The 55,112-nt window shown below is 71.3% G+C and carries 56 protein-coding genes and 2 pseudogenes (1 of these 58 running past the window's edge); 25 read left to right on the top strand and 33 right to left on the bottom strand.

Translation table 11 applies throughout. The annotated features are described in order from the left end of the window. On the bottom strand, positions 1-419 hold a 419-nt coding region (locus tag ACIPK3_RS28320; RefSeq protein ID WP_402574132.1), incomplete at its 3' end, for a phosphopantetheine-binding protein. A gap of 357 nt (positions 420-776) precedes the next feature. Beyond that, on the bottom strand, positions 777-1,370 hold the full coding sequence (locus tag ACIPK3_RS28325; RefSeq protein ID WP_402574377.1) for a hypothetical protein: 594 nt from the start codon (positions 1,368-1,370) through the stop codon (positions 777-779). Between the two features lie 137 nt (positions 1,371-1,507). Between ACIPK3_RS28325 and ACIPK3_RS28330 the strand changes: the two genes are divergently transcribed. After that, a complete protein-coding gene (locus tag ACIPK3_RS28330; RefSeq protein WP_402574378.1) occupies positions 1,508-1,699 on the top strand; it encodes a hypothetical protein in 192 nt (63 codons plus the stop codon). Positions 1,700-1,888: 189 nt separating this feature from the next. On the opposite strand, the gene ACIPK3_RS28335 is transcribed toward ACIPK3_RS28330, so the two are convergent. Both ACIPK3_RS28335 and ACIPK3_RS28340 read right to left on the bottom strand, forming a co-directional pair. Next, positions 1,889-3,067: an acyl-CoA dehydrogenase family protein gene (locus ACIPK3_RS28335; RefSeq protein ID WP_402574134.1), complete on the bottom strand. Its 1,179-nt coding sequence runs from the start codon at positions 3,065-3,067 to the stop codon at positions 1,889-1,891. Between the two features lie 103 nt (positions 3,068-3,170). Continuing rightward, complete coding sequence (locus tag ACIPK3_RS28340; RefSeq protein ID WP_402574135.1) at positions 3,171-3,539, bottom strand: ferredoxin; 369 nt, start codon at positions 3,537-3,539, stop codon at positions 3,171-3,173. Between the two features lie 137 nt (positions 3,540-3,676). On the opposite strand from ACIPK3_RS28340, the gene ACIPK3_RS28345 reads away from it, so the two are divergent. Next, positions 3,677-4,042 carry a DUF6479 family protein gene (locus ACIPK3_RS28345; RefSeq protein ID WP_402574136.1) on the top strand — a complete coding sequence of 122 codons (366 nt, stop codon included), beginning with the start codon at positions 3,677-3,679 and terminating at the stop codon, positions 4,040-4,042. 36 nt (positions 4,043-4,078) lie between these two features. On the opposite strand, the gene ACIPK3_RS28350 is transcribed toward ACIPK3_RS28345, so the two are convergent. Beyond that, a complete protein-coding gene (locus ACIPK3_RS28350) occupies positions 4,079-4,540 on the bottom strand; it encodes an RpiB/LacA/LacB family sugar-phosphate isomerase (protein WP_402574138.1) in 462 nt (153 codons plus the stop codon). A gap of 342 nt (positions 4,541-4,882) precedes the next feature. Next, positions 4,883-5,509 (bottom strand): hypothetical protein, encoded by a 627-nt coding sequence (locus ACIPK3_RS28355; RefSeq protein WP_402574140.1) that lies wholly within the window; start codon positions 5,507-5,509, stop codon positions 4,883-4,885. Between the two features lie 469 nt (positions 5,510-5,978). Between ACIPK3_RS28355 and ACIPK3_RS28360 the strand changes: the two genes are divergently transcribed. The 5 genes from ACIPK3_RS28360 (at position 5,979) to ACIPK3_RS28380 (ending at position 11,257) form a co-directional block, all read left to right on the top strand. Continuing rightward, positions 5,979-8,246 carry a PAS domain S-box protein gene (locus tag ACIPK3_RS28360; protein ID WP_402574360.1) on the top strand — a complete coding sequence of 756 codons (2,268 nt, stop codon included), beginning with the start codon at positions 5,979-5,981 and terminating at the stop codon, positions 8,244-8,246. Between the two features lie 117 nt (positions 8,247-8,363). Next, a complete protein-coding gene (locus ACIPK3_RS28365; RefSeq protein ID WP_402574141.1) occupies positions 8,364-8,927 on the top strand; it encodes a hypothetical protein in 564 nt (187 codons plus the stop codon). A 144-nt stretch (positions 8,928-9,071) separates the two neighbouring features. Next, complete coding sequence (locus tag ACIPK3_RS28370; protein WP_402574142.1) at positions 9,072-9,698, top strand: alpha/beta fold hydrolase; 627 nt, start codon at positions 9,072-9,074, stop codon at positions 9,696-9,698. Positions 9,699-10,472: 774 nt separating this feature from the next. Further along, on the top strand, positions 10,473-10,805 hold the full coding sequence (locus ACIPK3_RS28375) for a hypothetical protein (protein WP_402574144.1): 333 nt from the start codon (positions 10,473-10,475) through the stop codon (positions 10,803-10,805). Between the two features lie 47 nt (positions 10,806-10,852). After that, positions 10,853-11,257 (top strand): hypothetical protein, encoded by a 405-nt coding sequence (locus tag ACIPK3_RS28380; protein WP_402574146.1) that lies wholly within the window; start codon positions 10,853-10,855, stop codon positions 11,255-11,257. Positions 11,258-11,278: 21 nt separating this feature from the next. On the opposite strand, the gene ACIPK3_RS28385 is transcribed toward ACIPK3_RS28380, so the two are convergent. The 5 genes and pseudogenes from ACIPK3_RS28385 to ACIPK3_RS28405 all read right to left on the bottom strand — a co-directional run bounded on the left by ACIPK3_RS28385 (position 11,279) and on the right by ACIPK3_RS28405 (position 15,747). After that, a complete protein-coding gene (locus ACIPK3_RS28385) occupies positions 11,279-11,923 on the bottom strand; it encodes a hypothetical protein (RefSeq protein WP_402574147.1) in 645 nt (214 codons plus the stop codon). A gap of 363 nt (positions 11,924-12,286) precedes the next feature. After that, entirely contained in the window at positions 12,287-12,958 is a 672-nt protein-coding gene (locus ACIPK3_RS28390; RefSeq protein WP_402574148.1) for a class I SAM-dependent methyltransferase, read from the bottom strand. Continuing rightward, a complete protein-coding gene (locus ACIPK3_RS28395) occupies positions 12,955-13,458 on the bottom strand; it encodes a hypothetical protein (protein WP_402574362.1) in 504 nt (167 codons plus the stop codon). The genes ACIPK3_RS28390 and ACIPK3_RS28395 overlap by 4 nt, the downstream gene beginning before the upstream one ends. A 2-nt stretch (positions 13,459-13,460) precedes the next feature. Beyond that, a pseudogene (locus ACIPK3_RS28400) lies at positions 13,461-14,897 on the bottom strand (molybdopterin-dependent oxidoreductase). A 112-nt stretch (positions 14,898-15,009) separates the two neighbouring features. Next, positions 15,010-15,747 carry a flavodoxin family protein gene (locus tag ACIPK3_RS28405; protein ID WP_402574150.1) on the bottom strand — a complete coding sequence of 246 codons (738 nt, stop codon included), beginning with the start codon at positions 15,745-15,747 and terminating at the stop codon, positions 15,010-15,012. A gap of 192 nt (positions 15,748-15,939) precedes the next feature. Between ACIPK3_RS28405 and ACIPK3_RS28410 the strand changes: the two genes are divergently transcribed. Then, on the top strand, positions 15,940-17,631 hold the full coding sequence (locus ACIPK3_RS28410; protein WP_402574152.1) for an acetolactate synthase large subunit: 1,692 nt from the start codon (positions 15,940-15,942) through the stop codon (positions 17,629-17,631). A 106-nt stretch (positions 17,632-17,737) separates the two neighbouring features. Here the strand turns inward: ACIPK3_RS28410 and ACIPK3_RS28415 are convergent, their stop codons facing one another. The 5 genes from ACIPK3_RS28415 to ACIPK3_RS28435 form a co-directional block, all read right to left on the bottom strand. Continuing rightward, a complete protein-coding gene (locus ACIPK3_RS28415; protein WP_402574154.1) occupies positions 17,738-18,718 on the bottom strand; it encodes a zinc-binding dehydrogenase in 981 nt (326 codons plus the stop codon). A gap of 83 nt (positions 18,719-18,801) precedes the next feature. Continuing rightward, positions 18,802-19,386, bottom strand: a complete 585-nt coding sequence (locus ACIPK3_RS28420) for a TetR/AcrR family transcriptional regulator (RefSeq protein WP_402574156.1) — start codon at positions 19,384-19,386, stop codon at positions 18,802-18,804. Positions 19,387-19,489: 103 nt separating this feature from the next. Further along, on the bottom strand, positions 19,490-19,957 hold the full coding sequence (locus tag ACIPK3_RS28425) for a nuclear transport factor 2 family protein (protein ID WP_402574158.1): 468 nt from the start codon (positions 19,955-19,957) through the stop codon (positions 19,490-19,492). A 14-nt stretch (positions 19,958-19,971) separates the two neighbouring features. Beyond that, complete coding sequence (locus ACIPK3_RS28430; RefSeq protein WP_402574159.1) at positions 19,972-20,922, bottom strand: pyridoxamine 5'-phosphate oxidase family protein; 951 nt, start codon at positions 20,920-20,922, stop codon at positions 19,972-19,974. A 119-nt stretch (positions 20,923-21,041) separates the two neighbouring features. Then, positions 21,042-21,590, bottom strand: a complete 549-nt coding sequence (locus ACIPK3_RS28435; RefSeq protein WP_402574161.1) for a carboxymuconolactone decarboxylase family protein — start codon at positions 21,588-21,590, stop codon at positions 21,042-21,044. A gap of 140 nt (positions 21,591-21,730) precedes the next feature. On the opposite strand from ACIPK3_RS28435, the gene ACIPK3_RS28440 reads away from it, so the two are divergent. The 5 genes from ACIPK3_RS28440 to ACIPK3_RS28460 all read left to right on the top strand — a co-directional run bounded on the left by ACIPK3_RS28440 (position 21,731) and on the right by ACIPK3_RS28460 (position 24,980). Further along, complete coding sequence (locus ACIPK3_RS28440) at positions 21,731-22,351, top strand: CGNR zinc finger domain-containing protein (RefSeq protein WP_402574163.1); 621 nt, start codon at positions 21,731-21,733, stop codon at positions 22,349-22,351. A 75-nt stretch (positions 22,352-22,426) separates the two neighbouring features. Further along, complete coding sequence (locus tag ACIPK3_RS28445) at positions 22,427-22,627, top strand: hypothetical protein (protein ID WP_402574165.1); 201 nt, start codon at positions 22,427-22,429, stop codon at positions 22,625-22,627. A gap of 299 nt (positions 22,628-22,926) precedes the next feature. Further along, entirely contained in the window at positions 22,927-23,919 is a 993-nt protein-coding gene (dhaK, locus tag ACIPK3_RS28450) for a dihydroxyacetone kinase subunit DhaK (protein WP_402574167.1), read from the top strand. Positions 23,920-23,977: 58 nt separating this feature from the next. After that, complete coding sequence (gene dhaL / locus ACIPK3_RS28455) at positions 23,978-24,577, top strand: dihydroxyacetone kinase subunit DhaL (protein WP_402574169.1); 600 nt, start codon at positions 23,978-23,980, stop codon at positions 24,575-24,577. Next, entirely contained in the window at positions 24,570-24,980 is a 411-nt protein-coding gene (locus ACIPK3_RS28460; protein ID WP_402574171.1) for a PTS-dependent dihydroxyacetone kinase phosphotransferase subunit DhaM, read from the top strand. Before dhaL ends, ACIPK3_RS28460 begins: the two co-directional genes overlap by 8 nt. Positions 24,981-25,003: 23 nt before the next feature. Here ACIPK3_RS28460 and ACIPK3_RS28465 read toward each other — a convergent pair whose 3' ends face one another. After that, entirely contained in the window at positions 25,004-25,702 is a 699-nt protein-coding gene (locus tag ACIPK3_RS28465) for a glycoside hydrolase family 75 protein (RefSeq protein WP_402574173.1), read from the bottom strand. A 521-nt stretch (positions 25,703-26,223) separates the two neighbouring features. Between ACIPK3_RS28465 and ACIPK3_RS28470 the strand changes: the two genes are divergently transcribed. After that, positions 26,224-26,844 (top strand): hypothetical protein, encoded by a 621-nt coding sequence (locus tag ACIPK3_RS28470; protein ID WP_402574175.1) that lies wholly within the window; start codon positions 26,224-26,226, stop codon positions 26,842-26,844. Here ACIPK3_RS28470 and ACIPK3_RS28475 read toward each other — a convergent pair. From ACIPK3_RS28475 to ACIPK3_RS28485, 3 genes are all read right to left on the bottom strand, one after another. Beyond that, the gene (locus ACIPK3_RS28475) at positions 26,824-27,423 is read right to left on the bottom strand and encodes a PadR family transcriptional regulator (protein ID WP_402574177.1); all 600 of its coding nucleotides are present in this window, start codon (positions 27,421-27,423) and stop codon (positions 26,824-26,826) included. The two genes, ACIPK3_RS28470 and ACIPK3_RS28475, sit on opposite strands and share 21 nt — an antisense overlap. Before the next feature lie 36 nt (positions 27,424-27,459). Next, positions 27,460-29,475: an FAD-dependent oxidoreductase gene (locus ACIPK3_RS28480; RefSeq protein WP_402574179.1), complete on the bottom strand. Its 2,016-nt coding sequence runs from the start codon at positions 29,473-29,475 to the stop codon at positions 27,460-27,462. Positions 29,476-29,609: 134 nt separating this feature from the next. Then, complete coding sequence (locus ACIPK3_RS28485; protein ID WP_402574180.1) at positions 29,610-29,978, bottom strand: hypothetical protein; 369 nt, start codon at positions 29,976-29,978, stop codon at positions 29,610-29,612. A gap of 284 nt (positions 29,979-30,262) precedes the next feature. Here ACIPK3_RS28485 and ACIPK3_RS28490 point away from each other — a divergent pair, with 284 nt between their 5' ends. Together ACIPK3_RS28490 and ACIPK3_RS28495 are read left to right on the top strand one after the other, a co-directional pair. Beyond that, positions 30,263-32,329 (top strand): SpoIIE family protein phosphatase, encoded by a 2,067-nt coding sequence (locus ACIPK3_RS28490; protein ID WP_402574182.1) that lies wholly within the window; start codon positions 30,263-30,265, stop codon positions 32,327-32,329. A 178-nt stretch (positions 32,330-32,507) separates the two neighbouring features. After that, positions 32,508-33,062, top strand: a complete 555-nt coding sequence (locus tag ACIPK3_RS28495; protein ID WP_402574184.1) for a hypothetical protein — start codon at positions 32,508-32,510, stop codon at positions 33,060-33,062. Between the two features lie 21 nt (positions 33,063-33,083). Here the strand turns inward: ACIPK3_RS28495 and ACIPK3_RS28500 are convergent, their stop codons facing one another. Both ACIPK3_RS28500 and ACIPK3_RS28505 read right to left on the bottom strand, forming a co-directional pair. After that, positions 33,084-33,860, bottom strand: coding sequence for a putative protein N(5)-glutamine methyltransferase (locus ACIPK3_RS28500; protein WP_402574186.1), 777 nt, complete (start codon positions 33,858-33,860; stop codon positions 33,084-33,086). A gap of 181 nt (positions 33,861-34,041) precedes the next feature. Then, entirely contained in the window at positions 34,042-35,088 is a 1,047-nt protein-coding gene (locus ACIPK3_RS28505; RefSeq protein WP_402574188.1) for a hypothetical protein, read from the bottom strand. A gap of 123 nt (positions 35,089-35,211) precedes the next feature. Between ACIPK3_RS28505 and ACIPK3_RS28510 the strand changes: the two genes are divergently transcribed. Further along, positions 35,212-35,613, top strand: coding sequence for a MarR family winged helix-turn-helix transcriptional regulator (locus tag ACIPK3_RS28510; protein ID WP_402574363.1), 402 nt, complete (start codon positions 35,212-35,214; stop codon positions 35,611-35,613). A 9-nt stretch (positions 35,614-35,622) separates the two neighbouring features. On the opposite strand, the gene ACIPK3_RS28515 is transcribed toward ACIPK3_RS28510, so the two are convergent. Then, entirely contained in the window at positions 35,623-36,354 is a 732-nt protein-coding gene (locus ACIPK3_RS28515; protein ID WP_402574190.1) for a GNAT family N-acetyltransferase, read from the bottom strand. A gap of 240 nt (positions 36,355-36,594) precedes the next feature. Between ACIPK3_RS28515 and ACIPK3_RS28520 the strand changes: the two genes are divergently transcribed. Both ACIPK3_RS28520 and ACIPK3_RS28525 read left to right on the top strand, forming a co-directional pair. Next, positions 36,595-37,179, top strand: coding sequence for a hypothetical protein (locus ACIPK3_RS28520; RefSeq protein WP_402574192.1), 585 nt, complete (start codon positions 36,595-36,597; stop codon positions 37,177-37,179). Positions 37,180-37,363: 184 nt separating this feature from the next. Next, positions 37,364-38,332 (top strand): acetylxylan esterase, encoded by a 969-nt coding sequence (locus tag ACIPK3_RS28525; RefSeq protein WP_402574193.1) that lies wholly within the window; start codon positions 37,364-37,366, stop codon positions 38,330-38,332. 28 nt (positions 38,333-38,360) lie between these two features. Here ACIPK3_RS28525 and ACIPK3_RS28530 read toward each other — a convergent pair whose 3' ends face one another. Continuing rightward, positions 38,361-39,086 (bottom strand): class I SAM-dependent methyltransferase, encoded by a 726-nt coding sequence (locus ACIPK3_RS28530; protein WP_402574195.1) that lies wholly within the window; start codon positions 39,084-39,086, stop codon positions 38,361-38,363. A 125-nt stretch (positions 39,087-39,211) separates the two neighbouring features. Here ACIPK3_RS28530 and ACIPK3_RS28535 point away from each other — a divergent pair, with 125 nt between their 5' ends. After that, positions 39,212-39,619 carry a nuclear transport factor 2 family protein gene (locus tag ACIPK3_RS28535; protein ID WP_402574197.1) on the top strand — a complete coding sequence of 136 codons (408 nt, stop codon included), beginning with the start codon at positions 39,212-39,214 and terminating at the stop codon, positions 39,617-39,619. Between the two features lie 16 nt (positions 39,620-39,635). Here the strand turns inward: ACIPK3_RS28535 and ACIPK3_RS28540 are convergent, their stop codons facing one another. After that, a complete protein-coding gene (locus ACIPK3_RS28540) occupies positions 39,636-40,880 on the bottom strand; it encodes a cytochrome P450 (protein WP_402574198.1) in 1,245 nt (414 codons plus the stop codon). 341 nt (positions 40,881-41,221) lie between these two features. On the opposite strand from ACIPK3_RS28540, the gene rho reads away from it, so the two are divergent. Together rho and ACIPK3_RS28550 are read left to right on the top strand one after the other, a co-directional pair. Beyond that, positions 41,222-42,373 (top strand): transcription termination factor Rho, encoded by a 1,152-nt coding sequence (gene rho, locus ACIPK3_RS28545; RefSeq protein WP_402574200.1) that lies wholly within the window; start codon positions 41,222-41,224, stop codon positions 42,371-42,373. Positions 42,374-42,458: 85 nt separating this feature from the next. Then, positions 42,459-43,310 (top strand): annotated as a pseudogene (locus ACIPK3_RS28550) (D-alanyl-D-alanine carboxypeptidase family protein); the annotation flags it as partial. An 11-nt stretch (positions 43,311-43,321) separates the two neighbouring features. Here the strand turns inward: ACIPK3_RS28550 and ACIPK3_RS28555 are convergent. The 8 genes from ACIPK3_RS28555 to ACIPK3_RS28590 form a co-directional block, all read right to left on the bottom strand. Continuing rightward, the gene (locus ACIPK3_RS28555) at positions 43,322-44,689 is read right to left on the bottom strand and encodes a glycosyltransferase 87 family protein (RefSeq protein ID WP_402574201.1); all 1,368 of its coding nucleotides are present in this window, start codon (positions 44,687-44,689) and stop codon (positions 43,322-43,324) included. Then, positions 44,686-46,080: a polyprenol phosphomannose-dependent alpha 1,6 mannosyltransferase MptB gene (gene mptB / locus ACIPK3_RS28560; RefSeq protein WP_402574202.1), complete on the bottom strand. Its 1,395-nt coding sequence runs from the start codon at positions 46,078-46,080 to the stop codon at positions 44,686-44,688. Before mptB ends, ACIPK3_RS28555 begins: the two co-directional genes overlap by 4 nt. A gap of 112 nt (positions 46,081-46,192) precedes the next feature. Beyond that, positions 46,193-47,152 (bottom strand): glutaminase, encoded by a 960-nt coding sequence (locus ACIPK3_RS28565; RefSeq protein ID WP_402574204.1) that lies wholly within the window; start codon positions 47,150-47,152, stop codon positions 46,193-46,195. 36 nt (positions 47,153-47,188) lie between these two features. After that, positions 47,189-48,598 carry an aspartate ammonia-lyase gene (gene aspA / locus ACIPK3_RS28570; RefSeq protein ID WP_402574206.1) on the bottom strand — a complete coding sequence of 470 codons (1,410 nt, stop codon included), beginning with the start codon at positions 48,596-48,598 and terminating at the stop codon, positions 47,189-47,191. Between the two features lie 78 nt (positions 48,599-48,676). Further along, positions 48,677-49,696: an asparaginase gene (locus ACIPK3_RS28575; protein WP_402574208.1), complete on the bottom strand. Its 1,020-nt coding sequence runs from the start codon at positions 49,694-49,696 to the stop codon at positions 48,677-48,679. Continuing rightward, positions 49,693-50,358, bottom strand: coding sequence for a FadR/GntR family transcriptional regulator (locus tag ACIPK3_RS28580; RefSeq protein WP_402574364.1), 666 nt, complete (start codon positions 50,356-50,358; stop codon positions 49,693-49,695). The genes ACIPK3_RS28575 and ACIPK3_RS28580 overlap by 4 nt, the downstream gene beginning before the upstream one ends. Positions 50,359-50,521: 163 nt before the next feature. Beyond that, positions 50,522-51,358, bottom strand: a complete 837-nt coding sequence (locus tag ACIPK3_RS28585) for an undecaprenyl-diphosphate phosphatase (protein WP_402574210.1) — start codon at positions 51,356-51,358, stop codon at positions 50,522-50,524. Between the two features lie 339 nt (positions 51,359-51,697). Further along, a complete protein-coding gene (locus ACIPK3_RS28590) occupies positions 51,698-52,660 on the bottom strand; it encodes an SMP-30/gluconolactonase/LRE family protein (RefSeq protein WP_402574366.1) in 963 nt (320 codons plus the stop codon). A gap of 201 nt (positions 52,661-52,861) precedes the next feature. On the opposite strand from ACIPK3_RS28590, the gene ACIPK3_RS28595 reads away from it, so the two are divergent. From ACIPK3_RS28595 to ACIPK3_RS28605, 3 genes are all read left to right on the top strand, one after another. Beyond that, positions 52,862-53,209: a VOC family protein gene (locus tag ACIPK3_RS28595; protein ID WP_402574212.1), complete on the top strand. Its 348-nt coding sequence runs from the start codon at positions 52,862-52,864 to the stop codon at positions 53,207-53,209. 74 nt (positions 53,210-53,283) lie between these two features. Continuing rightward, positions 53,284-53,715, top strand: coding sequence for a MarR family winged helix-turn-helix transcriptional regulator (locus ACIPK3_RS28600; RefSeq protein ID WP_402574213.1), 432 nt, complete (start codon positions 53,284-53,286; stop codon positions 53,713-53,715). Positions 53,716-53,967: 252 nt separating this feature from the next. Next, positions 53,968-55,112 carry the 5' portion of a family 2B encapsulin nanocompartment shell protein gene (locus ACIPK3_RS28605; RefSeq protein ID WP_402574215.1) on the top strand. The gene runs 277 nt beyond the window's last position, so only the first 1,145 of its 1,422 coding nucleotides appear in the window; it begins with the start codon at positions 53,968-53,970; its stop codon lies beyond the right edge, outside the window.

Here is a 55,112-nt window from a genome sequence, read left to right on the forward strand (position 1 = left end):
ACACGCGCACAGAACTGCGCCATCACCAGCGAATCAGCACCCAGCTCCGAGAAGAAGTCACCGTCGACCGGCACCCGCTCCGTGCGCAGGACACCGGCCAACACCTCCGCCAGCAGTGCATCGGTGCCGCTTGCGGCCCGCGCCCCGGGTGCAGCGCTGTCGCTGAACGCGGCGGCCAGGCCCCGGAGCGTGGGATGCAGGTAGACGTCCTTCATCGACACCGTCGGCAGATCCTCACGCTTGCGCACACGCGCACAGAACTGCGCCATCACCAGCGAATCAGCACCCAGCTCCGAGAAGAAGTCACCGTCGACCGGCACCCGCTCCGTGCGCAGGACACCAGCCAGGACCTCAGCCATCTTCATCTCGGTGGAGGCCGTCGCGCCGCTCGTGTCTGCGGCGGTGGTTTTGGAGTGCATGTGCCTTCACCTCCAGTCAGGCCAGGCGCCTGTCTGACAGCCACCGAAACGTCCTGTCGCCAGGTCATTGCCGAGTACAGAGCAATAGACGCAGATCCGGAGCCCGGCTCGGAGATGCGGAGCAAAGCGGGCGAGCGACGCACGGCAGGAAGGGGCGTCCGAGGTCGGCGACTCGGACGGCATGCCCAGAGATGCGCGGTTTCCCACGTTTCCAGGATCCGGAAGAGCGCCGGTTTCAACCATCTGTCATGTGTCCGGCCTCGCCCCGCCGACCGGCCGGGCGTCCTCGGCCACATGGCCGACGACGCCCGTGACCGGCGCCCCGGCGTTCGCACGGCGTGCTGCCGCCTTCCGTGCTCATGGCCGGTGGATGCTGCCCACCAGCACGAGACCGATGAACGCCACCAGGGAGGCAAGCAGGGCGGTGAGGACGAACATCGGGTCGGTGAGGGCCGATGACTCCGGGCTCAGCACCGCGTTCAGCTGCGGTACGGCGGAGAGCACGATGCTCACGCCGGCCACCGACATCGGCAGGTGCACCAGCAGCATGGCCGCGAGCTGCCCCAGGCTGTACGTGGCGTGGCGCAGAGTGCCGCACGCGACGGGCGGGACGCCGCCGTAGTCGCTCGTCGTCACCTCGGCAGGCGAGCCGTGCCAGGTCTCACCGGCCGGAATGTTCTGGCCTGGCTGCAGGGACGAGGCGTGGCCGAGCTGGGCGCCGTTGCCCATCGCCGTGTCGATGTCGAGCACCGTCTGCTCGCTGACGATCACCTGTGCGCCGAGGGTGACGGAGCCCGTCTCGATCCAGCCGTCGTGCGCCCGGTAGCAGGACAGGTGAACGTCCTTGCGGATGAGCGTGCCCTCTCCAACGGAGAGCAGGTCGGTGCGGACCGGAACGGTCCGGGAGAGGATGACGACGCCCTTGCCGATGTGCGCGCCGAGGGCTCGCAAATAGAGCCCGTAGAGCGGTGAACCGAAGGATCTTTGCCGGGCTGGTGCGTATGAGGGCCTTCACGCACCAGAAACGCAGGTAGGCGAGGCTCCACACCCGTATCCGGCGGCGGGTGAAGCGGCCGACGAGCAGCCACTTGGCGACGACGGGGAGGGCACACAGTCGGCTGTGCGGCGCGGCCACCAGCAGCCAGTACGGGGTGAAGTCGGTGGGATCACCCACGGTGTCGGACCACCAGGCGGACGCGGCCGAGCCGCCGTCCGTCGCCGCCGTCACGGCGGACTGGGCGTCCGGGACCAGGCGCAGGGCGAGCCAGGAGCCGCCGTAGCCGAGCACGGGTTGTATGCGAACGCGCGGCTCGTTGACGACCTAAAGAAGTCGGCGGCCCGATGGGCGGCAACCACTTCAACCACTTGATTTCCACTCTCGCGTCGTCATTCAGCTGACATCGACCCTACAGACCCGTGGTGCCAACTATCCCCGGTATGTGACAACTAAAGTCGGTAGTCACAGCAGGCTAACGCCGCACCCGAGGCATGCCGAGGCCGATCCAGGAGATGATCTCGCGCTGGATCTCGTTGTTGCCGCCGCCGAAGGTGAAGATCACCGCCGAGCGGTAGCCACGCTCCAGGTCGCCGTGGAGTACGGCGCCCGCGGACCCCTCCTTGAGCGAGCCCGCCGCGGCGACGATCTCCATCAGCCAGGCGTAGGCGTCGCGGCGGGCTTCGGAGCCGTACACCTTGACCGCCGAGGCGTCCTGCGGGGTGAGCGTGCCTTCCTGGACGGCGTTGACCATCTGCCAGTTGAGAAGCTTCATCGCGTCGAGCCTGGTGTGGGTCCGGGCGAGCCGTCCGCGCACCCAGGGCAGATCGATCACCCGGCGGCCGTCGGCGCGCTTGGTCTCCATCGCCCAGTTCTGGACGTCACGCAGGGCGCGGATGGCCATGGTGCCGTGCGCGGCGAGGGTGACGCGTTCGTGGTTGAGCTGGTTGGTGATCAGTCGCCAGCCCTGGTTCTCGGCGCCCACCCGGCGGGAGACCGGGACGCGCACGTTCTCGTAGTAGCTGGCCGTGGTGTCGTGCGAGGCGAGGGTGTTGATGACGGTGCAGGAGTAGCCGGGGTCGGAGGTCGGCACGAGGAGGATGGTGATGCCCTTGTGCTGGGGAGCGTCCACGTCGGTGCGCACGGCCAGCCACACCCAGTCGGCGGTGTCCCCGTTGGTCGTCCATATCTTCTGGCCGTTGACGACGTACTCGTCGCCGTCGCGTACGGCCCGGGTCTTCAGGGAGGCCAGGTCGGTGCCGGCGTCCGGCTCGCTGTAGCCGATGGCGAAGTCGATCTCGCCGGAGAGGATTTTCGGCAGGAAATAGTCCTTCTGCTCGTCCGTGCCGAACTGCATGATCGTGGGCCCGACCGTGTTGAGCGCCATCAGCGGCAACGGCACCCCGGCCTGCGCGGCCTCGTCGAAGAAGATGAACTGTTCCATCGGTGTCAGACCCCGCCCGCCGTACTCCTCGGGCCAGCCCACGCCCAGCCAGCCGTCCGTGCCCAGGCGCCGAACGGTGTCGCGGTAGAACCGCTTCTGCGCGGCCGGGTCGGCGTAGCGGGCGTAGGCGTTGTCCGGCACCAGGTCGGCGAAGTAGGCGCGCAGTTCGGTGCGCAGCCGCAGCTGCTCGGGGGTGTGGTCGAGATGCACGGCGCCTCCAGGCTCGCGGTGGCCGGTCCTGACGGCGCACACCGTAGAACGTGTTACAGAAATTGGGAATGCACGCGGGGTAGCACGCGCGGAATGGCACGCGCTAGTTCAGCGTGCCGACGAAGTAGTCGCAGGCTCGCGCGCAGTCCCGGCACGCCGCCGCCGCGCCGTCGGTGCCGGTCCGGCCGTCGAGCGCGCGCACGCAGTCGAGGCAGACGTCCCGGCACCATTCCAGCTGGACGCGGATGCCGTCCTCGTCCTGACACTCGTCGAGCACCCGGCAGGTCGCGTCGCACACTTCCGCGCACATGATGGCCTGCCGCCGCACCTTTTCCTGGCCGTCCCCACCGTCGGGGTCCATGTCGCTCGCGCCAAGGGCGCAGGCCCGAGCACATTCCGCGCACGCCTGCGCACACGTGAAGCGGTCCTCCAGAAACCGGTAGGGCTCCTGGCGGGCATCCGCCGAACTCATCGATTCCGTCGACGTCACACGCGCCGGGTTGCCGCGACCCGACGGATCAAACCCCGGCCGCCGATCTCGCCGAACGTCGACGACCGCTCACGGAATACGTCCGGTTCGCCCCGTTATGCGTGGGGTATCCCTCACGTATGACTACCGATTCGATACAGCTGGCCGCGGCGAGCGGCCTGATGGGGCTCGTCTTCTTCCTCGTGGCCATGGCCGTGCTGGCGGTGCTGGGCGGGGGCTTCTGGCTGACCTCGCGGGTGAAGTACCGCGAGTCGCCCCGGCCGCGCCCCGAGGAGCAGCCGCACCTGCCGCCCGAGGGCGCGGTGCGTGAGGTCATGGAGAACCGGGAGTCCCAGGAGGTTCCCCGGATGCCCAAGGGCGGTCGCCCCCTCACGCCGTACGAGCTGAGCAACATGTCGACCCGGCCCAGCACCTCCACGGACCGTCCGCGCTGGAGCAAGGGCTCCAGCGGCTCGTTCGGCGGAGGCGGGCTCGGCGCCCACTGATCGCGCGCCTGCTCCGGCGGCGCAGCTCCGGCGGACTCAGTCGCGCGCGGCGGCCCTGTCGGCGTCGATACGGCCGACGTGGGCGACATTGCTCCGGTCATCGGCGTCCTCGCTGGGCGAGGCGGCGAACCAGGCGTCGAGGATCTCCGTGAGGACGGGTGCGGAGGTCAGGCGCAGGCCGAGGGCGAGCACATTGGCATCATTCCAGCGGCGGGCACCGTCCGCCGTGTACGCGTCCGTGCACAGGGCCGCCCGGATTCCCGGCACCTTGTTCGCGGCGATCGATGCGCCCGTCCCGGTCCAGCAGCAGACGACCGCCTGATCCGCCCGTCCGACGGCCACGTCACGAGCCGCCGCCTCGGAACACACCGCCCACTGCCGGTCCGCCTCCGGTCGCAACGCACCGTACGTGCGCACCTCATGACCGCGCCGACGCAGCTCGTCCACGAGGTGGCGAGCGACGGGTTCGTCCATGTCGGAGGAGACGGAGATCCGCATGCCTGGAGCGTAGCGGCTCGCGGGGAAGGCGGCCTCGGGGCCGCGGGCCACTGGCGCCGACGACCGCCGCACGAAGCGAGCCCTAGCAATCCACCGGCGACGAGCCGCCCAAACCCACCCGACGCAGGCCGACGCAGGCCGACGCAGGCCGACGCAGGCCGACGCAGGCCGACGCAGGCCGACGCAGGCCGACGGGCAACGCGGCGAGAACCCCCGCAGCACGGCCCCGCAGCCTGCCCCATCACGGACGACTGCCACAGAAGACTGCCCGCCCCGTCACAAAGCGGCGCCCCGGCCGGAAGGCATCCGCCAGGCCGAGGCCGCGCACCGCTCCTCCACCCCTCACCCCCGTCCCCCGCTCCGGTTCCGCCACTGCGGTCCCACCCGTTTCCACTCCTCGTCCCACTCCGCGAGGCGGCGGCGGATCAGGTGGCCGCACACCAGTCGGCCTCCGCCCCAGACCACGGCCCCGACGGCGGGGGCGACGAGTATCCCGGTGACGGCCGCCTGGAGCCATGACTCGGTCACGCCGAGCGGCTTGGAGACCATGCGGCCCGTGCGGTCCGTCCAGACAGTGACCCGGGAGCCGGCGGCCACGCCGGGGGCGACCTTCGCCCGGCCGGTGTGCCCGGAGCCGTCCGGGGCCGTCCAGCGCACGGTCGCCCACACCCGGCTGTCGTCGTAGCCGCCGGCCGCCGCGGGCATGGCGTCCACCGCGTCCGCGGCCAGCACGGCCGAGACGGGCTGCGCCTGCGCCCGCCGCGCCGCGAGGTCCCCGTCCACCGTCATGGCCGCCACCACGGCCACGCACGCCCCGCCGAGCAGGGCGAGCAGCCAGATGGCGAGCACGATCCAGGCCTCGACGGCGTCGCTGCGCCGCCGCAACGGGTTGCTCCGCCATCGCCACCGCCAGCGCCGGAAAAGTCCTTCGCGTCCTTCGATCGTCTTCGTACGACGTGACCTCGCCATCGGCCGTCGCCTCCTTCCCGCGCTCCGGCCGTCCTCGGTCTCAGGCGGGCCGGGTCCTTCCGGTGTCCGGAAGGCCGGGTTCGAGGTCCGTAGGGCGCCGTGTTCCGAGCGCGCCCCGGGCATACCGTGTGCCGTTCATGGCGACCTCCAGAGTGCTCAGGTGACCGCGTACGACATCTACAGCTTGGGCCAGAAGCCGCCCGAATGCCTGCCGAATGGCCCACGGGGCGCACAGCCCGTAGCAACCACCGCCATCACCCGGACGGACCACCCGTGGCCGCGGACCAGTCACGCCCGGCATCGCGCGCGAGCAGGTTCGAACGGGGTGCGGCCAGTTGACGACATGCCGGTGCGGAAGAGTCCGAGTTGCGCTGAGATGGCCCACCTCATCGTGAGCCGCGGATCGGGGATGAACATGAGCGACTTGGCCGAGGTGGTTACGCCCGGTTGCGCCGACGTGGTGGAGCAGATGTGCCACTGCGGCGCGAACCCGTCGGCGAGCGGCCCGGGGGCCGCGGAGGAGCGTTTCCGTGGGCTGCTGGAGGCGGCCCCGGACGCGATGGTGATCGTCGACGACACCGGAATCATCCGGCTCGTCAACGCCCAGACCGAGGCCCTCTTCGGCTACGGACGTGAAGAGCTGCTCGGCCGGCCCGTCGAGCTCCTCGTCCCCGGCCGCTTCCGGGGCCACCACACCGAGCACCGCAACAGCTACGCGCACAACCAGCAGGTACGGCCCATGGGCGCCGGGCTCGACCTCTACGGCCTGCGCAAGGACGGCACCGAGTTCCCCGTCGAGATCAGCCTCAGCCCCCTGGAGACCACCGACGGCCTCCTCGTCTCCGCCGCCGTCCGCGACGTCAGCGAACGCAAGGCCGCCGAGGAACGCTTCCGCGGGCTGCTGGAGGCGGCCCCGGACGCCATGGTGATCGTCGACGACACCGGCACCATCCGGCTCGTCAACGCCCAGACCGAGGCCCTCTTCGGCTTCAGACGGGAGGAACTCCTCGGCCGGCCCGTCGAGCTCCTCGTCCCCGGCCGCTTCCGGGGCCACCACACCGAGCACCGCAACAGCTACGCGCACAACCAGCAGGTACGGCCCATGGGCGCCGGATTCGACCTCTACGGCCTGCGCAAGGACGGCACCGAGTTCCCCGTCGAGATCAGCCTCAGCCCCCTGGAGACCACCGACGGCCTCCTCGTCTCCGCCGCCGTCCGCGACGTCAGCGAACGCAAGGCCGCCGAGGAACGCATCAACGAACTCGCCGCGCTGGTGGAGTCGTCGCAGGACGCGATCCTCGCCAATACGCTGGACGGTCACATCACGTACTGGAACGCGGCGGCGCAGCGGCTGTACGGGTTCACCGCGGCGGAGGCGGTCGGGCAGCACGTGTCGATACTGGCCCCGCCGGAGCTTCGGGACGACATCAATGTGCTCCTGGAGCGGCTGCGCCAGGGCGAGAAGGTGGAGCACTTCGAGACGCTGCGCGTCACCCGTTCCGGCCGGATGCTGGACGTGGACGTCACCCTGTGGCCGACCCGGTCCCCGGACGGCGCGGTCATCGGAGCGTGCGCGATCGTCCGCGACATCAGCGACCGCAAGCGCGCGGAGGCGGAGCTGACGGAGCTGTACGAGCAGCAGCGGCACATCGCCCTGACGCTGCAACGCAGTCTCATGGGTACACCGCCCGCCATCCCGGGCCTCGCCACCGCGAGCCGCTATCTGCCGGCCACCCAGGGGGCCGGGGTGGGCGGGGACTGGTTCGACCTGATCCCGCTGGGGGCCGGGCGGGTCGGCGTGCTGATCGGTGACGTGATGGGCCGTGGCCTGGAGGCCGCCGCGGTCATGGGCCAGCTCCGGTCCGCCGCGCACGCCCTGGCGAAGACCGGGATGCAGCCGCGGCAGCTGATGCAGGCCCTGGACACCGTCGTCGCCGACCTGGACGTCCCCGACCAGCTGGTGACCTGCTGCTATCTGGTGATCGCCGCCGACACCGGCGAGGTGACCATCTGTTCCGCCGGGCATCTGCCGGTCCTGGTAACCGTCCCCGGCGAGGGCGCCCGCACGCTGCCGGCTCCGGTGAACGCGCCGCTCGGTGTCGGCAACGTCGTCTACGAGCAGACCGCAACGAGGATCGCGCGCGGTGCCACCCTGGTGCTCTACACGGACGGGCTGATCGAGACGCCGGGCAGTGACATCGAGGACCAGCTCGCGGAGCTGATCCTCACCCTCGACACCCTCGCGCACAAGGCCCCGGTCCTGGAGGACGTCGTGGACCACGTGCTGGCGGCCCTGCTCCCGGACGCGGACGGCCATGACGACGTCACCCTGCTGCTGACACAGCTGCCCGCCGCCCCGCTGGCCACCGCGACGACGGAGCTGCCGGCGGAGCCACGGTCCGTCCCGGCTGGCCGGAGCTTCCTCGGCCAGGTGCTCGACGACTGGCGGGTGGCGGACCGGCGGGACGACGCATGCCTCCTGCTGTCCGAGGTCCTCACCAACGCCGTGCAGCACGCCCAGGGCCCGATCGGGCTGCACATCTGCCGCACGGACACCGAACTCACGATCGAGATCGCCGACCACAGCCCCCACCTTCCGCAGCCCCGCGTCGCGGCCGAGGACGCCGAGTCCGGCCGGGGCCTGCTGCTGGTCCGCGCACTCGCCGACGCCTGGGGTGTCCGGCCGACGGACGAGGGCAAGACGACGTGGTTCAGCATCAGAAGCGCGGGGAAGTAGTCCCGCCGGCCGGTCGGGCTGTGGCCGGGCAGGACGGAGAAAACGACGTTCTCGACCCGGGCCGGCCCCTGCGCGACCGTCTCCCGCAAGGCCGTCCCGACAGAAGCCGATCGGCTGATGGTCCGACGAGGCATCGGCATGTCAGATATTCAGCCAATACGTCCCAGTTACGTTGATGCCGCCGGTCCGCAGGCGCGAGCCGCGCACGTCAGTTCCACGGACGACCTCTTCACCGCGATCACCAATTCGAACTCGGTCATGGGCGGTGACGCGCTCGACCTGGCCGCGTACTGCCTCTACGACCTCACCAACCTCCAGGGCCAGCTGCCGCTGGTCACACAGCCGCTGGTGGTCCACGGCAATCACGCCACCATCCGCCGCACTCCCTCGGCCACCGCCCTGTCCCGGATCTTCGAGGTCGGTTCCACGTCGTTGACGCTGGACACCGCGACCGCCATGAACGGCGACCTGGGCAACAACCGCGGTGGCGGCGGTCGGCGTCCGACCTTGGCACGTTCCTTGTTGACCAGCTGCACGGCCTTGGCCGTGGGGCCGGCATTCGACTTGGTGGGCGCCTTGACGGCCTTGGCACCGCGGTTCTTTGGACGCGTGTGGGCCTTTTGCTGGGCCTTGTGCTTGTGGACCGTCCGGCCGTCGGGGGAAGTACCGGGACTTGGGTGACCGGCCCTCTGAGTGGCCGCATTCTGGGTGTTCGCCCCGTCGGGGTTCAGGCAGGCCAACCTTCGGCAGTAGGTGCGGTGTCGTTTGAAAGAGGCCGACGAGCATGCCGTACCGGAACCAGTCAGCGCTGGCGCCCCATCAGGAATGCTCGGACCACACCCTCGCTCGCCACGTTGCGTGGATGTCCCACGCGCTCTTCGACGGGCTGGGCCTGCGGGAGGCCACCTCTTCGGTCAGGACTGGGGCGGCATGATCGGCCTGCGGCTCCTGGCCGAGGAGCCCGGCCGCTTCGTCCGGGCTGTCCTCGCCAAGACCGGTCTGCCCACGGGTGCCGCCAAGCCGTCCAAACACTTCCTGGCCTGGCAGGAGTTCGCCGCGACGGTACCGGTCTTCGACGCCGGAGCCGTCGTCGAGCGCGGCACGACACGTCCGGTGGACAACGAGGTGCAGGCCGCGTACAACGCCCCGTTCCCGGACGGCAGTTACCAGGCCGGCGCACGGGCGATGCCTTCCCTGGTCCCCACCCGCCCCGGTGACCCCGCGGCCGAGGACCAGCGCAGCGCTTGGCGCGCCTTCAAGGACTTCCAGCGCCCGGTTCTGACCGCCTTCAGCGACGCGGACCCCATCACGCGCGGCGGCGACGAACGCTTTCTCGCGACCTTCCCCGCGGCCCGCCGCACCAACGTGGCCGGAGCCGGCCATTGCCTGCAGGAGGACGCCCCGTCCCAAGTGGCCGACCTCATCGCGTCGTTCATCGAGGAGACCTCATGAAGCGAACCTCGGGCCTCGTCCCCACCTCCGACCAGGTCGCCGAACTCCTGGCGAGCGAGACGGACGGGGAGATCGTCATGCTCAACCTGCTCAAGTTCAGCCACCACCCCGAGGAGTACGGGCGCACGCACGGCGTCGTGGCCAATGGCATCCCACTGCCCGAGGACGCCCCGTCGGTGGCCGCACCTACTCGACCGGGCCGGGTACCGTACGGCGCTGATCGGCAAGGCCCACTTCGAGCCGGCATTCGACCCCCCAGTACCGATACACCGAGACCCGGCGCGCCTCCACCGGCACCACCGGCCCCTGGCGCGGCTTCGACCACGCCGTCCAGGCCGCGCACGCCGCGGCGTTCAACGACTTCCGGATCGGCCACTACGGCGAGTGGATCGCCGAGCGGCACCCCCAGTACCTCCATGCGTACGCCGATCTCCCAGGCGCGCATCCCGGCGGCGACACCGGCGCCCCGGAAGCCAAGCACAACCCCATCCCCCGCGATCTCTACCACACCGAATGGGTCGCCGACCGTGCCGTCGACTGGTCACGCACCCAGGACCCCGCCGCCCCATTCTTCTGCTGGGTCAGCTTCCCCGACCCGCACCACTCCTGGGACCCACCCTCGTCGGAGATGTCCCGCGTCGACTGGCGCGATCTGGACCTCCCGCCGGGCCACCCGGGTGACGACGAGGCCATCCGCAGGATCCTCACCGGCAAACCCGCCCTGATGCAGGGGGCAGCGCCCCCACCTCCGACGGGCAGGGCCGCCACGAGCGGGTGCTGTGCGAATGGGACAGTCAGTTCCCCGGCTACGGCATGCACCTGCGCACCATCTACCGCGGCGGCTGGCTCTGCACCGTGTACGAGAAGTCCACCGCGGGCCGGCCCAACGGTCTGGAGAAGACCTGGGGCGAGGGGGTGCTGACCACCGCCTGGATCCAGTACGACGGCACCGAGGGCGAGCTCTACAACGTCCACGACGACTCCCACCAGTGGCACAACAGCTGGAACGACCGCTCTCTCACCGCCCTCCGCGACGACCTCGTCGCCGACTTGCGCGAACACCTCCCACGGGAGACCCGCATGCTGGAGGTCGAGGCCCCCGCATGACGCCACCGAAGCAGACGGAGGCGGCGTCGACGCCGGACCCTCGCGATGTGGGACCGTTCCGACGCGCCGGAAGCAGGCGCAGGCCCGCGGCCCTGCGGCTCGGGTACGCCTTGACCGGTCTGATCCTCGGGGCGGTCTGGAGCCTGAACCGGGACGCGCCCGTCCGGGAACAAGCCGCCCGGCTGCTGGCCTTCGTCATCGTGGTGCCCCCACTGGTGCATCGCTTCCAGCAGCGGCGGCGCAACCGCGGGCGCGAGGCGGCGCCGCACCTGTCCGTCTTCCGGGCAGCCGCCGCCAAGTGCGCCCTCGTCGCCGCAGCCGTTCCGGCGACCATGCTGCTGCGCCCGCACACGGCCGCCGAGGACCTCGTCGGCGGCGTCGGGATCGCGGCACCCAACCGGCGACGCCGCCCGTCAGCGCCCGGAGGATTCGCGGGCGCACGGAGAGCGTGACGTCATCGCCGCAGAACGCGGTCACGCCAGGGCCACGCAGCCAATGCCGGTCCAGGACGTGAAGTCCCGGTAGCCGTGTACTACGGCATATCCGGCCTGCACGTACCCGAGGTTCTGGTTGCGGCACACCCTGCTCAGATCGATGCGCAAGCCGGCGCCGCCGTTGCCGCACATCCAGCCGTCCACGTTGCGCACCGTGTTGTAGGCGTCCCCCAGCCCGATGGAGTGACAGTAGCCGGAGAGGTCGAGGCCGCCGCTCAGATCGATCCGCTTGTTCACCGCCCCCTGGCACACCCATCCCGTGGGGCCGGAGCGTTCGTGCTCCTCGTAGACACCGATGCCCTTGGCCACCGCGTCTGCGTACTGGTACTGGCACGCCGAGGTGATGTTCACCGGGCCGCCGCCGCTGCAGTCCCAGCCGGAGGCGCTCGCGGAGTTCTGGACGGCGTTGGGATGTCCCACCGAGCGGCAGTAGGCGTCGAGGTTCACGGCACTGATGACGGTCAGCACGGTTGACCTCGGGGCCGGGGCGGTCGCGGCAGCGGCCGGTCCCGCCGGGAGCAGGGCCGCCGCAGCCAGCGCCGCAGCGCCTGAGAGCACGGCGATCACCCTGCGCAGGGAGCCGCGGGGTCTTGTACGGGCAGCGGGCGGGGCTGTGTTCGACATGGCGGGGTCCTCTCCAAGGGGAAGGGGTGTGCACGCGGTCCGGCGGTACAGCAGCCTTTGGGGGCAGCACGCTGTGCGGCCCCGTCTGCTCCTGATGCGGTCGTGGCCGGTACCGGTGCCCGCACTCTAGGGATGATGCCGAGCATCGCGGTACGGAAGTTTCGGCCAGGCCCCGACGGGCGCGACCCTCATGCCCGCGCCCCGATATGCCGGACATCGCCTCGCGGACACAGGCACGGCCTCTTCCCCCACGACTTCGAGAGAGAGCCTGCCCAGCCTCAGCGCACGACGGGGTCGGCAGTGATCGGCTGGCTGGGACGAGGGGAACGCCGCACCCGTCGCGTCGCGGTGATTCCACTCACGTCAGTCCGAGGGTGATCCTCGGTGGGCGAGGGTGACAAAGCTGCGGTGCCCGCTTGTCCACTGGTCGGTGACGCTGAGGGCAAGATCAGCCGCGATTCCGTGAAGCGCCCGTCGCCCCAACCGCGCCCAGGGAAAGTACGGACCGCGCCGTCCGTGAAGGTCCTCGAACCGGGCGGTGCACCGCACTTCGATGTCGTGGGGGTCGACTTCGACGACAAGACGCCCGGTGGGGGCGACGAGTCCGGCGCAGCGGCGCAGCAGGCTCTGGGGGTCGCCTCCGATGCCGATGTTTCCGTCGATGAGGAGCAGCGTCCGCCAGCCGGTCTCGGCGGGCAGCCGGTCGAAGACCGATCGGCAGAGTGCGATGCCCCCGAGGGCGGTGGTCAGGGCCACCGCGCGAGGTGTGATGTCGACCCCGAGGGCGAAGACCCCTCGGCTCAGGAGTGTCCTGCACATGCGGCCCGGTCCGCAGCCGACATCGAGGACGGGGCCGGTGCAGCGTTCGAGCACGGTCTTGTCGGCCGCCGTGGGCCTCTCGTGCCAGCGGTGGACCGGCATCCGGATCCGATGCCCGTCGACCAACCGCAGGTAGACCGGTCCGTTGCCGGGTCCCAGAGCCAGCGTGAAGGGGGCCCCATCGGCGCCGTACGACTCGTCCTCGTCGGTGGTCACGGTGCGGCGCCGTCACCTGAGGCGGGTCGGCTCTCGTCGCAGCGGGCGGGCCGCCGGATGCGGCGCAGTCTCGCCGCGAAGGCCACCGCGGAGGCAGCGAAGATCACGCCGGTGATCGCCAGCCATCGGCCGAGGTAGACGCTGTCGGACAGCCCGGTGTCTCCGGGGTAGGGGGCCGCGAGGCGGAGGATGAGGGGGAACCAGACCAGCAGGAGCAGACCTGACAGGAAGGCGGGGACACGCAGGTAGTTGATCCATGGCACCGTCGGTCCGTCGGCGGCGCGGTGACGGAGTACGGAGAGGGCCGACAGGTCGGCCAGCGAGTACAGGGGCAGCAGGATCAGATCGTGGAGGATCGCCGCACCGACGAACCAGATCGCCACCTCCCAGGGCCGGACGGCGAACAGGCGCACCATGGCATAGCCGGTGAGGGTGAACGAGGTGATCAGGACGAGCAGGTGCAGGGGTCCGGAGCCGTACCAGCGGACGAATCGTGCCATGGTCACGCCCTGAAGGTGAGCCGGTGCACCCACTTGGTGTTGTTCACGCCGGGGTTGGCCGGGACGATGATGCGGGCCGGATAGCCGTGGTCGAGCGAGAGATCCACGCCGTTGACGCGGAGGGCGAGCAGCGCGCGGGGGTCGCGGATCTGATTGCCCCGCAGCACCACCCTGGTGAAGGGACCAGGAGGCTGGATCGACTGGACCAGGACGCTTCCCGCATCGGGCATACCGGCCATGGCGGCGAGGTCGGCCAACCGTAGGCCGCTCCATTGCTGGTCTTCGGTCGACCATCCCTCCACACAGGCGATCGGGAGTGCGGCGGCGTGCTGCGGCATCGCCAGGAGCTGCTCGCGGGTGAAGACCTGTGGCGCTCCGCGCCCGTTGACCTCCAGCCGCCAGGTGGGGCCGACGAGTGCGGGGGTGACGCCCACTTTCGCCGCCGTCTTGTTGATCTGGAAGGCGTTCGGGCCCGTGCCGGGGTCCCGGTTGTGGGGTGCGAGGAGCGCGGTGGCGCGCATCCAGCCGCCGATGCTCTGTCCGGCGGTCACGACGAGGAGAAGCAACGATCCCGCTCCCACCATGCCCACCGCGCCGCGGCGGGTCATCGTCGGTGGGGCGGGGGCGGCCGCCACCAGGCCGTCGGGATCGGGGGGTTCGGGCACGGTGTGGGCGAGATCGGTGCGCAGCTCGGTGCTCAGGCTGCGCGAGCGCAGAGCCCGCGTCATCCGGCCGAGTCTGAGGCACACATGGACGACGAAGGCGGCGATGAACACCCAGGCACCGTAGAAGTGCAGGCGGTAGAACGAGCCCGGGAAGACCTAGTAGAGCTGGATGTTGAGGATGCCGGTGACGAATTCGAAGATCCCGCCGCCGACCAGCATCAGCAGTGAGAGCCGCTCCAGCCCGTGGGCGACGGAGCGCACCGGCCGCCATTCGAACAGTTTCGGGATTACCGACCACAACTTGGCCAGCAGTACCGGCACGAGGGCCACGCCCAGCGTCACGTGCACGCCCTGGAGGAGCCGGTACAGCCAGTACGGGTGGGTGGGCCAGCTGAAGAGGTAGAAGCCCAGGACGCCCTTGTCGGGAGTCTCGTCGTTGATGGGACTCAGATCCGGGTTGTAGGAAGCGTAGGAGAGCAAGCCGGTGATGAACAGCAGCGGAATACCGATCAGGAGGACCAGACCGAACACCGAGGTCAGCCAAGGCCCGCGGATCGGGCTGCGCCAGAATCCAGGACGGAACGGCCCCGGAGGCGGGGGCAGCTCCCCGACACGGCGTGCCGTCGCGCGAGTCCGAGTACGACCCGCGGCCGCGGCGGCAACCACAGCGCCACGAACGCGCTTCACTCGCTTCAGCGTCGGCCTCTCTTCCGACCTCCGGCGTCGCGCCCCACCGCTTGGAGCCGAACCCGACGGCCGTTCGCCACTTGCCATCGGCCGTCTCCTCCACTCCTCGAGCCGAGCCCAAAAAGGGACAGCGACCTCCACGCGGTCCGACACCGCTGCTGCGGTCAGCGGCTCACGATCTGTGCAGCCGTTGGCGTGCCTACCGGTGTTCGGGGTTCTCGTAGTCGCGTCGGCAGCCGGCGTCCCAGGCGGTCCGCTGGTTGCCGTAGGCGGGGATGCCGCCGACGTCCTTCAACGCCCGGGCCAGATGCAGCAGGTTCCAGGTCATGAAGGTGGTGTTGCGGTTGGTGAAGTCGTTCTCCGGTCCGCCCGAGCCGGGGTCGAGGTAGGAGGGGCCGGGACCCGCCGCACCGATCCATCCGGCGTCGGCCTGCGGGGGGATGGTGTAACCCAGGTGCTGCAGGCTGTAGAGGACGTTCATGGCACAGTGCTTGACGCCATCCTCGTTACCGGTGATCAGACAGCCGCCGACACGGCCGTAATAGGCGTACTGGCCGGCTTCGTTGAGCAGGCTGGAGCAGGCGTAGAGGCGTTCGATCACCTGCTTCATCACGGAGCTGTTGTCGCCCAGCCAGATCGGGCCCGCAAGGACGAGGATGTCGGACGCCATGACCTGTCGGTACAGGTCCGGCCAGGCGTCCGTCTCCCAGCCGTGTTCCGTCATGTCGGGCCACACGCCGGTGGCGATGTCGTGGTCGACGGCCCGTACGACGTCGACGCGCACCCCCTGGGCGTCCAGGATGGCGGTGCTCCGGTCGATCAGCCCCTGAGTGTTGCTCGTCTCCGGTGAACGCTTGAGTGTGCAGTTGATCACCAGAGCCCGCAGGTCGTCGTAGCGGGCCGGCGGTGTGTCGGTGGCGGGCGACGAAGCAGTCACACGGTCCTCCCAGAACCCTCTGCGCAGCACGATGCTCGGCGGCGCGCGTCCGCATCCGACTCCAGCGTGCGCAACGGCCATGCGAGCCGCCACCACAGTGCCGCCGAACGGTATCGGCGAGCCCGCCGCTCGCACGGCTCGATCGGCGGCTGACGAGTGGCCGGGGTATGCGGGCGTGCCTACGTTCGTCTCATGGGTACCGAGGGCGCGAGTGAGTCGCGGAACACGGAAGCAGTGGAGGATGTCGCGCATCTGTTGGTGCGCTGCTTGGGGGCCGAGGGCGTGGAGTACGTCTTCGGTATTCCCGGGGAGGAGAACATCCGCTTCGTCGACGCGCTGAACGGTTCCGGGATCCGGTACATCCTGGTGCGCCACGAGCAGGCGGCCTCGTTCATGGCGGAGATCTACGGGCGGCTGACCGGCAGGGCCGGGGTGTGCTCGGCCACGCTGGGACCTGGTGCGATCAATCTGCTGCTCGGCACCGCGGACGCCATGACCAACAGCTCCCCGATGGTCGCCCTGGCCGCCCAAGGCTCCCTGCGCCGTGTCCACAAGGAGTCGCACCAGGTCATCGACCTGGTGTCGATGTTCGTCCCGGTCACTCAGTGGTCGGCCCGCATCGAGTGTCCCGACGCGGTGCCGGAGATGACCCGCAAGGCGTTCAAGACCGCGCAGAGCGAGCGGCCCGGAGCTGTGTTCCTGGCAGTGCCGGAAGACATCGAAGCAGAGCGGCCCGCCGAGCCCCTGGCGCCCTTGCAGATCGACGCGGTGCACACTGATGCGCCGTCACCCTCGCAGATCTCACGTGCAGCGGAGGTGCTCGCCGCTGCACGGCACCCGGTCGTGCTGGCAGGCCACGGCGCTGCCCGAGCCGGAGCCACAGCCGCCCTCACGCGGTTCGCCGAACGCCTGAACATCCCGGTCGCGACCACGTTCCACGGCAAGGGTGTCTTCCCCGACGACCACCCCAACGCCCTCGGCGCGGTCGGATTCATGCGGCACGACTACACCAACTTCGGCTTCGATACGGCCGACGTGCTGATCTGCGTGGGCTACGAGATCCAGGAATTCGACCCAGCCAAGATCAACCCGAATGGCGACAAGCGAATCATCCACGTGCACCGTTCCCCCGCCGAGGTGGACGCCCACTACCCGGTCGCGGTGGGCGTCCAGGGTGACCCCTCTCAGGCGCTGGACGCACTTGCGACAGCACTGCCCGACGGACTCACCTACGACTTCGAGAGCAACGAGAAGATCCGGACGCTGCTCGACGAAGAGCTTCAGTACGGGCGCGACAACGAGGCATTCCCGTTGGTGCCGCAGCGCGTCGTGGCTGACGTACGCACCGCGCTGGACCGCCGCGACATCGTCCTCGCCGACACCGGTGCCGGGAAAATGTGGATGTCGCGCCTCTACCCGACCTACGAGCCCGACACGTGCCTGGTCTCCAACGGCCTGTCGACCATGGGGTTTGCGCTGCCGGGCGCGATCGCCGCGAAACTGGCACGGCCGGACCGGCGCGTGCTGGCGATGATGGGCGACGGCTCGTTCCTGATGAACTCCCAGGAGCTGGAGACCGCCGTCCGCGAACGCGTTCCGTTGGTCGCCCTCGTTCTGGTGGACCAGGAGTACGGCCTGATCACCTGGAAGATGGAACTCGAGATCGGCCGTCACAGCCATACCCGGTTCACCAACCCCGACCTGATCGCCTACGCCGAAAGCTTCGGGGCTCGCGGCTACGCGATCAAAGCCGCCGACCAACTCCTGCCCGTGCTCCGCCGCGCCCTCGACGACGACGCGGTCTCCGTGATCGCCTGCCCCGTGGACTACTCCGAGAACCTGCGCCTGACCGACCGCCTCGGCAGTCTCCACGGTCCGTTCTGACCTGACAGCCCAGGACTCGACGCAACGAGGGCAGGCCGATCCGGTGGGCAAACGATTTCCTCCCGCGCGGCAGAAGCCCTTGGCGGCCGACAGAGAGCCCGGGAGTTCAGTCGAGGGTGACGACCATCTTGCCGAGGGCTTCTCCGGCCTCCATGGCCCGGTGGGCTTCGACGATCTCGTCGAACCGGAAGACCCGGGTGGGACGGGCCCGGAGGGCACCGGCTGCGACTTTGCCGTAGATCTCCTCCAACGGCACGTCGGTGAGCGGGAATGAGGGCGTGCCCAGGACAAAGGCGCTGCCGAAGAAACTGAGCTGGACCCCGCTGGGGAGATCAGTGATCGGGTCGAAGTCCCGCACCGGCTCGAAGCCGCCCAGGAAGCCGAGCTGGCACACCCGGCCGCGGGGTCGGACCAGGGCCAGTGAGTCGCGCAGGACGCTGTTGCCGACGACGTCGAACACCGCGTCGATGGTGACCTCCCGCTCCCTGACCTGGGCGGCGAGCGCGCCGTCGTCAATGAGCACGTCGGTGGCCCCGAGCTCCTTCAGCAGCGGTACGTGTGCCGGCTTCCGGGTCGTGGCGAGCACGGTCGCGCCGTGGTCGACCGCGAGGTTGACGGCGGCCTGACCGAGCGAGGATGTCGCTCCCCGCACCATGATCGTCTCGCCCGGCCGCAGGTCCAGATTGCCGAACAGGCCGCTCCACGCTGTCGCGTACACCTCTGGAACCGCGGCCAGGTCGGCCCAGTCCAGCGACGAGTTCACGGCCACCACGTTGGTCGCCGGCACGGTCACCAGTTCCGCATAGCTGCCGTTGCGGGTCCGGCCCATGCCGCCGAGGATCGCCACCACGGGGGTCCCGACGGGGAGTCCACCCGATGGGTCGGCCTCGACCACCCCGGCGCACTCGACCCCCGGGACGGCCGCCACCTCTCCCCAAGCCCCGGCACGCATGTAGGCCTCGGCGTGGTTGAGACCGAACGCCTTGACCCGGATCAGCACTTCGCCGTCGGCGGGCACCGGGTCCGGCAGTTCAGTGGGGACGAGCACCTCGGGGCCGCCGTAGGCAGAAATGACGATGGCTTCCATGTCACGACTCCATTCTTGAGCATGCATTCAAATATTGGCGAAAAAAGAGAGCCACCGCGAGCGGTGGCCCGTGTGACCGAACGTCAGTCGAGCGCGTTGAAGGCGTTGGCGACGATCGCCCGCAGGAGCGCCTCGTCGGGATTCGCCTTTCCGACCACCATGAGCCCCTGGCATGTCGCGACCAGCAGCTTGGCACTACCGGTGCAGTCCAGCGAGGCGCGCACCTCGCCTCTGCGCGTCGCGTTCTCCAGCGCGTGGGTCATGCACCGTTCGAGCCGGGCCAGATGGCCGCGCACGACGGCGGCCGCCTCGTCGTCCTCGGCGGCCTTCTCGATCGCCGTGTTGACGAGCAGGCAGCCTTGCCGGCCCTCGGGGCTGAGCAGGTCGCGCACCAGCCCGTCGAAGTAGCCGCGGATCTCGGCCACCGACGCGTCCGAAGCCTCCAACTCGCCCAGCTTCTGGGGGACCACCAGCCTGGAGTAACGCTCCAAGGACTTCAGGAACAGCGCGTGCTTACCGCCCGGGAAGGCGCTGTAGAGGCTGCCGGGCTTCACCCCGGTCGCCTTCACCAGATCCTCGATGGACGTGGCCCGGTACCCACGCTCCCAGAACCGCAGCATGGCCGCGTTCAGGACGGTGTCGGGCTCGAACTCTCGGGGTCTGGGCATGGGACAAACATACATGAGCAATCATTCAAGAACAATCCTTGGCCCCGTGTCAGCGCGTACCGACAGCACCCTCGAACGAGGCCAACCTCGACCCATCTGCTGTTCAGTTGAGGGGGATGTCGTGCCCGGGGCCACGCTCCGCCTCGGGGCGGGGGCCGAAGTAGCGGCGGTCGGTCTCTTTGATGTGTACGTCATTGATGCTGGCCTCGCGGCGACGCATCAGGCCGTTGTCGGCGAACTCCCACAGTTCGTTGCCGTAGGAGCGAAACCATTGCCCCTCGGTGTTTCGCCACTCGTACTGGAAGCGGACGGCCATGCGGTTTCCGCGGAAGCCCCACAGACTCTTGCGCAGGACGTAGTCGAGTTCGCGCTCCCACTTGCCGGTGAGGAACTCGACGATCCTGTCGCGGCCGGTGAGGACCACATCCCGGTTACGCCAGGCGGAATCCTCGGTGTAGGCGAGGGCGACGTGGTGCGGGTCGCGGGTGTTCCAGGTGTCCTCGGCGGCCTGGACCTTGGCCAGGGCACTGTCGAGGTCGAACGGCGGGACGAGCGGGCGTGCGTCGGTCATGGCGGAGCTGTCCTTCATCGCGCGGAGGGTCGGTCGGTCAGCGGCGGGTTGTCGGGAGCTGCGGCGACGGTGTCGGCCTGCAGCGGCAGGAGACGGCCGGCCACCAGATGCTCGGGGCGAAAGTGGACGCGTCGGCCGGTGCGGTCGTCGTCACCGGGAATGCCGGTGCGTGTCCATTCCAGGGCGGCCCGGCCGGACAGGTGCAGCGAGCGTCCGGTGGTGAAGTCGCAGAAGAGCAGCGCGGCCGTCGGGTCGATGGTGAGGTTGCCGAGGGTGTTGAACATGTTGTTGCCCCAGTAGTCGGGCCACCACAGCCGCCCGTCCTCGACCCGGACGAATCCCGACGGCCCGCCGCGGTGCGAGGCGTCGTTGCCGCGTGTGGGGTGGTTGGTGCCGATCAGAAAGGTGTCGGACCGGTTGACCAGGTCGACGTCGTCCGGCGTGAGGCTGCATCCGCGCCGCACCGGCTCGGCACCGCCGGGAGCCGTGACGGGCGCCGCGTGAAGGTGCCGACTCTGGATGTACTGGGGGCAGTTGCCGTACACCTGCTCCACGTCGACGCGCAGCCCGTCACGGCCGACCGCAGACAAGGTTCCGTTGAGCCGCAGGCGTCTGCGGGTGGCGAAGTCGACCACGATCAGCCCGACCGGCTGATCGGCCGCCAGGTGATGGAGCGGGTCGCCCTCGGCCGGCCGGGTTCGCACATCGAGTGCGGTCGGCGAGGCGACCCGGAGGAATCCGGGCGGCCCGGCGAGTGGGGAGATCCACAGTGCGCCGTCGGCGTCGCGGGCGGTGATCGCGGCGAAACTCCTCTCCGTCAGGAACCGGCTCACGCCTCCGCGCAGCTGGGCGGGGGCCAGCATCCCCGTGAGCCGGGCCGCCTCCTGGGCCACGCCCGCCTGGCGCTGCACGGCCATCTCCCCCTCGTGGAAGCCCGCGGGAGTGTTGCGTACCGGATTCGTCATGGCTCTTCCTTCTCTTCCTTCCGCAGCCGTCTGCGATGCGCCGACGTCGGGTGGGCAGAGGATGGGGCTGCCGGCCTGGCCCCTGGCCGGGGGGGCCGGGCCGGCGGGGTCGGCGAGGGTCAGGCCGCGGTACGCAGCGCGACCACGGGCCAGTCGTTGTCGACCTTGGCCAGGATGTTGAAGTAGTTGGTCAGGACGTTCAGGGCCAGGTGGCCGACGACCTCGCCGATCTCCTCGTCGGTGGCGCCCGCGTCCCGCGCGGCCTGCAGGGCGGCGTCGCCGACCTGGCCGCGGCCGCGTGCGACGGCGTCGGAGAGGGTCAGCAACGCCTGGATGTGCGGGTCGGTCGCCTTCGCTTCACGGGCCGCCTCCAGCTCGAGGGCATCGACCTTGGCGAGGTTCGCGCCGATGTAGGTGTGCGCCGACAGGCAGTACTCGCAGCCGTTGTACTCGGCGGTGGCCAGCGCAAGGCGCTCGCGGACCGGAGCGGGAAGCACTCCACCGGAGAGGGCGCCGTTAAGGGCCAGATAGCCCTTGAGCAGGGCGGGGCTGTTGGCCATCACCTTGGTCATGTTCGGCGTCAGTCCGAGGGTCTTCCGCACGTCGGCCAGCAGATCGGCGGCCTTGCCGGTGGCGGTGGCGGGCTCGACGGGGGCGAAACCGGTCATGAGGGCAGCTCTCCTTCAGTCCATCCGGTTCTAACGCTTGACTGCGCCAGCAACCGTTAGAACAACCATGACGCCCGCCGCACGCTTTGTCAACGCTTAGCCCCGCCTTCAACCGTTAGAAGTGCGATAGCCTCGACAGCATGGAGACCAATGCACCGCTGCTGGGCGAGCCGCTGCCCGTGGAGCTGATGAACACCATCTGGGCCGACCGCGACGGTGTGCACGATGCACTGCACGACTCCGACGGCACCCGGACATGGCTGCGCGCCGTCGCCTGCCGGACGGATCTGCTGACTCCGGGCGATCTCGACTCGTTCACCTCGGCCGACCTCGACCGCCTGCGTGGACGGCTGATCGGCCTGCGCGACGCGCTGCGACGACTCGCCGCCGAGGCCACGGAGGATCCCCGCCCGGCAGCGGCGTCCGGCATCCGCGAACTCGACGACGCCGTGACCGTGGTCAACGAGGCCGCCGGCGAGACCCCACGCTGGTCGGCGCTGTCCTGGACAGTCGGCCAAGCGCCCTCACGTCACACCCGCAGCCGCGGACAGGCAGCGTCCGCGGCCGTCTCCGCCATCGCCGAGGAATCCATCACGCTCTTCAGTCAGGACACCCGCCACGAGCTGCGCGCCTGTCTGGCACCCGGGTGCGTTCTCTACTTCCTCAAGAATCACCCCCGCCGCGAGTGGTGCTCCGCGGGTTGCGGCAATCGCGCCCGCTCCGCCCGCCACTACCAGCGCCACCGCCAGTCCACCGACTGACACTCGTGGAGCCCGCCTCACCGCCCCGCCAGGTCCGGCACCGGCTTCCACCCGTGACGTGGACAGGCCGACCGCGTGACGCATCGGACCACAACCACCTACGGGCACCCGGTTGGCGAGCCGGTCCTCCGCCGGCCGATCGAACGCGCCGGCCGGCCCGATCCGTTCGACGGGGCAGCCCGCCTTGCCACCTCGACCGGCGAGCACCTCGGATCGAACGACCTCAACTGCGAGGGTCGGACGGCCGAGGGCATCCTTGCCTGCACCACCGCCTGAGCACGCGTCCGCGAGGCGCCCGCCCCTGAGGTCTCCACAGCGGGCGGGCACCTCGGCCGCCCGGCCACGACCGGATGCATGTTGATTCGGAACCAGTGCGCGCCCGAGGTGTTCTCCCACGTGACCTTTGCTGCCGCAAGGCTGATACTGCCAACAGCGGTACCCCAGCCGGGATCCTTCCGACCGCCCAGCCAACCTGACACCTCATCACCAATGTCGGCATCAAGTCAGCCACACTCGCTCTGACCAGCGAAAGTGCAGGTCATGGACTCGCCTGCTAACCTTTTCTGGAGGTTCCCATGAGGATGTTGATCAACGTCCCGGAGACGGTCGTGGCGGACGCGCTGCGGGGCCTGGCGGCGGCTCATCCCGAGCTGACCGTCGATGTCGAGAACCGGGTGATCGTGCGCCGGGACGCCCCCGTGGCCGGCCAGGTCGCGCTGATCTCGGGCGGCGGGTCGGGGCACGAGCCGCTGCACGGCGGCTTCGTGGGCCACGGGATGCTGTCGGCCGCCTGTCCGGGTGAGGTCTTCACCTCGCCCGTCCCGGACCAGATGGCGAGGGCCGCGGCGGCCGTGGACAGCGGCGCGGGTGTGCTTTTCGTCGTCAAGAACTACACCGGTGACGTGCTGAACTTCGACATGGCGGCGGAGCTGGCCGAGGACGAGGGCGTGCAGGTCGCGAAGGTGCTGGTCAACGACGACGTGGCGGTCACCGACAGCCTGTACACGGCGGGGCGGCGCGGTACCGGCGCCACGCTGTTCGTCGAGAAGATCGCGGGCGCGGCCGCGGCCGAGGGGCAGCCGCTGGAGCGGGTCGAGTCCATCGCCCGCCAGGTCAACGAGAACTCCCGCAGCTTCGGCGTCGCCCTGAGTCCGTGCACCACTCCGGCGAAGGGCACCCCGACGTTCGACCTTCCGCCCGGAGAGCTGGAGTTGGGCATCGGCATCCATGGTGAGCCGGGCCGGGAGCGGCGGGCGATGATGACCTCGGGTGAGATCGCCGACTTCGCGGTGCACGCGATCCTGGAGGACATGCCCCCGCGTGATCCGGTGCTTCTCCTGGTCAACGGCATGGGCGCCACCCCGCTCCTGGAGCTCTACGGCTTCAACGCCGAGGTGCGGCGGGTGCTCGGCGAGCGTGGTGTGAGCGTGGCTCGCACGCTGGTCGGCAACTACGTCACGTCCCTCGACATGGCGGGCGCCTCGATCACCCTGTGCCAGATCGACGAGGAGCTGCTGCGGCTGTGGGACGCGCCGGTGCGGACGCCCGCCCTGCGCTGGGGGATGTGACACGGCGGCCCAGGCGATCAACACCCTCACCACGCCCTCTACCACGCAAGGAGATCCAGTGCTCGACGCCGACTTCTTCCGCCGCTGGATGGTGGCGACCGCCGTGTCCGTCGACCGCGAGGCGGATCGGCTCACCGCCCTCGACTCGCCCATCGGGGACGCCGACCACGGCAGCAATCTCCAGCGCGGGTTCACAGCCGTGGCGGCCGCGCTGGAGAAGGAGGTCCCGGCCACTCCGGGCGACGTCCTGACGCTGTCCGGGCGCCTGCTGATCTCGACGGTCGGGGGCGCGGCCGGTCCGCTGTACGGGACCCTGCTGCGGCGCACGGGCAAGTCACTCGGGGACGCCGCCGAGGTCAGCCGGGAGCAGCTGGCACAGGCGCTGCGGTCGGGCGTGGAGGGGGTGATGGCGCTCGGCGGCGCGGCACCCGGCGACAAGACCATGCTGGACGCCCTGGTACCTGCGGTGGAAGCGCTCGGTGAGGGGTTCGGCGCGGCCCGGGCGGCGGCCGAGGAGGGCGCCGTGGCGACGACCCCGCTCCAGGCCCGCAAGGGCCGGGCGAGTTACCTGGGCGAGCGCAGCATCGGGCATCAGGACCCGGGCGCCACCAGTTCCGCGCTTCTGATCGCCGCGCTGGTGGAGGCGGGCGGTGAGTGACGCGAAGCTGGTCGGGATCGTGCTGGTGTCGCACAGCGCCGAGGTGGCCGCGTCCGTCGCGGAGCTGGCCAGAGGGCTCGCGGGCGGTGCGACGGCGGTGCCCGTCGCGACGGCGGGCGGCACCGAGGGCGGCGGCCTCGGCACCAGCGCCGAGCTGATCTCCGCGGCGGCCGCCACCGTGGACCGGGGCGCCGGCGTCGCGGTGCTGACCGATCTGGGCAGCGCGGTGCTCACGGTGAAGGCGCTGATCGCGGAGGGCGGTGAACTTCCGGACGGTGCGCGCCTGGTGGACGCCCCGTTCGTGGAGGGCGCGGTGGCCGCGGTGGTGACGGCGGCCACCGGGGCGGAACTCGACGCGGTGGTGGCGGCGGCCACGGAGGCCTACTCGTACCGGAAGGTCTGACCCCGGCCGGGGAGCGGAGGGCGTCAGCCGCCGCGGATGAACCGCGCGGCCAGCCGTTCCCCGGCCGCCACGGCCGCCTCGTGACTCTCGATGGGGTTCACCCTGGAGTCCTTGAAGACGATGTAGGTGACACCGGAGGGCGTCCCGCCGCTGCTCGGATCGGGGTCGATGCCGAGGGCGCGCGCCGCGGCGTAGGAGGCCTCGCCGATGATGGCGCGCGGGCCGGTGTCCCCCACGACGGCGTACCGCACCTGGTCGCGGTAGACGACGGCGGCGACCGAGCCGCCCTGAATGCCCTGGTCGCGGGGGTTCCAGATGCCGCTCGGGGCCGGAACCACGATGTACGGCAGTCGTTCCGCGTTGAGGAAGCGGCCGTCGGACTGCTGGAAGGCGGTGGCCGACGAGCGGCTGGGGTCGGCCTCGCGGTTGCAGTGGGCACCGGGCCGGCCGTCGCAGTCGACGTCCATGTCGGCCTTCCAGAAGACCGCGTCGTGGGTGCCGCAGACCTGGACGGAGGCGGCGGACCACTCGTCGGTGCGGTAGCGGCCGTGGGAGACGGGGGTGCACGCGCGCACCCGGTCGAGGAGGTCGGCGGCGCGGACGCCCTCCTCGGCCGGCACCGTCGGTTCCGGGCGGGGACCCACGGACACGGAGGCGAGCAGCGCGCTCGGGGCGAGCAGGGCGGCACCGGCCGCCGCGAGTGTCAGTGGCGGGAGGGGCACGTCGCCGGACCTCTCCCTGGGTAAATCACGGTTGACGGCCCGTCAACGGGAGTCGGGGGCCGGGGCCCTGGCCCGGGGTCGGCCCAGGGCGCCCCGGCCGCCCGCGTCGGCGCGGGAGCAGCGACGACAGCGTTCCGCGCCGCAGGAACGAACTCCCTCTCGTTTCCCGGGAGTTCGGACAAGGGGAATCTCAGCATACGTAACCTTCCCGAGCCACCGTCAACGCGGCCTGCCGCTTGCCGCTGTCACACCGACGGAGTCATATTGGTCCGGACTTTTGCTGTCCTGATCATCATGCCGTCCTAGGGGACGCGGATACGTGCGACGCGTTGCGTTGCCCCGTTCGGGCCCGCCACGGCCCCGTGCGTCCACCGGACGGCGCAGTCCGTCACCCGGCCGGTCCGTGTCCGCATGCGGGCGGCGCCGGGTGCACGTTGGCTTCCCCTGAGGCAGCACGGGCGTTTTCCGACCCTCGGCGGCGCATCGGACGTACCGCCAACCGTGCCGCCGGAGGTCAGACCATGCGCACTACTCGAATCGTCCTTCGCTCCGGCCTGACCGTGGCGGCCGCCGCCGTGCTTGCTACCGGGCTCGCCGGGCCGTCCGTCGCGGCCTCGGGCATCTCCGTGAGCACCATCGGGAACACGGTGTCGGTCACCACCAGTGCCTGCAAGCAGAACAACGGCAGTGGCAGCTGGGGCACCGCGTCCCTACTGGGAGGCAGCTCCCAGGGCCGTCAGGCCAACCTCACCGGTACGACCGTCAGCCAGTCGGCCGCCTTCAGCAGTGTCGGCCCCGGCACGTACAACGTCGTGGTGGTCTGCTCGAACGGCAGCACGGCGGGCTCCCAGTCCGTCGTCGTCTCCGCCGCGGGCGCCCCGACCAAGGGCGCCGTCCCACCGAACCAGCCGGCTCAGCCGAACCAGCCGGCTCAGCCGAACCAGCCGGTCCAGCCCGCCCAGCCGAATCAGCCCGCCCAGCCCAATCAGCCCGCCGCGCCCAAGGGCGTGATGGGCGGACTGGGCGGTGCCGCCCGTGACTACGGCCCGCTCACCCTCGGCGTGGGCGCGGCTCTGGTGGGCAGCGCCGTCATCGCCGGGGGCTGGTTCCTGCGGCGTCGCTCACGGCCGTTCCGGCTCTGAGGGCCGGGCGGGCGGCTGGGCGAGCGGCTGTGCGGGGCCGTCGTCCGGCAGCTCGTCCAGTTCCTTCACCGCGTGGGCGAGCCACTGGGTCCAGAAAGTCTCCAGGTCGATGCCGGCCCGCAGGACGAGATGACGCAGCCGGTCCTGTGGGCCGTCCTTGCCCGCCGGGAAGTCGCGCCGCTCGATCTCCTCGTATTCGGCGAGTTGGCGCCCGTGCAGTTCGAGGTGGCGGCGCAGATCGTCGGCGAGTCCCGCCGTGCCGACGACCGCGGCCGCCCGGAGCCGCAGCAGCAGTACGTCCCGCTGCGGCTTCGGGTCCTGTGACGCGGCGGTCCAGCGGGCCAGTTCGGCGCGGCCCGCGGGCAGTACCTCGTACCGTTTCTTCTGCCCGCGGGCCGGCAGCTCGGCCGGGAGCGCCCGGATGTGCCCCTCGGCCTCCAGCCGGCTCAGCTCGCGATAGATCTGCTGGTGCGTGGCCGACCAGAAGTAGCCGATCGACCGGTCGAAGCGGCGCGTCAGCTCCAGCCCCGACGACGGTTTCTCCAGCAGGGCGGTGAGGATCGCGTGCGGGAGTGACATGGCCTCATCCTAGGGAACCCGGTTTCCAGGGATCTGTTACAGCGCCGCCGCCAGCTCGGTGCCCTGCTTGATGGCGCGCTTGGCGTCCAGTTCGGCCGCGACGTCGGCACCGCCGATCAGGTGCGCGCTGCACCCGGCGGCGACCAGCGCCTCGTACAGGTCCCGGCGCGGCTCCTGTCCGGTGCACAGGACGACGGTGTCGACCTCCAGGACCGTGCTCTCCTCGCCGACCGTGACGTGCAGGCCCGCGTCGTCGATACGGTCGTAGCGCACGCCCGGGACCATGGTGACGCCGCGGTGCTTGAGTTCGTTGCGGTGGATCCAGCCGGTGGTCTTGCCGAGGCCGGCACCGACCTTGGTGGTCTTGCGCTGGAGCAGGTGGACGGTGCGGGGCGATGCGGTGCGGCGCGGGGCCGTGAGGCCGCCGGGGGCCTGGTAGTCCATGTCGACGCCCCAGTTGCGGAAGTACGTCGCCGGGTCCTCGCTCGCCTTGTCACCGCCGTCGGTGAGGTACTCGGCCACGTCGAAGCCGATGCCGCCCGCGCCGAGGATCGCGACCCGGTCTCCGACGGGGGCACCGTCGCGCAGCACGTCGAGGTAGCCGAGGACGCGGGGGTGGTCGACGCCGGGGATGTCGGGGGTGCGCGGGGTGACGCCGGTGGCGACGACGACCTCGTCGTAGCCGGTGAGGTCGTCGGCGGTGACCCAGGCGCCGAGCCGTACGTCCACGCCGTGCGCGGCGAGCTGGTGGCGGAAGTAGCGCAGCGTCTCGTCGAACTCCTGCTTGCCGGGGACCTTGCGGGCCACGTTGAGCTGGCCGCCGATCTCACTCGCCGCGTCGAACAGGGTCACCGCGTGGCCGCGTTCGGCCGCGCTGACCGCGCAGGCGAGGCCGGCCGGACCGGCGCCGACGACGGCGACGTTCTTGCGCAGCCGGGTCGGGGAGAGCACCAGCTCGGTCTCGTGGCAGGCGCGCGGGTTCACCAGGCAGGAGGTGATCTGCAGGCTGAAGGTGTGGTCGAGGCAGGCCTGGTTGCAGCCGATGCAGGTGTTGATGGCCTCGGGCCTGCCCTCGGCCGCCTTGTTGACGAAGTCGGGGTCGGCGAGCATCGGACGGGCCATGGACACCATGTCCGCGCGGCCCTCGGCGAGGATCTCCTCGGCCAGTTCGGGGGTGTTGATGCGGTTGGTGGTCACCAGCGGCACCGACACCTCGCCCATCAGCCGCTTGGTGACCCAGGTGTAGGCACCGCGCGGGACGGAGGTGGCGATGGTGGGGATGCGGGCCTCGTGCCAGCCGATGCCGGTGTTGATGATCGTCGCTCCGGCCGCCTCGACGGCCTTGGCGAGGGTGACGACCTCGTCCAGCGTGGAACCGCCGGGGACCAGGTCCAGCATGGACAGCCGGTAGATGATGATGAAGTCCTCGCCGACGGCTTCGCGCACCCGGCGGACGATCTCGACGGGGAAGCGCATGCGGTTCTCGTAGGAGCCGCCCCAGCGGTCCGTGCGCCGGTTGGTCTGCGCGGCGATGAACTCGTTGATCAGATAGCCCTCGGAGCCCATGATCTCCACGCCGTCGTAACCGGCCTGCCGGGCGAGGCGGGCGGCGCGGGCGAAGTCGTCGATGGTCCGCTCGATGTCGGCGTCGGTCAGCTCACGCGGCTGGAACGGGCTGATCGGGGCCTGGAGCGGGCTCGGGGCCACCAGGTCCTCGTGGTAGGCGTACCGGCCGAAGTGCAGGATCTGCATCGCGATCCTGCCACCCTCGCGGTGCACCGCGGCGGTGATCTCCTTGTGCTGCTCGGCCTCCGCCTCGGTGGTGAGCTTCGCCCCTCCCGGGTACGGGCGCGCCTCGTCGTTGGGCGCGATGCCGCCAGTGACGATCAGACCCACTCCCCCGCGCGCACGGGCGGCGTAGAACTCCGCCATCCGCTCGAACCCGCGCTCGGCCTCTTCCAGGCCTACGTGCATGGAGCCCATGAGCACACGGTTGGGCAGGGTGGTGAAGCCGAGGTCGAGGGGGCTCAGCAGGTGGGGGAATCGGCTCATTGGGGGGTCGCCTCCGTACGCGGTGTCGTCGTCTCTGTTGTAGAGGACGACCCCAAGGTTTTGCAACTAGTTGCATAAGCCTCCGGAGGTGAGCCCGGCCACTCCGGTGACCGGGCGGTAAGGCGGGAGCCGGCTCACCGGCTTTCGAGCAGGACGTGCAGCTCCTTCTCCTGGTCGCCCGAGGTCGAGGCGAGGTCACGTACCCCGAAGAGGGAGTCGAGCGTCGTGCGAAGGCGGTCGATCGCCCAGTAGCCGCCGTGCGCGTCGGCCTCGACGGTGGACGACAGGTGCACCGGGGACGCGCACTCGTGGGCGTCCGTGACCTCGAACGTGCCGAGCCACACCATGGGGCGCGTCTCGTGGAGCTGCTGCGGCACGTCCTCGGCGCACCGGTCCGACTCGAAGCACGTGCACAGGGCGTCGAACACGATCCGGGCGTCTTCCTTGCTGCATCCGCTGATCGCGACGGAAACGGACTCGTCGTGCGTTCGCTGACCGGTCATCGTGATCCCTCCTCTCGTGGCGGCGGTGTCACACCACCCAGAAAACCACCACTTTCCGGACACGTCACCATGGGTCGCGGCGCCGGCGACAATGCGGCGGGTAGTGGTAAGGGTCATATCCGTGACTGACCGCGCTCTGCCGACTTCGCCGTACGGCCACCGTCTTGTTGCGGGATGGTGGAAACAGTCGTCCGCGGCGTCGGAGATTCGGTGTGAGCGCGGTAGAACAAGGGGAGTCGGCGGGGGACGGCCTGCCGTGCGGTCGGTCGAAGGCGGTGCGTGGAATGAGTCCAGCCGAGGCTCCTGTGATCCAGGGGGACGAGCCGGTACGTCCCAGCGGGCTGCTCGACGTGCTGGGCGTGGCGTCGGTGGTCCTGGACTCCGAGGGGCGCATCGTGCTGTGGAGCCCGCAGGCGGAGGAGCTGTTCGGCTACCCGGCCGGAGAGGCGCTGGGCGAGTACGCCGCCCGGCTGATGGTGCACGAACAGCACGTCCACCTGGTCGGCAAGCTGTTCGCCGACGTGATGCGCACCGGTCAGAGCTGGGCCGGGGCGTTTCCCGTCCGGACCAGGGACGGCGGCACGCGTCTGGTGGAGTTCCGGAACATGCGGCTGCTGGACGACCGGGGCAAGGTGTACGCGCTGGGGCTCGCGGCCGACCGCTCGACGGTGCACCGCCTCGAACAGGATGTGGCGCTGACGGAGCGGATGGTGGAGCAGTCGCCCATCGGACTCGCGGTGCTGGACACCGAGCTGCGGTACGTGTCCGTCAACCCGGCCCTGGCGAAGATCAACGGCGTCGCGGCCGAGGAGCACGTGGGGCGGACCGTTCGCGAACTGCTCCCGCTGATGGACGCCGACACCCTGGAGAGTGCGGCTCGCCGGGTCCTGGAGACCGGCGTGCCGCTCGTGGACGCGTCGACGGTCGGCAGAACCCCGGCGGACCCAGACGAGGAGCACGCCTGGACGGTGTCGCTCTACCGGCTGGAGGACGCCCTCGGAAAAGTGCTCGGCGTGGCCGCGTCGGTCGTGGACGTCACCGAGCAGTACCGGGCCGGGATCGAGGCCGAGACCGCACGGCGCCGCCTCGCGGTCATCGCGGACGCCTCCACCCGGATCGGCACCACCCTGGAGCTGGACCGCACCGCCTGCGAGCTCGCCGACGTCGCCGTCCCCGAGCTCGCCGACATCGCCGCCGTACACCTGCTCGACTCCGTGGTGGAGGGCCGCCCCAGCACCCTCGACCCGGCCGAGCCGGCGGTGCTGCGCACCCTGGCCCTGCGTGCGGAGACCGGCGAGGAAGCCCTGCGGGCGGCCGACCCGGCCGGACGGCCCGCCCGGTACGCTCCCGACCGCCTGATCACCGAGTGCGTACGCGGCGCGAGCCCGGTGCTGGTGCCGCTGGTGAAGGACGAGCACCTGCCGCGGATCGCCCGTTCCCCGGAGGCCGCCGAACTGCTGGCCCGGGCAGGGGTCCACTCCTATCTGGCAGTGCCGCTGATCGCCCGGGGCGAGGTGCTCGGCGCCCTCGACCTCAAACGCGCCGCCAACCCGCAGCCCTTCGACGAGGACGACCTGCTGCTCGCCCGTGAGCTGGCCGCCCGCGCGGCGGTGCAGATCGACAACGCACGCTGGTACCAGAACGCCCGCAACACCGCCCTCACCCTCCAGCGCAGCCTGCTGCCCGTGCATCCGCGTCTCACGAACGGACTCGAGGTCGCCTCCCGCTACCAGCCCGCGGGCGCCACCACCGAGGTCGGCGGCGACTGGTTCGACGTGATCCCGCTGGACGGCGGCAGAACGGCGCTCGTCGTGGGCGACGTGATGGGCAGTGGCATCAACGCGGCCGCCACCATGGGCCGGCTGCGCACCGCGACGAACACACTGGCCTCGCTGGGCCTCGATCCCGCGCTGCTCCTGGAACATCTCGACAAGACCACCTCGGAGCTGGACCACTCCATCGCTACCTGCCTGTACGCCGTCCACGACCCCCATCTGCGCCAGTGCCGGATCGCCAACGCCGGGCATCTGCCTCCGGTGCGGATCCGTCCCGGTCACCCGCCGGAGCTGCTCGACCTGCCCACGGGGGTGCCGCTGGGTGTGGGCGGGGTCGCCTTCAGTACCACCACCGTCGACTTCGCCCCCGGCGACGAACTGGTCCTGTACACCGACGGTCTGGTCGAGACGCGCAGCGACTCGCTCGACGACCGCCTCGACTTCCTCCTTTCCCTGCTGGACGACCCGGCCCGGCCGTTGGAGGAGACCTGCGACCTGCTGCTGCGGACCCTGCACCACCCCGACAACCACGACGACGTGGCGGTGCTGGTCGCGCGGGCGCAGGAGCTGACCTGACACACAGCTGTTCGTTACCGAGGTCTTATCGGCCTCCTCGCACAATCACAGGGAGGCATGGGCACAGGATGCCGCGTGTCGTGGCCGATGGGAGTGAGCTGTCATGCCCGAACCGCCGACACCGACCTGTCCGCAGAACCGGGAACCGGGTTCGCCGCCACGCCGACGGTGGCGTGGGGTGGCCGTCGGGGCCGCGTTCGTGGCGCTGGCGCTCGGCGGCACCGCCGCCTACGCGGCCGGCTCGCACGGGCCGGCCTCCGGTGCCGTACCGGTGGCCATGAGTTCCTCCTCGTCCGCATCGCCGTCGCCGGACCACGGTCAGGGGCGCGGTCACGGGTTCTTCGGCCTCCGCGGCCTCGACGGGCACGGCGAGGCGACCGTCAAGGACCGGGACACCGGCAAGTGGGTCGTACGGGTCTGGCAGCGGGGCACCGTCGAGAAGGTGGACGGCGACCAGGTCACCGTGGCGAGCGGCGACGGCGCCAAGTGGACCTGGACGGTGGGCCCGGACACCAAGGTGCGCGGCAAGGAGAGCAACGAGAGCTCCGACGCCCTGAAGAAGGGCGACACGGCCCTGCTGGCCGGCACCCGAACCGCCGACGGCACCCGAACCGCGAAGTTCGCCGCCGCCGGCGCGTTCGACCGCGCCGGCGGCCACCACCGCGACGGCCGGGGCTGCTCCCCGGACCACGCGCCCTCCCCGAAACCGTCGGACAGCGGCGCGACCACCTGACCGGGGGCACGGCTCAGGAGCTCAGCCTCTGACGCCTATCACCACCGTGGTGCCCAACTCCTCGGACACCGCGAGGCGTGTGGCCAGTCCGGCCGCGGTGAAGGCGGCCGCGGCCGCCGGGGCCTGGCGTTCGCTCGTCTCGGACAGGAGGCAGCCACCGGGGGCGAGCCAGTGCGGCGCGCCGGCGGTCACACGGCGCAGGATGTCGAGGCCGTCGGTGCCGCCGTCCAGGGCGACGAGGGGCTCGTGTTCGCGGGCCTCCGTGGGCAGGAGGGCCACCTCGCCGGTGGGTACGTACGGCACGTTCGCCGCGAGGATGCCGACCCGGCCGCGCAGGTCGCCCGGGAGCGCGTCGTACAGGTCGCCGGTGTGGACGTGACCGCCGTGGGTGTCGAGGTTGCGGCGGGCGCAGCGCACCGCGACCGGGTCGACGTCGGCGGCATGCAGCTCGACCGGGCCGAGGACGGTGGCCAGTGCCGCGCCGACCGCGCCGGAGCCGCAGCACAGGTCCACGACGACGGACGCGTCGGGCGCCTGGGCGAGGGCCTGGTCGACCAGGAACTCGGTACGGCGGCGGGGTACGAAGACCCCGGGCTCGACGAGGACGCGCAGTCCGTGGAACTCGGCCCAGCCGAGGACGTGTTCGAGAGGCAGTCCGACGACGCGCCGCTCCACCATCGTGGTGGCCTCGTCCGGTGTGCGGGCCGTGGCGAGGATCAGTTCGGCCTCGTCCTCGGCGAAGACGCACCCGGCGGCGCGCAGGGCGGAGACGACGGTGGTGGGGGACAACAGGGGCATGAGAGGCGAGAGCCTTTCGGGGACCAGGGGCCGAAGGGTGCTCTCGTGGTCGCCTACGACCGGTGGCCCACAGGGCTCTGAGGAGGGAGCACCCCAGCTGACACAGCGGTAATGGGTCCCACCTCCTCGGTGGCTCGTGGCCGGGACGGTCCGCGGCCGGACCGTCACACTACCTCAACGGTCAGACGCCGACCGTCTCTTCGACCTCCTCCTCCACGGCCGCGGGCACTGCCGCGGGCAGCGGCTCGGGCACGGCGACGGCCGGGGTGGACGTCCTGGCGCGCTCGTGCGCCGCCGCGATCCCGGTGAGGGCGAGACCGACCACCAGCCACACCACCAGCGTCCACACGTCGCCGGCCATGCCGTCGCGGCCGAAGTACAGCAGGCTGCGGACTCCCTCGACGAATCCCGCGCCGTTCCAGAAGGCGTGCAGGGACCCGAAGAAGCCGTTCTGCAGCTCGGGCCGGAACAGACCGCCGGAGCTGGTGAAGTTGAGCATCACGAAGAGCACCATCATGACGAGGGTGGTCCAGCGCTTCAGGAAGGTGTGCAGACCGACGCCGATGAAGAGGATGCCCGCGGAGTACAGCGAGGCCATTCCCCACAGCCGGGCGAGTTCGTGGTGCGCGAGGTGGAAGACGGGACCGGCGAGCAGCGTGCCGATGCCGCCCACGACGATCGCGACGCCGAGTGCCAGCGCGGCCCGCACCCGCATCGGCAGTGCGGCGCCCGCGGCTCCGAGTGCGGCGACCGAGGCGTACGAGCCGATGCTCACGGCGATCAGCAGGAAGAAGAGTCCCTGCCCGGTGGGGTCGTCGGAGACCGGCGGGGCCACGTCGGTGACCTTCAGCGGGGCGCCCTCCTCGGCCGCGACCGAGGTGAAGACCTTCTCGGCGGCGGTGGCGCCCGTGTCGGACGCGGCGGTGGCGACCAGCAGTTCCGGTGCCTTCCGGTCCGGCACGTAGGCGCCGGTGACGTCCCGCGCCCTGAGCAGGTCGGCGGCCTGGGAACGGGTGGCGACCGTGCGGACGTCGAGGCGGTCCCCTCCGCTGTCCTTGACCGTCTGGGCGAACACCTTCGCCTGAGGTGTGGAGCCGACGACGGCGACGGACAGGTGGTGCGGCTCGGGCGTCACGAAGGCTCCCATGTACGCGAGTCCCATGCCCAGGCACATCAGCAGGGGGGTGATCAGATGGGTGATCACATGGCGGAGCTCCGGTGACTTCATCGACGCGACCTCCAATAGTTGGCTTATACAACTCTCAGGCAAGATGTAATATACAACCAGATCGTCGGAGGAGGCATTCCCGTGACCGCAGCGGAGAGGGCCGTCGAGACCATTCAGCGCGAGATGACGGCCTTCGCCCGCCGTGCCCGCGCCTCGGCGGGACGCATGCACCCGGAGCTGTCCCTGGTGTCGTACACGCTGCTCGGGCACCTGGAGGAGAGCGGCGGCTGCCGGGCCGCCGACCTGGCCGCGCACTACGCCCTGGACAAGTCCACGGTCAGCCGCCAGGTGGCCGCGCTGGAGCGGACCGCTCTCGTCGAGCGCCGCACCGATCCGGCGGACCACCGTGTGCAGGTGCTGCATCCGACGCAGGCCGGACGGGACATCCTCGCCCAGGTCACCGAGAGCCGCCGGGCCGCCTTCCGGGAGCGGCTCGCCGACTGGCCGGAGGAGGATCTCCAGCGCTTCGCCCGGTATCTGGAGCGGTACAACGCGGAGCCGCCCCGGGCCGACCGGAACGGCTGAGCGGTCCGGTCAGTCGCTCGGCGGCAGCGCCCCGACGAACGCGGTCTCACGGCGCAGCCGGAAGCCGAGCGACTCGTAGAGCCGGATGGCGTTGGAATTGGCCGCCCCGGTGTGCAGGAACGGGGTCTCACCGCGTTCGCGGATGCCGTACGCGACCGCGCGGATCAGCCTGGCCGCCAGGCCTTGGCCGCGGAAGGCGGGGTCGGTGCAGACCGCGCTGATCTCGGTCCAGCCCGGCGGGTGCAGCCGCTCCCCCGCCATCGCGATCAGGGCGCCCTCGCGGCGGATGCCCAGATAGGTGCCCATCTCGATGGTGCGGGGCAGGAACGGCCCCGGCTGGGTACGGGCGACCAGGTCGAGCATCTCGGGCACGTCGGAGCGGCCGAGAAGGATCGCCTCCGCGTCCGGGGCGGCCGACATCCCGTCGTCCACCATCTGGACGCCCGCGACGCGGAAGGTGATCTTCCAGCCGGCCGGTACCCGTCCGCGGTAACCGAGCAGCGGAACCTCGTTGCCCGGCCCGGCCAGGGCGACGAGGTCCGCCCAGTCGTCCGCGTCGGGCTCGGCGGGCAGGCCCTGCCAGGGGGTCACGTCGACCGGATAGCGCAGCACCCGGCCGCGCCGCTCGGCGAAGTGCGCATGCGGACCGGTCAGCGCTGCCAGGGCGGGGTTGTCGAGGACGTGCGGGGCTCGGCCGCCCGCAGAGCCGCCCAGGTCAAGCCCACCACGAACCTCGCGCATGTGTTCCCTCATTCTCGTCGCGTTCCGCCATCAGGAGTATCCCGGACCGGTGGACCCCGGTGGATCACCAGGGGTGTCGCGCACCGCCGCGGGGTCGCCCCGAGACCGGGCCGGGGTCCTGCGCGAAGGGCGACGCCGCCGTGAACAAGTGGTCCACGAGGTGAGCGAGCTACGCCGTACGGGGTACGACACGGGTGAGGACACTCGGGCTCCGGACTCCGGTACGGCGGGGAGGTCGACATGCGAACCCGGGTTCGCGGCTGGCACTGGCGGGACAACCCGCTGCGGCGCCGGTCGGACGTCGTGGAGGGGTGGATCGCGCTGGCCGTCGCCGTCCTGCTGCTGGTGGGTACGCCCCTGGCCGGCGCCCTGGCCGGGTTGTGGGCGCACGACGAGGGCCGGACGGCCGCCACGGCGCAACGCCAGGACCGGCACCGCGTCCACGCCCGGGTGCTCGGCGCCGAGCCCGGCCAGCTGCCCGTGGTGCAGGGCGGCCGGGAGCACGCCTTCCGGGCGTGGGTGCGCTGGACCGAACCGGGCGAGGGGACGCGCACGGCCGTGACCCGCATCCCGGCGGGCACGCACCCGGGGGACATGGTGGACGTGTGGTTCGACTCCGCGGGACGCGGGGTCGCGGCGCCGCCCAACGAGGTGTCGGTGTGGCAGCACACCGTCGCGGTCGGCCTGTGCGCGGCCGGTTCGGCCGCGGTCGTGACCCTCGTCGGCCACGGGCTGCTGCGCCGTGTCTCGCTGCGCCGCCGGATGTCCGAGTGGGAGCGGGACTGGTCGCGCACCGGCCCGGAGTGGACTCGGCGCAGAGCATGACGCTCATGGGTCGCACCGCACACACGACACCCATGTGTCACACCGCACGCATGACACGCACGTGCCAGGACACACGGGTGCCCAGGACGCACGCGTGCCACCACGTACGCGTGTCTGGCAGGTCGCGCGGCGGTCCGCATACGGTGTGACCGCCCGCACGGCCACATCCCGAAGGCGGTTGCCGATGGCTCGGTTCGATCTCCCCCTCGCCGCGCTGCGCGAGTACCGCGGCGAGTCCGTGGAGCCCGAGGACTTCGACGCCTTCTGGTCGAAGACCCTCCAGGAGGCCCGCGAGCACGATCTGGCCGCCCGTTTCGAGCCGGTCGACGCGGGACTGTCCACGGTGCGGGTGTACGACGTGACCTTCGCGGGGTTCGGCGGTCACCCGGTGCGCGGCTGGCTGCTGCTGCCCGCCGGGGCGGCGGAACCACTGCCGCTGGTGGTGGAGTTCGTGGGCTACGGCGGGGGACGCGGCCTGCCGCACGAGCACCTGCTGTGGGCGTCGACGGGCCGGGCGCACTTCGTGATGGACACCCGCGGCCAGGGCAGCGCCGGGAGCGGCGGGGGCGGCACCGCGGACCCGGTGGGCAGCGCCCCCGCTTATCCCGGGTTCATGACACGGGGCATCGACGCACCCGAGAACTACTACTACCGGCGGGTGTTCACGGACGCGGTACGGGCGGTGGAGGCGGCTCGCTCGCATCCGCTGACGGACGCGTCCCGGACCGTCGCCCTCGGTTCGAGCCAGGGCGGCGGCATCACCCTGGCCGTGGGCGCACTGGTGCCCGACCTGCTGGCGGTCGCGCCGAACGTGCCGTTCCTGTGCGACTTCCCGCGCGCCACGACCCTGACGGACCGTCTCCCCTACCGGGAGGTGGGCCTCTACCTCCAGACCCACCGCCGCCGTTACCCCGAGGTGCTGCGCACGCTCTCCTACTTCGACGGCGTCCACTTCGCGGCCCGCGGCCGGGCCCCGGCGCTGTTCTCGACGGCGCTGGAGGACCAGACGTGCCCGCCGTCGACGGTGTTCGCCGCGTTCAACGCCTGGGCGCACGAAGACAAGGCGATCGAGGTGTACGACTTCAACGACCACGAGGGCGGCGGCCCCTTCCACGAGGCCGAGCAACTGCGCTGGCTGCGGTCGTACGCCTGAGACGGGCCGCGGGCGTGCCCGGCGGCCCCTACGGCAGCCGTCGCGCCACGACCAGCCGACCGCGGGGGCTTCCGTCGTCGCGCCGGCCGAACTCCGGCAGGGTGTGCAGACCGACCGCGAACCCGGCGCGCTCCAACTGCTCCAGCACGGTCCCGAAGCGGAACGTCCGGTAGTACATGACGAACGGCGGCCGCCACACCGCGTTGCGCACCCGCATGACAGTGTCGAAGCCGAGCAGAACCCAGAATCCGGGCCGTGAGGGGCGCGGCGGGGCGAACACCGGGAACGCGAAGCGGCCGCCGGGCCTGAGGACCGAGCGGACCCCGGCGAACAGGCCCGGAAGTTCACGGGGCAGGAAGTGACCGAAGGCGCCGAAGCTCACCACAAGGTCGAAGGCGGACGCGAACGGCAGGGCGCGGGCGTCCCCGCGCACCCAGACGACCCGCGGCCCCGTGGGTCCGGGCCGCCGCCGGGCCACGTCGAGCATGCCCGCGCTGAAGTCGACGCCCGTGACACTCTCGCGGCACACACGCGCCAGTACGTCCGTCCCGGCGCCGGTGCCGCAGCACAGGTCGAGCCCGTCCTCGAAGGGGCCGAGCCGGGCCAGCGCCGTGGCGACGGACTCCAGCACCGGTTCCGGGGTGCGGAACGGGGTGTGGTCGAACTCGGGCGCCAGCAGGTCGTAGCCGTGCTCGACGGACGACAGCGCCTGCACGGCGAGTTCACGCAGGCTCGGGCCTTCGGGGCGGAACATCCGGCCAGACTAGTGCCCCGGCGGGCAGCCACACCCGGAGGGAAAGCGCTCCGGTGTGGACACACCGGCGGCCGCGGCCTATCGTCGTCGCCACCTACTCAACTAATTGACTATGAGGTGAGCGGATGCGCGCGTTCCGCGAGGCGGTCGAGGCCCGCGACCTGGACGCCGTCGAGGCCCTGCTGGCCCCGGATGTCGTCTTCACCAGCCCGGTCGCGTTCAAGCCGTACCGCGGCAAGGCGATCACGGCGGCGATCCTGCGCGGGGTCATGCGGGTGTTCGAGGACTTCCGCTACGAGCGTGAGCTCGCCGGTGCCGACGGCCGGGACCACGCGCTGGTGTTCACGACCAGGGTGAGCGGCCGGGAGATCGGCGGCTGCGACTTCCTGCACGTGGACGAGAACGGCCTGATCGACGAGTTCACGGTGATGGTGCGCCCGCTGTCCGGGGCACAGGCGCTGTCCGAGGCCATGGCCGCCCAGTTCGACCGGATCGCGACGGAGGCGCAGCAGGCGGAGGCACCGTCCGCCTGAGCTCCCTCCCCCGGGATCACCCCAGGCGCACCGGCAGCGACGCGACGCTGTTGCCGACAAAACTGGCGTCACGGGGAAGCTCCTGCTCGGGCACGGCGAGGTCGAGCCCGGGGAAGCGCGTGAACAGCCGCTCCAGCGCGATGGTGGCCTCCATCCGGGCCAGCGGCGCGCCCAGGCAGTAGTGCGCGCCGTGCCCGAGCGAGAGGTTGCGCACGGCGTCGGGCCGGGAGGGGCGGGTGACGTCGAACCGGTCGGCGTCCGGCCCGTGCGCGGCCGGGTCACGTCCGGCCGCGGAGTACCCGGCGAGGACGGGCGTGCCAGCGGGGATGAGGGTGCCGTCCACGGTGAGGTCGCGCACCGGATACCGGAACGGGAAGTAGCTGACGGGAGCGTCCCAGCGCAGCGTCTCGTCGACCACGTCCGCCCAGCCGGCCTTCCCCGCCGCGACGAGAGCCCGCTGCCCGGGGTGACCGCACAGGGCCCGTACGGCGTTGGTGATCAGGTTGAGCGTGGTCTCGTGACCGGCGATGATCATCAGCATCATGGTGCCGATCAGTTCCTCGTGGCCGAGCCGGTCGCCGTCCTCGGCGCGCGCGGCGATCAGGGCGCTTGTGAGGTCGTCGCCCGGCCGCTCGGCCTTCGCGGCGGCGATCGCCACGAGAGTGCCGACGAGTTCGCGGTTGGCCGCCACCGCCTCGGCGGGCCCGATGTCGGTGGCCACCACCTGATTGCTCAGCTCATGCAGGCGGTGCCTGAACTCGGCCTCGACGCCGAGGAGTTCGCAGATCACACCCATCGGCAGCGGAAGTGCGAAATACTCTCGCAGGTCCACCACCCCGTCGCCCGCGTCCGCGGCCCGTTCCAGGCCGTCGAGCAGTGATGCGGTCAGCTCCTCGACGCGAGGCCGCAGTTCCTCGACCCGCCGGGGCGTGAACGCCCGGCTGACCAGCGACCGCAGTCTGCGGTGGTCGTCGCCGTCGGCGGTGGTCATGCCCTTCACGACCGCGAAGGTCGCCAGCGGCCACCCCTCGGGAATACGCCCCTCGCGCAGTGCGGTGAAGTGCGTCACGTCCTTGGCGACGTCCGGGTGCTGAAGGAACTCCCTGAGCGCCTCGTGCCCGAGTACGGCCATCGCGCCGACGTCCTGGGGCAGCAGCACCGGTGCCACCGCGCCACTGGCCAGCAACCGTGCGTTGTCGGCGTGCGGGCAGCCGCCGGCGGGGTCGAGGCGGTGCGGCGGGGTGGGCGTCGAGGTCTCCAACGGAGTTTCTCCTGACGGAAGTTCGGCTGGACGCGACCTCACCGATGGTAGGTGCGGCACCGGCCGGGGAACAGAGGTGGTACTCTGCCAAGAGCACCTGTGCACGCCCCACTGTGGGCGCCGGTGCCGGTTCCACTTCTTCACGACTGTCCACCCGGCGAAACTTTCCCGACCGGGGCACGACAGCTTCATCGCACCACCGCCACGTCTCTGACGTTCTCTGGCGTCCGGGGTGCTGTTCCCGCCGCCCGGAGGCTCGCGTATCCGCCTCCCTCACCCGCGGCTCATTTCTCCCCCTTCCTCATGCCTCCTCATGTCTTCCGTCCGTGAAAGGACCGCCGATGACCGCCACCACACTCGAACACCCTCCCGCGCGGCAGCAGCCCGCCGCGTCCCGGCCCGTCACCGGGGTCCTGGACATCGACGCCGACGGAAAGGGGCATCTGCGCGCCACGAGCTGCCTGCCGTCCCCCTCCGACCTCCAGGTGTCCCCCGCGCTGATCCGCCGTCACGGCCTGCGCCGGGGCGACCTGGTCGAAGGCGTCCGCGGAGCGCAGCGCTCCCTGTCCGAGGTCGTCCGCGTGGGCGGCCGCAACCCCGCGGATGCCCGCGACCGCGCCCACTTCCGGGATCTCACCCCGCTGCACCCCAGCGAGCGGATCCGGCTCGAGCACCCGGCGTCGGGCCTGGCCGGGCGCGTCATCGACCTGTTCGCGCCGGTCGGCAAGGGCCAGCGCGGGCTGATCGTGGCCCCGCCGAAGACCGGCAAGACCGTGCTGATCCAGCAGCTCGCGGCGGCCGTCGCCGGCAACCACCCCGAGTGCCGGCTGATGGTGGTGCTGCTGGACGAGCGCCCCGAGGAGGTCACCGACATGCGGCGCTCCGTGCGCGGCGAGGTGTACGCCTCGACCTTCGACCAGGCTCCCGGGCGGCACATCGCGCTCGCGGAGCTGGTGATCGAACGGGCCAAGCGGCTCGTCGAGGACGGCGAGGACGTGGTGATCCTCCTCGACTCACTCACCCGGCTGTGCCGGGCCCACAACAACGCGGCAGCCTCCGGCGGGCGCACCCTGAGCGGCGGCGTCGACGCGGCGTCGCTGCTGGGGCCCAAGCGGTTCTTCGGCGCGGCGCGCCACACCGAGGAGGGCGGTTCGCTCACCGTGCTCGCCACCGCCCTGGTGGACACCGGCTCCCGCGCCGACGGCTACTTCTTCGAGGAGCTCAAGAGCACCGGCAACATGGAGCTGCGGCTCGACCGGGAGCTCGCCGCCCGCCGGGTGTTTCCGGCCGTGGAGCTTGCCTCGTCCGGCACCCGCCGGGAGGAACTGCTCCTGCCCCCGGCCGAGTTGACGGCCGAACGCGGTCTGCGCCGGGCCCTGCTGTCCCGGGACGGCGGCCCGGCCAACCTGGAGACCCTGCTGACGCGCCTGCGGGAGACCCCTGACAACGCGGCCTTCCTGCGTCGCGTCCAGCCGACCCTGCCGGCCGGCTGACAGGCGTGCGGCATCCGGGTTGCTCACGGGGCCCGTCCGGCCCTGGCAGCACGATGTAAGGCGGGACGGTTCCTACGTTGATCATATGACTATCGGATTCTCTTCCCGGGTGGCTGTGTCGACCTGCGCCCTCGGTCTGGCGGGCGTCCTCGCGCTCACACCCGCCGCGGCCGCCTCCCGCAGCGGAACGACGGTGCCCCAGCCGTCGGTCCTCTACCGGTCCGGGACGCAGGTCAGACCGCACCCCGGGGCGCCCGGGGTCCCGGACGTCTCGGCGCTGTCCTGGCTGGTCGCCGACGCCGGCAGCGGTGACGTGCTGGGCGCGAGCGACGCGCACCGCAGGCTGCCCCCCGCCAGCACCCTCAAGACACTCTTCGCCCTCACCGTGCTGCCGGTCCTGCCCGGCGCCGTCCGGCACACCGTGCGGCAGGAGGAACTGAAGGAGGTGGGCGAGGGCAGCAGCCTGGTCGGGGTCGTCGAAGGGCAGACGTACCAGGTCGCCGACCTGTGGCGCGGGGTGTTCCTCAGCTCGGGCAACGACGCCGTGCACGTACTCGCCTCGCTCTACGGCGGCTGGCAGCGCACCGCGGCCGGAATGCAGGCCAAGGCCCGCACCCTGGGCGCCCTGGACACCCATGTCGTCTCGCCCGACGGCTACGACGCGCCCGGCCAGGTGTCCTCGGCCTACGACCTCGCGGTCTTCGGCCGGGCCGGGCTGCACAACCCGGACTTCGCCCGCTACTGCGCCACCGTCGACGCGCAGTTCCCGGACGGCCCGGGGTCGTTCGCCATCGAGAACACCAACCGGCTGCTCACCGGCGAGGACGGCGTGACGCGTTACCCGGGCCTCATCGGCATCAAGAACGGCTACACCACCAACGCCGGGAACACTCTCGTCGCGGCCGCCCGCCGGGGCGGCCGCACGCTCATCGTCACCGTGATGAACCCTCAGGCGGACGGCGGGCTGACCGTGTACGAGGAGGCGCGCGAGCTGCTCGACTGGGGATTCGCGGCCTCCGGCAGGGTCGACGCGGTCGGCTCGCTGGACGGGCTGCGGCCGAAGCCCGCCCCGCCGGTGGCCGCGGCCGCGCCCTCGGCCCCTGAGGACGACACCGACTGGGCCGCCACCGGGGTCATCGCCGGTGCCGCCGGACTGGGTGCCGGGGCACTGGCACTGGTGCTGCGGGTCAAGAACGGCCGGACCGTGCGCGGCTGACCGGTCGGCAGACCCAGCAGCAGGACCAGGGTGATCCAGGTATAGGCGTTGCTTCCGAGGAATCCGCCGACGCCGGACGCGTCGTCGAACCACAGCCACACCACGCTGGTGCACAGCACCGCGTACAGGGCGCCCGCGACCCGCGGGTGCCCGGACCGGACGAGAACGGCGAAGGACGGCAGCAGCCACACCAGGTGGTGCACCCAGGTGATCGGGCTGACCAGACAGGCCGCGAGGCCGGTCAGCGCGAAGGCCGCCGTCCAGTTCCCCGCCCGCACCGCCCGGCGCGCCCGCCACGCCCACACGCACAGCACGAGCAGGACCGCCGTCGCCCAGACCCCTCGGCCCGGTTCACCGAGGCGGGCCAGTACGCCCTGCACCGACTGGTTCGAGACGTAGTCGAGGCGGCCGACCCGTCCGGTCTCCCACAGCGCCTCGGTCCAGTAGAAGCGTGAGGCCGCCGGGTCCACCAGGGCCGCGAGGCAGGTAGCGGCCAGGGCCACGGCGGTGGCCACGGCCGCGGCCCGCCAGCGGCGGCCGAGCAGCAGCAGCCCGATGAACAGGGCCGGAGTGAGTTTGATCGCCGCGGCCAGACCGATCCCGACGCCCGCCCAGCGGTCCCGTCCGGCCGCCGGCAGTACCCCGTCCACCAGCACCAGGGACAGCAGCAGCAGATTGACCTGGCCGAAGCTGAAGGTGTCCCGCAGCGGTTCGAAGAGGGCGAGCCCGCAGACGGCCAGCGACCAGCCGTACCAGCCGTACCGCCGCCACCCCGACCCGGCCAGGACACGCAGAACGACGGCCAGCGCGGCCAGGTTGAGCAGCACGGAGGCGACGATCGCGGTCCGCAGCCCGATGAGAGCCATCGGCACCATGGCGAGCGCGGCGAACGGCGGATAGGTGAAGCCGTAGGACGTTCCGGGGACCTGGTAGTCGTAGACACGGCCGTCGTGGTGAACCCAGGTGTTCACGGCGCCGTAGTAGACGCGCAGGTCGAACCAGTCGCGCAGCAGCGGCACGGTCGCGGTGAAGACGGTGACCGCGGCGCCGACGGCGCCGACGAGGAACAGTCGGCCGCGGTCGGTCCGGGGCCAGGTCATGCCGTCCCTCCGAGCGCCGGGGCCTGAGCGGCCTGGTGGGCCTGCCACAGCACGACCACCGCGAGCATCCCGCCGGAGACGGCGAGCATCAGCTGGCCGGTGTCCGCCGGTCCGCCGCTGGGCAGGACGGCCAGCGCGAGCACTCCGGCGAGCGCCGCCGCCCGCTGCCGTACCGTCGTGCTGAGCGCGGCGGGCGCTATCAGGAACAGGCCCCACAGCAGGTACCAGGGGCGGATCGCCGGGCCGAAGGCGGCCACCGTCAGCAGGCTCAGCCCCAGCGCGTACACCGGCCGCAGGCGCAGCCGCACCCAGATGAACAGGACGGCCACGGCGGTGGCGGCGAGGCCGAACAGATGCCAGGCGGGCACGGCCAGCGGTGCCAGGTCGCTGCCGAGGTGTTCGAGCAGTGCGCCGGTGGCCCGGCCCAGCAGGCTGGTGAGCGCCCAGTTCTGCGGTGAGACCGGGGTGTCCAGGGCGCCGATCCAGCCGTAGCCGGTACCGGCCACGGCCGTCGCGGCGATCGTCGTGGCCCCGGCCGCGGCGGTGGTCACCGCCACCGACCGCACGGAGCTCCGGCCCCCGCGCGCCTGGACGACCACGATCGCGAGCAGACCGAGGGCGGCGGGCGCCTTGACCAGAGCGGCCAGTGTGACGAGTACGGCGCCCAGGGCGGGCCGCCCGCCCAGCGCCGCGACCAGGCCGAGGCCGAGCAGCCCCAGCATCATCGCGTCGTTGTGGGCGCCCGCGACCAGGTGCAGCAGGACCAGCGGGTTGAGGGCGCCCAGCCACAGGGCGGCGGCCGGGTCGGCGCCGCTGTGCCGGGCCAGCCGGGGCAGCGCGACGGCCATCAGGGCCACGCCGAGCAGGGCGATCAGCCGCATCCCGATGAGCCCGGCGTGCAGCTCGCCGCGGGTCACACCGGACAGGGCGGAGGCCACGGCCAGGAACGCCGGGCCGTACGGCGCCCCCGTGTCGCGCCACACGGGGGCGACCTCGTCGGCCGAGGGACCGCCGAGCCACGCCGGACCGTGCGTGTACACGTCCATGTGCGCGTCGACCATGGCGCCCTGCGCGAGGTAGCTGTACACGTCCCGGCTGAACAGCGGGGGCGCGAGCAGCAGGGGTGCCGCCCAGACGGCCAGTACCAGCAGCAGGGCACGTGGGGTGGGCGGCTCGGCGCCGCGGACCAGGCGTCCCAGCAGCGCCCAGGCCGCTATCAGCAGTACGACACCGAAGTACACCCCGACCAGACCGAGGGCCGCGCGCACCGAGGCGGGGGCCAGGAGGTCACGGACCGGCAGGGCTCCGGCGGCCTCGCCGCCCAGAGCCAGGCAGGCGGTTCCGGCCAGGCCGAGTACCTGGCAGCGGCGTAGATCGACGGGAAATGCCATGGCCAACACCGGGCAAGCGTGTCAACGCCGTATGGCGGGACGGCGACGTGCCGCCCTCCGGTGAGCGGCCTGGGCATGACCGGCGTGTGGCCCGGACGGCGCTGCTCGCCGTTCAGAACACCGACAGCCCGGTCAGTGTCGTGAACCGGTCCAGAGCTGCCACGCCCGCCACGGAGTTGCCGTGCTCGTCGAGCCCCGGGCTCCACACGCACAGGGCGCACCGGCCGGGTACGACCGCGATGATGCCGCCGCCCACCCCGCTCTTGCCGGGCAGTCCCACCCGGTAGGCGAACTCGCCGGCCGCGTCGTACGTCCCGCAGGTCAGCATCACCGCGTTGATCTGCTTGGCCTGGCTGCGGGAGAGCAGCCGGGTGCCGTCGGCGCGGATGCCGTGCCGGGCCAGGAAGGCGGTGGCCAGCGCGAGATCGGCGCAGGAGGCGGCGACCGAGCACTGCCGGAAGTACTGGTCGAGGAGGACGGGCACCGGATTGTCGATGTTGTGGTAGGACGCCATGAAGTGGCCGAGTGCCGCGTTGCGGTCGCCGTGCGCGGTCTCGGAGGCGGCGATCTCCGCGTCGAAGTCCAGCGCGGGGTTGCCGCTCTCGGTACGCAGGAACGCCAACAGCTCTCCGGCCGCGTCTCCGGTACGTGTGTGGAGCCGGTCGGTGACGACGAGGGCGCCCGCGTTGATGAACGGGTTGCGCGGGATGCCGTTCTCGTACTCCAGCTGGACCAGGGAGTTGAACGGGTTGCCTGACGGCTCGCGGCCCACGTGTTCCCAGAGTTCGTCGCCCTCGCGGGCCAGGTCCAGGGCGAGGGTGAAGACCTTGGTGACGGACTGCGTCGAGAACGGCTCCCGCCAGTCCCCCACCCCGTACACCGTGCCGTCCGGTTCGGCCACGGCCATGCCGAAGCTGCGCGGGTCGCGGGCGGCGAGCGCCGGTATGTAGTCGGCGGGGCGGCCGCGACCGGGGGTCCGGTCGATCTCCTCGGCGATGCGCTCCAGGACCGGCAGGAAGGTGTGGGACGTGGGGGACGTGGAGGAAGCAGACGTCGCTGTCATGATCACCATTGTCCCTCCGGGCCGGTCCTCACGCGTCGGGGCAGGTCAGGCGGTGCGTGCCCCGCTGCCCGCCACGACCTCGGGACGCAGCAGGTCGGCGAGCGTCTCGGCGGGCAACAGGCCCTTCTCCAGGACGAGTTCCGCCACACCCCGGCCGGTGACGAGGGCCTCCTTGGCGATGTCGGTGGCCGCCGTGTAGCCGATGTACGGGTTGAGGGCGGTGACCAGGCCGATGGAGTTCTCGACGGTGGCGCGCAGCACCTCGGTGTTGGCGGTGATCCCGTCCACGCAGCGCTCGGCGAGCGTGACGCAGGCGCTGCGCAGATGGGTGATGCTCTCCGAGAGGGAGTGCAGGATGAGCGGCTCGAAGGCGTTGAGCTGGAGCTGTCCGGCCTCGGCGGCCATGGTGATGGCGACGTCGTTGCCGATCACCTCGAAGGCGACCTGGTTGACGACCTCGGGGATCACCGGGTTCACCTTGCCCGGCATGATGCTCGAACCGGCCTGCACCGGCGGCAGGTTGATCTCGCCCAGACCGGCGCGCGGGCCGGAGGAGAGCAGCCTGAGGTCGTTGCAGCTCTTGGAGAGCTTCACGGCGATCCGCTTGAGCACACCGGACATCTGGACGAACGCCCCGCAGTCCTGGGTGGCCTCGACCAGGTTGGCCGCGGTGACCAGCGGCAGCCCGGTGATGCCGGAGAGGTGGCGGCGGGCGGCCTCGGCGTATCCGGCGGGGGCGTTGAGTCCGGTGCCGATGGCCGTGGCCCCGAGGTTGATCTCGTGGATCAGCTCGACCGCTTCGGCCAGGCGGCTGCGGTCCTCGTCGAGCATGACGGCGTACGCCGAGAACTCCTGCCCGAGCGTCATCGGCACCGCGTCCTGGAGCTGGGTGCGCCCCATCTTCAGCACGTCCCGGAACTCGACCGCCTTGCCGGCGAATGAGTCCTGCAACCGGGCCATCGCCCTGAGCAGCCCGTGTACCGCGAAGACCGTCGCGACCTTGACCGCGGTCGGGTAGACGTCGTTGGTGGACTGGCCGAGGTTGACGTCCTCGTTGGGGTGCAGGTGCTGGTACTGCCCCTTCTCGTGCCCCATCAGCTCCAGCGCCCGGTTGGCCACGACCTCGTTCGCGTTCATGTTGGTCGAGGTCCCGGCGCCGCCCTGGATGACGTCCACCACGAACTGGTCGTGCAGCTTCCCGGACCGTATCTCACGGCAGGCAGTGACGATCGCGGTCGCCTTCTCCGGTGTCAGCAGCCCGAGTTCCTCGTTGGCGAGCGCGGCGGCCTCCTTCACGGCGGCCAGGGCGTCGATCAGGTGGGGGTAGGCGGAGATGGGCGTACCGGTGATGGGGAAGTTCTCGGTCGCGCGCAGGGTGTGGATGCCCCAGTAGGCGTCACCGGGGACGTCACGGTGTCCGAGCAGGTCGTGTTCGTTTCGGGTGACGGTGGGCATGGGGGTGCGGTCCTCTTTCGGTGGAAGGGGGAGTTTCGACGGGCGGAGCCGGGTCGACCGGCCGCGTCGCCCGCCGGGTCACGCGCAGGCGGCCGGCGGTTCCGGGTCCAGGGCGTGCACCGGTCGTACGTGGCCGACCGGCCGCCCGCCGCCGAGCAGGGATTCGCCGGCGAACTCGGTGAGGAGCGCGGGGTCGACCCCGGCGCGGGCGAGAGCCGCCGCGGCGACGGGGACGCGGGCGCGGTTGGCTCCATCGGCGATCTTGACGGCGACGGCGCGGCCGTCCGGGAGGGCGGCGACCTGGACGCCCTCGAAGCCGTCCTTGGCGAGCAGGCCGGGCACCGCCCGCATGAGGGCGGCCACGTCACGGCCGGAGCCGGAGGCCAGCTCGGCGTGGTCGCGCATGGCGTCGGCGACGCGGGCCTCGGGGGTGCCGGGCGCGGCGCTGGTGATGCGGGCGGCCGCACGGGCCAGGCCGTGCAGGGAGACGGCGAACAGGGGGGCGCCGCAGCCGTCGGTCGTCACCTGTGCGACGCGCTGTCCGGTGAGGTCCTCGACGGTCTCCGCGATCGCCCGCTGAAGGGGGTGGCCCGGGTCGAGGTAGTCGTCCAGGGACCAGCCGTTGAGCTTGGCGGTCCAGAGCATCGCCGCGTGCTTGCCGGAGCAGTTCTGGGCGAGCCGGGAGGGCCCCCGTCCGGCGCACACCCAGGCGTCGCGGACCTCGGGGCCGTAGGGCATGTCGGGGACGTTGCGCAGGTCGCCCTCGGTGAGGCCGCCGAGTTCGAGGATCCGCCGGGCTCCCGCGAGGTGGCGCTCCTCCCCGGAGTGGCTCGCGGCCGCCAGGGACAGCAGTTCGCCGTCGAGCGGCAGACCGGCCCGCAGCATGGCCACGGCCTGGACCGGCTTCAGGGCCGAGCGGGGGTAGAAGGCGGCCTCGGTGTCGCCGAGCTGGAAGCCGACCGTGCCGTCGGCGCCGAGAACGACCACGGAGCCGTAGTGGATGCCTTCGACCACCCCGCCGCGTATGAGGTGGGCGACGGGGGCGTGGTGTGGTTCGCGGATGCGGGGGGCGTCCGCGGTGGGGGTGCTGTGCGTCACTGGCTGGATCCCGGGTGGGTGCGCGCGGAGCGCACGATGTCGGTCAGGGTCGTCTCGACGCGGTCGAGGTGGTGGGTCATCGCCTGGGCCGCGTCGTGTTCGGAACCGTCGATCAGCGCCTCCACGATGGCTCGGTGCTCCCGGTTGGACTGCTCGCGGCGGCCGCCCAGTTCGTTGAGGAAGGCCGACTGGCGGGCGAGCGCGTCGCGGATCTCCTCGATGACCCGGCGGAACACCGGGTTCTGGGCGGCTTCGGCGACGACGAGGTGGAAGACGGTGTCCATCGCGACCCAGGCGGTGGTGTCCGTCTCCCGTTCCATCCGGTCGAGCAGGTGGGCCAGCTGGTCCAGGTTCTCGGGGGTGCGGCGCAGGGCCGCGTACCCGGCGACCGGGATCTCCACGTGGCGGCGCACCTCCAGCAGGTCGCTGGCCGCGTAGTCGCCGAAGGTGGGGTCCTCGACGGCGGTCGCCACCACGAAGGTGCCCTTGCCGGTCCTGGAGACGGTCAGCCCCATCGTCTGGAGGGCGCGCAGCGCCTCGCGGAGCACCGGGCGGGACACCTCCAGGGTGCGGCAGAGCTCGGCCTCTGAGGGCAGCTTGTCCCCCACGGCGTACTCACCGCGCTCGATGGCGCCCCGGAGGTGGGCGAGCACGGCCTCCATGGCGCTGACGCGCCGCGGCGCAGCTGTCTGGCTGTCTGACAGGTTCACGGTGCGATGGTCCGGGTGGGTGACGGGTGATGTCAAGCCCGCCGGGTCGAAAGCCGACGGGCGCGAAGCCCCCAGGAGGACTTCGCGCCCGTCGGACGGGGCCGGACCGGGCCGGTCAGCTGTCGATGGCTCCGCCCGCGAGCAGGCCGAACAGCGCGAGGCCGACGACGATGCGGTAGATCACGAACGCGTTGAAGGAGTGCTTGGCGACGAACTTCAGCAGCCAGGAGATGGAGGCGTAGGCGACGACGAAGGAGACGACCGTGCCGACGACCAGCGGGGCGGCGCCGACCCCCGCGCCGAGCGCGTCCTTCAGCTCGTACAGACCGGCGCCGGTCAGGGCCGGAATGCCGAGGAAGAAGGACAGGCGGGTGGCGGCGACACGGTCCAGGTCGAGGATGAGCGCGGTGGACATGGTGGCGCCGGAGCGGGAGAAGCCGGGGAAGAGCAGCGCGAGGATCTGCGAGGAGCCGACCAGCATCGCGTCCTTGAACGAGGTGTCGTCCTCGCCGCGCTTGTGCCGGCCCATCTGGTCGGCCGCCCACATGACACCGCTGCCGAGGATCAGTGAGCCCGCGACCACCCAGAGGGAGGCGAGCGGCCCGTCGATCAGCGGCTTGGCGGCCAGTCCGACCACGACGATCGGGATCGTGGCGTAGATCACCCACCAGGCGAACTTGTAGTCGTGGTGGTAGCGCTCCTCACGGTTGGCCAGGCCACGGCCCCAGGCGGAGACGATGCGCACGATGTCCTTGAAGAAGTACACGAGGACGGCGGCGATGGCGCCGACCTGGATCACCGCCGAGAAGCCGACGACGGACTTGTCGTCGACTTGGATCCCCATGAGGCCCTCGGTGATCTTGAGGTGACCGGTGGAGGACACGGGCAGGAATTCGGTCACCCCCTCGACGACACCGAGGACGACGGCCTGACCGACGGAGATGGCACTCATGGAATCCAGTTCTGAGGAGATGGTCTGGGTGGGTCGACAGCGCTTGGGGCAGTCCTACTACACGCGGGTGTGCGCCGCGCTCACGCCCACAGCGCTCCGGCGGCCCGCAGTCCGGTGAAGGCGGCGCCGAGCCCCGTGGCACTCGCGACGGCTTGGCGGCAGCGTAGAGCCCCGCACCCGCCCCGGTCAGCCTCAGGGCCCCGTGGGTGGCGCCGATCGCGGCTCCGAGAACGACCCCGCAGCCGGCTCACAACGACTTCTTACCCTTCGTCTCACCCTTCGGGCCCGTTTCGTCCGGGTGGTCGCGGCGGGCACCAGGTTACCGCCGGGCGGCGGGGGTCATGTCGCGGCGGGCGGCTCGCACACCGCGACCCCGCGTTCCCGAATGCTCCCGAGGATCAGGTGTCCGTCGGCCTCGCAGACGCTCGTGACCATGCGAAAGGCGGAGCGGCGGCGGGTGAGGTGGTGGACCGTCCGGCCCTCGTCGTCCATGGCCAGCACGCCGATCCTGCCCGTCGGCCGGTACGGGGCACGCACCGCGGCGCGGGCCGCGACCCGGCGCACCGCCGGCGGGGTGCGGTGCAGCAGGTCCAGCGGGGGGACGCGCGGCCCGGCCAGGGCCACCCAGACCGGGCCGTCCTTCCGGTCGCGCCAGAGGTTGTCGGGCATGCCGGGGAGGTCCTCGGCGAAGGGGTCGGCACGGCCCGCGCGCGGGCCGGTGAGCCAGTAGCGGGTGAGGCGGCACGCGCCGGTCTCGGCAACGAGCAGAAAGGACTCGTCGGCCGCGGGTGCGAGACCGTTGGCGAACTGGAGCTCCTCCAGAAGCACTTCGGGGGCACCACCGCCGGGGGGCAGCCGCAGCAGTCGCCCGGTGCCGGTGTGTTCGACGACCTCGCCGATCCAGTGGGCGAGAGGGTGACGACGGCTGGACACGGTGAAGCAGACGCTGCCGTCGGAGAGGGCGACCGCGTTGCTGCAGAAGCGCAGCGGCTCCCCCGCGACCGAGTCGGCGAGGACGCGGACCACACCGTCGTCGAGCCCGATCCGGAGCAGTCCGCGTTCCGCGTCGCAGACCAACAGGTCGCCGTCCGGGAGGAGTTCGAGTCCGAGCGGTCGGCCGCCGGTCTCGGCGAGCGTCTCGACGCGGGCCGCGGCCGGGTCCGTGAGCCCGCTCAGCCGCAGGATGCGGCCGTCGTCCACGCCGGTGAGGACCCGGCCCCGGCCGTCGGCCACCACGTCCTCGGGTCCTCGGCCGCCGATGGCGATGTGGTGACGCGGGACGAGTGCGGTGGGACGGTCCATGTGCCTGCCCATGTGTCTGCCCTTCACGGTGGGGGGTTCATCCTCGCAGCCGGGCGCCCTCACCGGACGGTGTCTGCCGGAACTCCTCGCCTCCGTGCCGCGACACCGGTCAGGATCGGAGAAGCGGCACCGGGGCCCCCGGCCCTAGCGTGGAACCACCGACGAACCCGTCGGCCCACCGACCTCCGGGAGTGAGTGCACATGACCGCCGGCCTCCAGACGATCATCTACCCCGTCAAGGACCTCGACCGGGCCAAGGCCCTGTTCTCCGCCCTCCTGGAGGTGGAGCCGTACGCGGACGAGCCCTACTACGTCGGCTTCAAGGACGCCGGACAGGACGTGGGGCTCGACCCGCACGGGCACGCCCAGGGCATGACCGGGCCGGTGCCGTACTGGCACGTCTCGGACGTGCGCGCCCGGCTCGCGGCGCTGCTGGCCGCGGGCGCCGAACTGCTCCAGGACGTGCGGGACGTCGGCGGCGGCAAGCTGATCGCCTCGGTGAAGGACCCCGACGGCAACATCGTGGGGCTGACCCAGGACCCGCGCTAGCACCAGCACCACTCACCAGCGCCAGCACTAGTTGCATACTCAACAATCACCCGTATCGATGTTACGGTGCGGGTATGGCAGTCAACACGGCCGAAACCCGGCTGGAGGCGCGCTGGCGGGAGATCCTCTCGGTGCACGCGCGCACGCTGTGCGAGATAGACCGGGCGCTGCACCCGCACGGCCTGGGCGCGAGCGACTTCGAGGTGCTCGACATCCTGGCCGCCGAGGCGCCGCGCGAGGGCGACCAGTGCCGGGTACAGAACCTCGCGGGACGGATCCACCTCAGCCAGAGCGCGCTGTCCAGGCTGATCGCGCGCCTGGAGAAGGACGGCCTGGTGAAGCGTTCCGCCTGCGCGGAGGACCGCCGCGGGGTCTGGGTCGCGCTCACCGGCAGGGGCCGTGAGTTGCACTCCGAGGTGCGACCGCTCCAGCGGGCGGTACTCGCCCGCATGCTGGAGGCCTCCGCCGCACCGCACCCGGCGGAGAGCCACCCCTCACCCGCGTGAACCGCCTCCACCCCGCGCGGTCCCTGCACCTGACACCTGAATGCGGAAGTGCCGCGAACCGCCGCCCCCCACAGGACCGATCCCGTACCGGATACCGCCGGCCGGGTGGCGTCGGCGGGACCGGAGGTGGTGCGGAAGCAGACCACCGTGAGCCGTGCCTCGTACGCCCCCACGAAGTCATCACTCGACGTGACTGCCCGCGGGTAGCTGTGGGCACGGAAGGTGACGGTGAGCCACAGGAGAGTAGGAAGCATGTCGGTCGAGACCGGTACGGCGCCCGCGGCGGGCGCCGAGGAGCGGGAACAGCAGAGCCTCGGTACCGCCGCGGCACGGAATCTGAGTACGACGACCAAGTCCGCGCCCCAGATGCGGGAGATCAGCTCACGGTGGCTGACGCGGGTGCTGCCGTGGGTGAACGTGCCGGGCGGTACCTATCGCGTCAACCGTCGGCTGTCGTACCGGCTCGGTGACGGCCGGGTGACGTTCGTCCGCACGGGCGCGCGGGTCGGGGTCGTCCCGGCGGAGCTGGGAGAACTGCCACTGCTGCGCGGCTTCGCGGACGAGAACGCACTGGGCGCGCTGGCGGCGCGGTTCCACCAGCGGGAGTACGCCGCCGGGCAGGTCATCGCGGCCGCGGGCCGGCCTGCGGACCATGTCTACCTCATCGCGCACGGCAAGGTGGAGCGGATCGGCGCGGGTCGGTACGGCGACGAGGCGGTGCTCGGCCTGTTGTCCGACGGCGAGGTCCTGGGCGGCCAGGTGCTGGCCGGTGCCGACTGCCTCTGGGAGTTCACGGCCCGCGCGGCGACGGCCACGGTCGTGCTCGCGCTGCCGTACGCGGCGTATCTGGAGGTGGCGGAGCGGTACGACGCCCTGCGGGCGCATGTGCGGAGCGCCTCCTCGCAGGAGCACCGGGCGGTCAACGCCTGCGGCGAGGCCGAGGTCGCGGTCACCTCGGGCCATGTGGGCGAGCCGGACGTCCCCGGGACGTTCGTGGACTACGAAGCAGGCCCGCGTGAGTACGAGTTGAGCGTCGCGCAGACCGTACTGCGGGTGCACACCCGGGTGGCCGACCTCTACAGCAGTCCGATGGACCAGACCGAACAGCAACTCCGGCTGACCGTGCAGGTGCTGCGGGAGCGGCAGGAGCACGAGCTGGTCAACAACCGGGACTTCGGCCTGCTGCACAACGCGGACTTCGACCAGCGGATCTCCACGCACTCGGGTCCGCCGACCCCGGACGACCTGGACGAGCTGCTGAGCCTGCGGCGCGAGACGAGCTTCCTGTTCGCGCACCCACGGGCGATCGCCGCGTTCGGCCGGGAGTGCAACAAGCGGGGCCTGTACTTCGGCAGTGTCGAGGTGAACGGCCACCGGCTGCCCTCCTGGCGCGGAGT

The organism is Streptomyces sp. NPDC086787, from assembly GCF_044745865.1.
Taxonomy (GTDB): Bacteria; Actinomycetota; Actinomycetes; order Streptomycetales; family Streptomycetaceae; genus Streptomyces.

Bases quoted from the DNA above. Each gene is read 5' to 3' on its own strand.
- ACIPK3_RS28395 (WP_402574362.1), bottom strand. From the start codon at position 13,458: ATGGCACGATTCGTCCGCTGGTACGGCTCCGGACCCCTGCACCTGCTC.
- ACIPK3_RS28345 (WP_402574136.1), top strand. From the start codon at position 3,677: ATGACTACCGATTCGATACAGCTGGCCGCGGCGAGCGGCCTGATGGGG.
- ACIPK3_RS28580 (WP_402574364.1), bottom strand. From the start codon at position 50,358: ATGGAGGCCGTGCTCGCCCACCTCCGGGGCGCCATCGAGCGCGGTGAG.
- ACIPK3_RS28485 (WP_402574180.1), bottom strand. From the start codon at position 29,978: ATGACCGGTCAGCGAACGCACGACGAGTCCGTTTCCGTCGCGATCAGC.
- ACIPK3_RS28350 (WP_402574138.1), bottom strand. From the start codon at position 4,540: ATGCGGATCTCCGTCTCCTCCGACATGGACGAACCCGTCGCTCGCCAC.
- ACIPK3_RS28440 (WP_402574163.1), top strand. From the start codon at position 21,731: ATGGAGACCAATGCACCGCTGCTGGGCGAGCCGCTGCCCGTGGAGCTG.
- ACIPK3_RS28365 (WP_402574141.1), top strand. From the start codon at position 8,364: ATGGTCCGACGAGGCATCGGCATGTCAGATATTCAGCCAATACGTCCC.
- rho (WP_402574200.1), top strand. From the start codon at position 41,222: ATGACCGCCACCACACTCGAACACCCTCCCGCGCGGCAGCAGCCCGCC.
- aspA (WP_402574206.1), bottom strand. From the start codon at position 48,598: ATGCCCACCGTCACCCGAAACGAACACGACCTGCTCGGACACCGTGAC.
- ACIPK3_RS28385 (WP_402574147.1), bottom strand. From the start codon at position 11,923: ATGTCGAACACAGCCCCGCCCGCTGCCCGTACAAGACCCCGCGGCTCC.
- ACIPK3_RS28555 (WP_402574201.1), bottom strand. From the start codon at position 44,689: ATGACCTGGCCCCGGACCGACCGCGGCCGACTGTTCCTCGTCGGCGCC.
- mptB (WP_402574202.1), bottom strand. From the start codon at position 46,080: ATGGCATTTCCCGTCGATCTACGCCGCTGCCAGGTACTCGGCCTGGCC.
- ACIPK3_RS28520 (WP_402574192.1), top strand. From the start codon at position 36,595: ATGCGAACCCGGGTTCGCGGCTGGCACTGGCGGGACAACCCGCTGCGG.
- ACIPK3_RS28595 (WP_402574212.1), top strand. From the start codon at position 52,862: ATGACCGCCGGCCTCCAGACGATCATCTACCCCGTCAAGGACCTCGAC.
- ACIPK3_RS28370 (WP_402574142.1), top strand. From the start codon at position 9,072: ATGCTCGGACCACACCCTCGCTCGCCACGTTGCGTGGATGTCCCACGC.
- ACIPK3_RS28340 (WP_402574135.1), bottom strand. From the start codon at position 3,539: ATGAGTTCGGCGGATGCCCGCCAGGAGCCCTACCGGTTTCTGGAGGAC.
- dhaK (WP_402574167.1), top strand. From the start codon at position 22,927: ATGAGGATGTTGATCAACGTCCCGGAGACGGTCGTGGCGGACGCGCTG.
- ACIPK3_RS28565 (WP_402574204.1), bottom strand. From the start codon at position 47,152: ATGGTGATCATGACAGCGACGTCTGCTTCCTCCACGTCCCCCACGTCC.
- ACIPK3_RS28525 (WP_402574193.1), top strand. From the start codon at position 37,364: ATGGCTCGGTTCGATCTCCCCCTCGCCGCGCTGCGCGAGTACCGCGGC.
- ACIPK3_RS28480 (WP_402574179.1), bottom strand. From the start codon at position 29,475: ATGAGCCGATTCCCCCACCTGCTGAGCCCCCTCGACCTCGGCTTCACC.
- ACIPK3_RS28470 (WP_402574175.1), top strand. From the start codon at position 26,224: ATGCGCACTACTCGAATCGTCCTTCGCTCCGGCCTGACCGTGGCGGCC.
- ACIPK3_RS28590 (WP_402574366.1), bottom strand. From the start codon at position 52,660: ATGGACCGTCCCACCGCACTCGTCCCGCGTCACCACATCGCCATCGGC.
- ACIPK3_RS28530 (WP_402574195.1), bottom strand. From the start codon at position 39,086: ATGTTCCGCCCCGAAGGCCCGAGCCTGCGTGAACTCGCCGTGCAGGCG.
- ACIPK3_RS28420 (WP_402574156.1), bottom strand. From the start codon at position 19,386: ATGCCCAGACCCCGAGAGTTCGAGCCCGACACCGTCCTGAACGCGGCC.
- ACIPK3_RS28415 (WP_402574154.1), bottom strand. From the start codon at position 18,718: ATGGAAGCCATCGTCATTTCTGCCTACGGCGGCCCCGAGGTGCTCGTC.
- ACIPK3_RS28510 (WP_402574363.1), top strand. From the start codon at position 35,212: ATGACGGCCTTCGCCCGCCGTGCCCGCGCCTCGGCGGGACGCATGCAC.
- ACIPK3_RS28410 (WP_402574152.1), top strand. From the start codon at position 15,940: ATGGGTACCGAGGGCGCGAGTGAGTCGCGGAACACGGAAGCAGTGGAG.
- ACIPK3_RS28425 (WP_402574158.1), bottom strand. From the start codon at position 19,957: ATGACCGACGCACGCCCGCTCGTCCCGCCGTTCGACCTCGACAGTGCC.
- ACIPK3_RS28515 (WP_402574190.1), bottom strand. From the start codon at position 36,354: ATGCGCGAGGTTCGTGGTGGGCTTGACCTGGGCGGCTCTGCGGGCGGC.
- ACIPK3_RS28355 (WP_402574140.1), bottom strand. From the start codon at position 5,509: ATGGCGAGGTCACGTCGTACGAAGACGATCGAAGGACGCGAAGGACTT.
- ACIPK3_RS28500 (WP_402574186.1), bottom strand. From the start codon at position 33,860: ATGCCCCTGTTGTCCCCCACCACCGTCGTCTCCGCCCTGCGCGCCGCC.
- ACIPK3_RS28475 (WP_402574177.1), bottom strand. From the start codon at position 27,423: ATGTCACTCCCGCACGCGATCCTCACCGCCCTGCTGGAGAAACCGTCG.
- ACIPK3_RS28600 (WP_402574213.1), top strand. From the start codon at position 53,284: ATGGCAGTCAACACGGCCGAAACCCGGCTGGAGGCGCGCTGGCGGGAG.
- ACIPK3_RS28435 (WP_402574161.1), bottom strand. From the start codon at position 21,590: ATGACCGGTTTCGCCCCCGTCGAGCCCGCCACCGCCACCGGCAAGGCC.
- ACIPK3_RS28430 (WP_402574159.1), bottom strand. From the start codon at position 20,922: ATGACGAATCCGGTACGCAACACTCCCGCGGGCTTCCACGAGGGGGAG.
- ACIPK3_RS28505 (WP_402574188.1), bottom strand. From the start codon at position 35,088: ATGAAGTCACCGGAGCTCCGCCATGTGATCACCCATCTGATCACCCCC.
- ACIPK3_RS28490 (WP_402574182.1), top strand. From the start codon at position 30,263: ATGAGTCCAGCCGAGGCTCCTGTGATCCAGGGGGACGAGCCGGTACGT.
- ACIPK3_RS28360 (WP_402574360.1), top strand. From the start codon at position 5,979: ATGTGCCACTGCGGCGCGAACCCGTCGGCGAGCGGCCCGGGGGCCGCG.
- ACIPK3_RS28585 (WP_402574210.1), bottom strand. From the start codon at position 51,358: ATGAGTGCCATCTCCGTCGGTCAGGCCGTCGTCCTCGGTGTCGTCGAG.
- ACIPK3_RS28535 (WP_402574197.1), top strand. From the start codon at position 39,212: ATGCGCGCGTTCCGCGAGGCGGTCGAGGCCCGCGACCTGGACGCCGTC.